Origin of the sequence: Citrobacter sp. RHBSTW-00524, assembly GCF_013747755.1 — a bacterium.
In the GTDB taxonomy this organism is placed as follows: domain Bacteria; phylum Pseudomonadota; class Gammaproteobacteria; order Enterobacterales; family Enterobacteriaceae; genus Citrobacter; species Citrobacter braakii.
In genome coordinates this window covers 1-57,671 of sequence record NZ_CP056421.1, presented here as the reverse complement: position 1 = coordinate 57,671, position 57,671 = coordinate 1, and the positions used below count along the sequence as shown (strand labels likewise).

Sequence of the window (57,671 nt, the reverse complement as noted above, 5' to 3'; positions counted from 1 at the left end):
TATATTTCTCCGTCGCCTGCTCCTGGCCCATCACCTTGTTATCAAACCAGTTGTACAGCATCCAGGTGTCTACATAAGTGCCGGTCTTGTCAGCGTCATTGGCATACCAGGTGCCGTACAGTCCCACGCTGTAACCAGTGACCTGACCACGTGAATGGTAGCCGGTCAGACTGGACTGCGTGCGGTTCTGGCTGTTGGCATAACCAGCCATCGCGCCGAGGTGCCAGCGGTCGAGGCCGTCGCTACTCCACTGCGCCAGGTCACCGCCTAACTGCAAGACATAGCTGTTGCTTTGGGTTTTCAACTGCCCGCTACCGTCTTTGAAGCGGGTATGTGCCCCGACGTTACGCATCCACAGACTGGTGACTTTTTTCTCGCCCGTCAGCATATCGACGTACTGCGTTTCCCCCAGACGATCGTGGAGTCGGGTCATGAACAGCGTGTTAGCAGCGTAGTTGTTCGCCAGATAACTGCCTGCTTCCGGGCGGTACTGCTGCTCAGTGACAGGGGGCGCAACAGGTTCTTCCGGCTCAGGGATAATCGGGTCGACAGGATCGACCGGGTCTGGGTCAACAGGACCTGGGTCAATAGGGTCAACCGGGTCCGGGTCAACAGGACCTGGGTCAATAGGGTCAATAGGGTCAACCGGGTCCGGGTCAACGGGATCTGGGTCAATAGGGTCAACCGGGTCCGGATCGACGGGGTCCGGCTCTTCCGGATCCGGCGGAGCAGGAATAAAGCTGGTCAGATACCAGTTGCTGCCCTTTTGCACCACGTTATAGTCGTACGCACCGGCAACAATACGGCCCGCTTTCTCAAAAGTACCGTCAGAATTACCGGCCACTTCGATGATCTCAATTCCCTCAACGGTTTGCGCCCCGGTTCCGCCAATATTGTTCACTGCCACAAATGCGTTACCCGCGGTGTTGCCGAGCACTTTCAGCTTGTCGGTTTCGGAGGCATCGTCATTCAGGACGGTATTGAAAACGAGTTTTCCGCCGTTGCCGGTAAAATCTTCATTGATAGTAAGCGTCTGCCACGGTTCGCCGTCAGCATGCCCAAAGTTCACCACTGACCCGCCGTTCAGCGTCAGGTCAGTGAGCGTTGAGCTGTTGGTCATGTTCCAGGTCGCATCGCTCATTTGCAGCGAGATAACCCCCGTCCCGGCAGTGGCGCTGGTGACGTATGACGCCCCACTCCACAACGAGTTGTCAGTCATATTGAGTTTGATGGTACTGTTTTGCTGCGGCTGGGTGTTGTTTGCGGCAGTAGCACCGGCGGCGTGAAGATCGCCGTCGATAAGGAAACGCCCGCCAGCAGAACCGTCGACGATGCCGCCCGTTTCTGTACTGATGGCATAGCTTTCATTGCTGTGATTGCCCGCCATAGCAATAGTAGCGCCGCCACCGAGATTTACCGTGCCGCGTGAAATCGCATACAGGCCGCGTGGGGCCTTGCTGAATGAGTAAACTTTATCGATGCTGTTAACACGAATCGTCGCATTATCACCCAGATTCACCGTCGCATTATAGGAATAGACCGCATGGGCGCTGGCTCCGCTCACCGAAATAGTGGCGTTATTGCCCAGTTCCGTTTTGGAAGATGAGGCGGCGTAGACCCCTATTGAGGAAGTGCCCGATGTCTCGATGGTGGCGTCATTGCCAAGGCGGATTGAGGACCCGCTCTGTCCGGAGCGGATTCCCTCTGAGCTGTTACCGGTAGTCACAATGTGGGCACGATCGCCGACAATAATCGTATTTTTGGCAAGCGTTGCGTCTCTAAACGCGTTGGCGGTGATGCCACGTCCCTGGTTACCGGTGGTTTGAATATACAGATCGTCGCCGACGTAGATGTTTGCTGAGCCTATCCCACCCTGACCGATGGCGTTGTATCCGGCGTTAATACCATCACCATCCTGGCCGTCCACATAAATACTGGTGCGATCCCCGGTGATAATAAAGACTGGATTATCCGGCGTATTAGCCCCGTGCGTGCGGATACCGTCAACATCTTTACCATTATTAGCGGCATTCTTTGACTGTGTGCGAATCGTAAGGTCGTCACCGAAAATAACGCCCGGGCTACCCGTCGCGCTGTTCTGAATAACGGTAATGGTGTGTTCGAAGGCTTCTCCTCCTGGCCCATTCAGCGTTAATCCATGACCATAAACGGGAATGGTACCGGCACTCCACTGATAAACATAATTCGGCGTATCGCTGTTTTTTTTGAAACTGTCATTCGTCTGTGCAGGAAATAAAGCCTGCAACTCCGGCGAAAGACTGCTCACCAATCCACTGGCAGGAAGACTATCAATATCAATCCAGGCCGCGTGGGTTGAAAATACCATTGACGTTAACGCGGTTGATACCGCTATCGCAATGCGTGAGTAATGCTTAGGTTTTTTCATAATAGCCTCCTGCTTTCGGGCGTAGGGCGTCCACCACATCGCAAAGATGTGAAAATAGTAAGAATCAAAAATGCGTTATAAAATATTCGACAGTATTTGATGAATGCTATGGCCTAATTTATCTTCAAGCCTGAGCTTGTAGACATATATTTTCTTAATATCTATATTATCTATTTTGGTAATTTGCTGAATACTTTTCCCTGACACAAACCGCTTCAGTAATATCATTTCTGTATAGTTGAGTGAGCGTCCGCGTTTACTGTTCGCAAGGTGGCCGGTAAATAATCGGCGAATTTTCTGATGCTGAACTTCATCATCATCATCGGAATATATAATCCCTTGTATTTTATTGCTTTTCGACAGCCAGTAGTTGGCTAACGGCGCGAGATTCCTGTCCGCTATCAACACAATATACATACCGCTGTAGGCCAGCCGGTCAACCCATTGCGGATCGGCGAACAGGCGCAAGTTTGGGAAGGAAAAGTCCACAAAAATAAACCCACGCGACAAATGATTTTGATTATTAAGGAGAAGTTTTTCAATAATTCCTTTTTGCAGAAAACTATTTCCCTCTGGCCAGATCGCAAAAGTGGCTCGGTGACAGTAGTTGGCGCGTACCACAGTATCCGGAAATAATTGACAGGATAATTCACAGCTTATGCAACGAACACTCTGTGATGGTGATCTCTTCATCAAAAATGACTCCTGTTATTTTTCCATAAATATTTCATTGGTAAATAAATGTGTCAATCCGACACGTGTGACATTCCTTGTCAGTTAATAACAGTGACACCTAAAAAATGTAATAAACTCCTGATATGTTATTATGTATAGGCTATAAGTAATGCGATTGCGCTAAGCTTTTTTCTGCTTTATCTCAGAATAACAGTCTGGGTATTAGGAATTTTATGCATAAATCCAAATCCCAGAATAAAAATTAAAAAAGCACTATTTGCTAAAAATTAACCAATGAAAGGGGCTCTTATTAATTACACAATCCTGATAACTCAATCCCCCTTGAAGTGCTGTTGATAAATATAATGAGAATTCAGATAAAACTGTAATGAATTCTCATTATTTAACATTAGTTAATACTCACCTAAGAATTTACACACGTAACACATTGTATTTAAAGTGTTTTTAATCCTTAAGTGAAATTCTTATCTTCGATCACGTACAAAGAGTGAGGCATATTCACGATTTGGATGTAAAATTTAAGGTATGTGTAGGCACACGCGGTGATACGTTATAGTTACTGAGGGCTGGGCAATTGTACCTTATCAATCAGTTGGTCGAATTTAATCCTGACAGCAAAAGTCTGGTCAATCGTCAGACCGGGCGGTCAATACAACTTCAGCTCCCAGCTTCGCTTTGCTTTCTCTATTTAATTACTCACGCAAGTGACATTGTTTCGCAGAACACATTGATAAAAGTGGGTTGGGGTGAGAGAAATAATGTGACCACAACCAACACATTTTACCAGGCTATTCTGACGCTACGTAACGCGCTGGCGGATGTGGGTCTGCCACGTGATACGGTGAAAACTATTTCACGACGCGGACTCAGATTAAATGGAAATACGCAGGTAGAGGCGATAACGCATCCTCAGAGTGAAGTTTTCCAGCAACCGCTAATAGAGGAATACGCGCCCCCAAAGATAATTCCTCCCGCGGCACAACAAACGACGCGGGTCCCCTGGTGGAATATTATATTTAGCGCTGGCATCGTTATTGCCACCTTGTTTATCTGGCTGGTGTGGTATCAGACACGTCCTGTTATGCCGTTTAGTAAATTCATTTCTGTTTCTATGCAGGTCCCATCTCGGCAAAACTGTAAAATTTATTACTCACTGAATGATCACGATCAGGAAAATTATTTCAATCTGATGCAACTGCACCCTTCTCTCTGTGAAAACAACAAGCATGTTTTCCTTTCCGGCTACCGTAAAGCGGAGAGGATCGTAGCATTTGTTTGTGATAAAGATGCACGGGTAGATGCGTACGCGTTTTGTACTACCCATTATTACTGGATGCGCGGGCAATGAAAAAAATACACCACCTTATTTTAATCGTAATCGGCGTGGCGACATTGCTCGGCTCAGGCGGATGGCTATGGCATTCACGCTATGCCGAAAAGCAGCTAAATTGCGTTGGAAATGTCGAATGGAATATTGGCAGCAACCGCTTTGCTGGTACGGTTTCATTTCGGATGTACAAAGATGCGGGGCTAGCGACCATTACCGGAAAACTGTACGGACGTAATACCTCAGACATTAGCAGGAACATCTATTTCAGTTATACCCGGCAGCACGAAGCCCGAGTGCTACAGGCAATGCAGGTGGTCAAAACCTTCGCTGACAGCGCCGATGAAGCTGATATTAACAACACATTACCCGGATTTTACCGTCAAAGCGGACGAAACCTGAGCCTGGTTATGGAGGAGTATAAGGGCGCATGGATTTTTGCCAGCTCAAATGTCCCCTCGCTGTATTGCCGCAAAAGGTAACGTCATATCCGGATACAAAAAGCACGCCCCCTTCAATAGAATTCATATTTGCCATCATCGACTTACGCGACATGGGTCACTGAATCCACTCATATCCCATTGCTATTCTTCATCCCGAATCAGGAAACATCCTGAATACCACGATATCCATTGCGCAATAATTAAGCGAAATGGGCGTTTTATTTTGCCCAGAAGACTTCAACCTACGGATGGATATTTGGAGAAGACGTGGACAGGGGCGTTTATCTCTCTCGCGAGCAATGTCTGAGCGTTCAGGCGTTATCGCATTTCAGGAAACGGTGTGTTTCCGGTGTATTTTTGGCGTACATATGAGGGATACGTAATGTTTACTTTTAAAAAGTGCCTGATTGCACTTTCTATAAATTTGGCCGTTGTTTCATCAGGTTTTGCTTGTACGACCCTATTGGTCGGTAATGAAGCATCAGCGGACGGCTCCATGCTGGTAGCCCGTAGCGCTGACAGTGATGCCCTGAAAGCGCAGCATTTTGTCATTCATCCGGCAAAGCAGAATCAGACCGGGGTATACAGCACCAAAGCACATAATGGCGCGAATGACTTTACCTGGCCGCTACCCAAAAACTCTCTGCGTTATACCACCGTTCCAAACTGGAAAACCCAACTGCACGGCGCGACCGGATTTAACGAATTGGGCGTTGGCGTGAGCGGTACAGAATCTATTTTTGCCTCAGCAAAAGCGCTGGCTGCCGACCCCTATGTCGAGGATAAAGGGATCACCGAAGATGATATCCCGGATATTCTGTTGTCCCAGAGCAAAACCGCGCGTGAAGCCGTGGCGCTACTGGGTCATATCGTTGAGACCGTCGGCGCTGGGGAAGGTTTTGGCGTGGCCGTCGTCGACGATAACGAAATCTGGTACCTGGAAACCGGCAGCGGTCACCAGTGGATGGCGCAGCGCCTGCCGAATAACCAGTATTTTGCCACCGGTAATCAGGGCCGCTTACAGGATTACGACCCTAAAAACCCGGACATGATGGCGTCAAAAAACCTGATTCAATTTGCGACCGAAAAAGGTCTGTACGAACCGGCAAAAGATGGCAAATTCAACTTCTCCAAAGCCTATACCCGTGATGATGAGCGTGACCGCACGTATAACGATCCCCGCGTATGGACCATCCAGAAAGAGTTCAATCCTTCCGTAAATCAGGATATGGCCAAAGGGCGCGAATTCCCGGTTTTCATGACGCCAGAGAAGAAGATGACGCTGGATGATGTGAAGGCCGTGCTGCGTAACCATTACGAAGGCACCAGCCATGACCCGTACACCAACGGTCTGAACGGCAAAGAGCCATGGCGTCCGGTTAGCGTCTTCCGCACCTATGAAGCGCACGTGATGCAGGTCCGTCCGTGGTTGCCAAAAGAGATTGGTGAAACGACCTACATTGGTCTGGGTATGGCCGACCTCACCGCGTTTGTTCCGTACTACAGCGGCCTGAAAGCGTATCCGGCAAACTATACGATGGGTACCGATAAAGCGGACGATCAGTCCATTTACTGGAAATACCGTAAGTTACAGACGCTGACGATGACCGATTATCCGAAGCTCGCGCCAATCGTCAAAAAAGCCTACAAAGCATGGGAAGATAAAGTGGCGAAGGAGCAAAAAGAGGTCGAAGCAAAATATCTGAAGATGGCAAAAACCGATAAACCTGCCGCAGATAAGATGCTGAATGACTTCAACTTGCGCATCATGGCCGATGCCGAGAAGCTGACGGAAGATCTGACTAATCAGCTCTTTACCATCCGCACTAAAGACATTCAGTCTGATATCTTCTTCGCAAACGCTGCGAAAAAAGACTGAGTAACGACACGATGACATGCTGGCGCAAAGTAAGCTTCAAAACTTTGCGCCAGTAGTACGGTTTACATTTCCTTCCGCGGCAGTTGATCGAGAGCCAGACTTCTTAGATGCAAGTTGGCCCAGCAAGCTGCCTGTGTTCGGTTATTCACAGATATCTTTTTAAATATATTATAAATATGCGTTCTCACTGTATTTTCACTAATAAAAAATGCGTTAGCAATTTCTACATTAGACGCACCTTTCGACAACTCAGTTAAAATTTCATATTCTCTTTCGGTTAAAACGCCGTAGTTATTATCTGATGGCGTGAGGTTTACATACTCTGGCAGCGGTGACAGTGAGCGTGGTGAACGGGGGGTTTTTAGCCCCTCTTTAAGGAGTTCTAACAAATATTCTGTAGAGCAATTATTTGGTACGATCGACTCAAAATTTGGCCACAGCATGCTCTCATAGAGTGGGAGCGACCGCAGGCAGTTAATAATATAAACGCGCAAACTATATACGCTGTCATTGAGTAATTTTGACCAGATCTTTTTTAATTTACGGCTTGATGCCTGTATGTCATAGAGGATGATACTTCCCTCAACGATAAATGACATGTCTGGTCTGCTAATGTTAACAAAATCAACCAAGATATTGTTTTGCTTATTGAGATAATCCAGCAAGAGTTGCGTCTGTATTGATTGATTGCTAATGAGTATTATCTTACTGTCCATGTTAAGCATATGTAGCCTTCATTCAAATGATGATTGAAAATATTCCTTATCGTTATTGCATGCCAAGCCAATAACAAGTCACTACTTAAGATTAAAGATAATCTGATTGAATTATAAGAATTTAGCTAATTGTGCAATTCGATCATTCGCTTTTTCCGAGTGCAGGATTCGATTTTTCTTTATAGCATTTAAAGAAGTATCACAATACAAACATAACATATTGTATTCCAAGTATTTTTATTTAACCTTTGAGTAGAGGACTATCTTAATCACAATCTGCTTATAGATAATAATAATTCATTAATACTCATAGTTAATGATCATTATTAATATTATAGGATGAGTGAAATACGTCCAATCTACGATGTACAACAATAATTTATCTAACATAATTGATAGCGGGCGACAGCCTTACAGGGCGCAAGAAAAAAGGAGCCCAGACAATGTTACTGATAATAGGGACGATCTATCTCTAAATGAGGAGCGCATTATGAGTAAACTATCCATTATAAGTTTAATTAGCTGTGCCATCGCAATTCCTTCCGCTATGGCAGATTTTGGACATGGCCCCAACAGGGATCAAAAAGGCGTTGTTAATTTTTCCGGTCATGTTTATTCCAATTCGTGCATAATTGAAGCCGGTGATAAAGATAAACAGGTAAAATTAAACCCAGTTCTCAATACATTAGTTAGCAAATTACATGCAACGCAACTCCAGCAATTCAGTATTAAAGTGAAGGGTTGTTATATTAATGAAAAAATAGTTCCCAAATTAGCCTGGAATGTTAATTCCCCTCTAACTCACGATGGATATCTCAAAAATACGACAAGGGGTGGAGCCCAAAACGTAGCGCTAGTCCTTAAGGATAATCGTGAAAAAAATATTAACCTGAGGAATAAGAATGACCGATTTGAACCTGAGAAAGATTATCTCCTACATGGCAATGATAGCCCGACTTTAACTTATAAATTCAGCGTAGGTTACATTATACCACGTGAAAATAGTGGTTCATCATATGTTCAACCGGGACCGGTAAGCGCTCAGGCAAACTATAGCATTACTTATCTCTAAATACACAATGCTATAGCTGCCTTGCGCTATAGCATTTATTTTAATAGAGGCTTCATGAAAATTTTCATTTATTTATTAGCTCTATTTGCTCTCTCTACCGCACATGCAAATAATATCATTGTCAATGGCACCCGATTTATTTACTCTGAAGATTCCGCAGAGATCACGATACAAATGACGAATACGGGAAACTATCCATCGTTGGCCCAGGTATGGTTGGATGAGGGAAATCCAGAAAAGTTACCGGAAGAAATTTCCACTCCATTTATTATTTCTCCACCCATTGCCCGCGTTGACGCAGGCAATGGGCAATCACTCAGAATAAAAAAAGCCGTTGATAAAAATATTGTCGCCACCGACCGTGAGTCTATGTGGTGGCTTAACATACTGGATATTCCTTCCGTGGATAAGAATAGCGTCACGGACAATTCAGCTGTGCTCAATTTAGCCATTCGCTCACGCTTTAAGTTTTTCTGGCGACCCAGTGGGTTAGGTGACCGTCAAAACGCGGAAAATAAGGTAAAAATTATTGCTGACCAACGTGACATAACGCTGGTAAACCCCACCCCCTTCTTCATCACGGTTGCGGATATTGTGACGTCTTCAGGCCATGGACTCATAAACGAAGGGGTCATGATCGCCCCGAAAAGCAGAACGACTATCAATGCAAAACAACAAGTCAGCCAGGGGGAATCGGTTGTTTTACAAGCAATCAGCGATTACGGCGGAGTTGTGGAACACAAAACAACCATTAATTAATAAAAAGGGATAAAAAGGAATTAGTAATGGGTTTATGTAAAAGGATCCTCACCATACCCTGTTTCATTATTTTTCATGGTTCATTATTTTCCGTTGGAGCTCACGCAGAAGACAGCACTCGCTACGAGTTCGATAATGCCATCTTAATGGGCAATGCTTCACTTAACGATTTGCAGTCCTTTAATGCCGCAGGCTTATTGCCCGGGACATATATCGTAGATATTTATATTAATGATAACTGGCGTGGACGTCGTGAACTATTATTCAAAAAAGATAATCACGGCGATTTAGTTAGCTGTTATTCAGAAGCATTTCTCAAAGGCGTGGGCATTAACCCAGAAAAAATGAATCAAACGCTGGCAGCTCACCCTTCACGCTGCGGCAGCATTGCCGATTGGGACACCAGCGGGAAAGCAACGGAGAGACTCAACACCAGCCAGCTTGAGCTGCGCATCACCATCCCGCAGGCTTATGTTGATAATATCGAAAACAATTATGTCCAACCTGAACTCTGGCAACCAGGAGTGCCGGCGATTAATTTCAGCTATAACGCCGATTACTACAGCAGCCAGCAACGTGGTAACGATCGTTCAAGTACGGACAGCGCCTGGGTGGGAATGGATATCCGAAGCTCTGCTGGAGGGTGGCTAATTGAACATTTTGGTAGCCAAAATTGGGACAGCAAAATAGGTAGCCATTACGCCAATAATCGCACGACGCTAAAACGGCCCATCACTCGTTGGAAATCCATGTTAAGCGCTGGCAAGTTCTATACTGACAGCCAGATGTTCGACAGTATGGCTATTCTCGGAGTGGGATTGGCTTCTGAGGATTTAATGCGCCCGGATAGCACGCTGAACTGGGCGCCGATTATTCGCGGCGTAGCTGAGACCAACGCCCGCATCACCGTCACCCAGGATGGTCAAACCATTCATCAGTCCTCGGTTCCGGCTGGGCCATTCTCGATTGATTCCGTGTTGCCCGCGAATACTGGCGGCGAGTTGCTGGTCACGATTCAGGAATCAGACGGGCGTATCCGCCGCTTTACCGTTCCATACTCTTCGGTACCACAGCTACTAAAACCCGGCATTTCGCGCTATGGCATCACTCTCGGGACCGTCGATGAAGATAATTATGATGAAGATCCGTTTTTAGCCCAGGCCTACTGGCAGTATGGCCTGAACAACTATTTAACGTTGTATACCGGGGCCTCTGGATTCGAGCGCTATCAGTCAGCCCTCATCGGTAGCGGTCTGAACACCCAGCTCGGCGCATTCGCCCTTGATATCACCCAATCGCGCCTAAAGCTTGAGGACAATCGTCAACAAGGACAGCTGTATCGTCTGACATGGAATAGCACCCTACCCTGGTCGGCAACCGCGCTCTGGCTGGAAGCAAAATACAGTTCACATCACTTTTACGGTCAACGCGATGCGCTGGATGCCCTGGATGCCCTGGATGCACAGGCATTCGTCAGCCAATATTTCTCGTCACGCGAGAAGCAGTCGTTTAGCGCCAGTATTAATCAGCCGTTATCCGATACCTGGGGTTCATTCTATTTATCCGGCTCTCTTAAGAAGTTCTGGGATCAGCAGGATAATTATCGCCAGTATGCCGTGGGATACACCAATGCCTGGGGCAACCTGACCTGGAGTATATCCGCCCAGCGTTTTTGGAATGAGGATCAACAGGGTTCGGTCACCAAAGATGACCAAATCATGCTCTCATTCAGCTATTTCCTGCCCCGGGATAATGCCGGTTTTACGCAGATCTCCTCTGATAGCTACAGCAATAACGGCAAAGCCAGCAATACACGCCTCGGCTTCACGACCTCGACTGATGAGGAAAACAATATCGTTTGGGGGGTCAATACCGGCTATCTCCGCGGCGGTAGTGTGGAATGGGGAGCAAACGGCATGGTGCGTACGCCTTATACCTCGCTGAACGGGACGTGGAGTCAGAGTAACTCATGGCACCAGGTAAGCGGTGGAATGAGTGGCATGCTGGTTGGGCACGCGGGGGGAATAACCTTCTCGCCAGAGCGCTCAGATACCGTCGCGCTGGTCTATGCGCCTGATGCGCATGGCGCTCATCTTGAAGGCGTACCTGGAACCCGCTTCGATAAAAATGGCTACGCCATTCTGCCCTGGCTTCGTCCGTGGCGCGTGAATGACGTTACTATCGATCCAAAAGGTTCAACTGAAGGTCTGAACTTTACCAAAACTCAGGCCAAGGTTGCGCCTTACGAAGGTAATGTCATTCCAGTCACCTTTGAAACGACGCTCAGAAAACAGAACATTATTTATCCCCGCCTGCAGGGTCAGCAGAGAATGCCATTCGGTGCCATCATCCGCGACAATGCCAATAATCATGTCGGCTACGTCGGACAAGGCGGTGCGCTTTATATTGATGAAACCACCTCACCAGAAGTGTTCGTTTCACTGGAAACAGGGAAATGCACGATCGTGTTAAAAAACCAGGAGGCCACATGTCGGTAATACGTACCGCTTTAATTCTGGGCTGTGCCTTGGGCATTCATCAGACAGCCAGTGCTGCATGTACCCTGACCACACAAAAGTTTATTTTGTCGCCGGAAATCGTTAACGATAAGCAATCAATCCAGTCAGGGGGAGTTATTCAGACGCGCACGCTTTCACTACAGAATATTCAGGCGTCAGGCTGTACTAACAACCAGCCTTTTTCCGCACAGATTATTGGCGATCGGTCCGCAATGAAACAACCCGGTATTATACGCAGCAATGTGAGTGGGATTGGCATTAAAGTCACCCTGGAAACCTCAACCGGACAAACGATCCAGTGGCCATCAACTTTCAGAGCGACGGCAGATGAATTCAGGAACAGCAAAATAAAGATTGAGCTGATCAAACTGGATGATCAGCTTGCGGCAGGAGCCGCTGCGGGTTCCATCAACCTGCAAATCAGAAGTGAGGCTCAATCATTGCCCGTGGTGGATATCATTGTGCCGGCAAAATATATCACGATGCTCAACCGGTCATGCGCAATCAAAGGTAACCGCTCGATCAACGTCAAACTGCCCGATATAGCACTTGAGCAATTCAGAGGCTATGGAAGCACTGCGGGAAGAAAACCATTTACTATCGACCTTCTCTGTAAAAGTGATTTTACGACGCCTTCCCGGGTTATTCTAAGCTGGAGCGACACAGAGAATGGTCACCGCAGTATTATTGGTGTACTAAAGAATATCCACCCCAAAGGCGCTGCTGGCATCGGCATTCAGGTGTTAGATCAACAACAACAGCCTGTTAAACTCAATACACCTTCATATATCAATTTAGCGCCTCAAGATAAAGGTAATCATTCCATCCCGTTTTATGCTCAGTATTATCAAACAGCTAACAATGTCAGTCCCGGCATTGTACGTTCAGTTTTTTATTTCAATGCTGAGTACCAATAATCAATCCTAATCTAGGTGTACTGCGAGGTCTTTGCTCCACGCAAGTGGAGCTTTTTTACATTACACATCTATCGGAATGTAATGTTCACAGGTGATTATTTTATTTTTAAGATCCTCTTGGTTATAATGGAATATTTCAATATCATAGCCTGCCTTTCTTTTTAATTTACTCTCCGGCAACATCTTAAAATAAATATATCTTGAATAAAGTGGATAGTCCTCTTTCTTGAATCTGAATGAAAAACAGGCATACGTTCCCGAAGGACACTCATAACGATTATAGGCATTGGGCGAATGATGACTTTTATTACCAATGATGCTTTTAACTTTCAACCGCATCATTGAGTTTGGATTAGACGAGAAATCAGTTAATGCCCGCACATTTTGTTTTGAACTGCTAAGTTGCTCAAATATTAGATTTAATCGATGCAGATGTGAGTCACTGGCAGGCGGGATTGGTGTGTCATAATTGTACTGAAATCCATGCACGGTATCAGCAGGTAAGGTACGTAGTTGCAATTCGCCGACAACAATATCACTGCGCAGTACAAACGACATTAACGGCGAAAGGTCCCAACTGGGATTTTTACGGTATTCTGTGGGGGTATAACCGGTTAGTTTTTTAAATTCACGGCAGAAAGATTGCTGAGAATCGAATCCCACCCGCACTGAAATATCGATAATATCCATATGAGTAAGGCGTAACAAGCTTGCTGCTTTGGTTATCCGTCGCCTACGAATATAAAGCCCCACAGGCATATTTATTCGCTGTTTTAAAATATTCTGTATATGCCTGCGGCTGTATCCGGAAAACTGTGAAATGTCATCAATACCAATGCCTGAAACAAAATTATCTTCTATATAATACAATACATCATTTATAGTCTTTGACTTCAATGGCCCTCTCCTACCCCAATAAATAACGTAATAACAAAAAGCATCAATGCGTTTAACAATCAGGCAAAGAAATAGGTATGTATCGGGGCTATTATGTTTTATATCGTAGCAGAAGGTATCTCGTCAAATACCTTTTAATAAATATACAAGTCATTAAATCATCGACCAAAAAATTCTTAACATAAATATTATAAACACTGCATTAGTTTAAGAAACAATATTTATCGAAGAAACTATACTCATTGAAACAATTATCACTAACTGATCGGCGTTCCGATCAGATTAATGCCAGCAACAGAGATTAGCTATTATTTATGCGTATGGCTATCGAATAATATTCCTGCGATTGAACACCTCACGGGAAAATGCCCAACGTGTCACACCGCGCCTTCACGGCGTCATGCAGCAGACGGACCGCCGTTGAAAGCTGCTTACGATGTGGGCAAATCATATTCAGCGGGGCTTTCTCGCCCAGGTAATCAGGCATCAGTAGCTGCAATCGTCCATCACGCACATCCTCGCTGACATCCAGCCACGACTTGTATGCGATGCCTTCTCCGGCAATCGCCAGCCGTCGGATTACTTCAGCATCATCGCTCATAATGGTGCCGTTAACCTGCACACTGCTAACCTCGGCGTTATGCGTAAACGTCCAGCGATCGTGCAGGCGTCCGCGTAAGACGAAGGTCATGGCGTTGAGCTGTGTTAAATCATCCGGAGTTTGCGGCGCGCCGTTTTGCACAACCCATTCCGGTGATGCCACCAGCACGCGTCGGTTACCCGGTGCGACAGGCAGCGCAATGTAAGATGCGTCTTCGGTGTTGCCATAGCGAAACGCAACATCGACGGGGTCTTTAAAGACATCCGTCACCTGGTCGGAGAAAAAAATCCGCAGGCGCAGCGCGGGATAGCGGCGTCGAAACGACTGAAAGACCGGCAGCAGTAGGTTCCGACCGAGATCGGAAGGTACGGCGATTTGCAGCGTGCCTGAAACTTCATCTTCCGGGGTCTGAATTTTTTGCAGTCCGGCATGCATCACGTCCAGCATCTGGCGGGCATAGGGTAGCCAGACCTCACCTTCCGGCGTCAGGCGCAGACTGCGCGTGGAGCGGGCAAACAAGCGGATAGCCAGCGTAGATTCCAGGCGCTTAATAGCAGAACTGACCTGAGCAGGCTGAACGCCGACTTCGCGTGCGGCATCGCTAAAACTATTTAGCGCCGCGGCGCGGACAAACAACGTGAGATCTTCAAGCCGGAACATTTTCACTCCCCGAGTATAAGTCCTGTCGCCGAAGGGCTATTTTTCCCGTTCTGCTACCGGTTTACCATCGAATTATTCAACAGATAGAAGGTTTATTAACCGGAGAGATTATGAAAGCCATCGCTATTACCCGCGCCGCAACCGACGGCAGTAACATTGAATTTTTACAAGAGATTGACCTGCCCATGCCCGTCGCCTCCGGGCACGATCTGCTGGTTGAAGTGAAGGCCATTTCCGTCAACCCCGTTGATACCAAGGTCCGCGAAGGTTTTAACGCTGATGTGCCCCGCGTGCTGGGTTGGGACGCCGTTGGCGTAGTGAAGTCCGTGGGTGAAGCAGTCACTCTGTTCGCTCCTGGCGATGAAGTCTGGTACGCCGGTGCGCTGGGTCGCGCTGGCAGTAACAGTGAATTTCAGCTGGTTGATGAACGTATTACCGCGCTGAAGCCGCAATCTCTGGACAACGCTTCTGCTGCGGCACTGCCGCTGACCGCCATCACCGCCTGGGAAATGCTGTTCGACCGCCTGGGCGTTGAGGAAAATGGCAATGAAAATGATGTGTTATTGATTGTTGGCGCTGCTGGCGGCGTCGGTTCTATCCTGACGCAACTGGCCAGTAAGCTGACCAAAATGACTGTCATCGGTACCGCTTCACGTCCACAGAGCCAGAAATGGGTACGTGAAGCAGGCGCTCATCATGTGATTGACCACAGCAAACCGCTGATGGAAGAGCTGGCTCGGATAGGCATTAAAGAGGTGACGCACGTTGCCAGCCTGAACAATACCGAGCAGCACTACCCGCAAATTATTGCCGCCCTGGCGCCGCAGGGCAAACTGGCGTTGATTGACGATCCGCAAACCCTCGATGCACGTCCACTGAAGGCCAAAAGCATTTCGCTGCACTGGGAATTTATGTTTACCCGTTCGATGTTTACCACCCACGACATCATTGCGCAGCATCAGCTATTAACCCGCGTGGCACAGTTGATCGATGACAACACCATTCGCACCACGCTGGGCGAGCATTTTGGCGCAATCAACGCGGCGAATCTGCAAAAAGCGCACGCGCAAATTGAAACCGGTCGTTCAGTCGGCAAGATTGTGCTGGAGGGGTTTTAACATGTCTGATTCAGAGGTGATTTCAATTATTGCGGTACTGAAAGCCAGACCGGGGAAAATCGACGCACTAAAACAGGCGCTGCAGGCTCTGCTGCTGCCCACGCGCCAGGAGCCGGGCAATATTGAGTATGCCCTGTTCCAGTTGCGCGACACACCGGATGTCTTCTACGTTCGTGAATCCTGGCGCGGTCAGGCCGGTCTGGACGAGCATATCGCCCTGCCCCATTTCCAGACGTTTATTCTGCAAATGAACGAGCTGCTGGCCGAACCGCTACGACTGGATTATCTGACGCCGATTGCGCCGTAAGATGACTGCCGAAGCCCCCTGCGGTGTGGGGGGTCATATCTCACTCGCTTCGTTATCTCTGCTATGATGCCTGCACACAAATAAAACAAAACAACATGCAGAGGGAAAGATGAGTTCCACCAGAAGAGGGATGATGAACGTCCTGATTGCCGCCGTATTATGGGGAAGTTCAGGCGTTTGCGCGCAGTACATCATGGAACAAAGCCAGATGTCGTCGCAGTTTCTGACCATGACGCGCCTGATTTTCGCGGGGCTCATTCTGCTGATGCTCTCTTTCGTTCACGGCGACAACGTATTCTCCATTATCAAAAACCGCAAGGACGCCATCAGCCTGCTGATTTTTTCCGTGGTCGGGGCACTCACCGTACAGCTAACCTTCCTGCTGACCATCGAAAAATCCAACGCCGCCACCGCGACGGTGCTGCAATTTTTGTCACCGACCATTATCGTGGCGTGGTTCTCCGTGGTGCGCAAAGCGCGGCCGGGGGTTTTAGTGCTGACGGCGATCTTCACCTCGCTCATCGGTACTTTCTTACTGGTCACCCACGGTAACCCGACGTCGTTATCTATCTCAGCTGCCGCGCTGTTTTGGGGAATAGCCTCGGCGTTTGCCGCCGCGTTCTATACCACCTACCCCTCAACGCTCATCGCGCGCTACGGCACATTACCGGTCGTCGGCTGGAGTATGTTAATCGGTGGAATGATCCTACTGCCGTTCTATGCCGGGCAGGGAACTCATTTCGTGGTGAATGGCAGTTTAATTCTGGCGTTTTTCTATCTGGTGGTCATCGGCACGTCACTCACGTTTAGCCTGTACCTGAAAGGCGCGCAGATGATTGGCGGACCGAAAGCGAGCATTTTAAGCTGCGCGGAACCGTTGAGCAGTGCGTTGCTGTCCCTGCTGCTGTTAGGCATCACCTTTACCCTGCCAGACTGGCTGGGTACGCTTTTGATCCTCTCATCGGTAGTGCTTATCTCAATGGACTCACGTCGCCGCGCCAGAGCGGTTTAACCCCAACCGGCGCGGCAACGGGTGACGATTACCAGCCCGGAACTGCGCCGCCGTTAAAGATAGTTTCTGCCGCCTTCGCCACTTCCGATGACTGATAAGATTGCAGGAATTCTTTCACATTCTCGGCATCTTTATTGTCTTCTCGCGCCACGAGAATGTTCACGTACGGTGAATTTTTGTCTTCGATAAATACGCTGTCATGTACCGGAGAAAGCCCGGTTTGCTGGATGTAGGTGGTACTGATAATCGCCACATCCACTTTTTGATCATCCAGTACGCGCGGTAGCTGCGCCCCTTCCAGTTCCATAATTTTCAGATGTCGCGGATTATCCGTAATATCCAGCGCCGTTGGCAGCAGGCCGGTATCCGCTTTCAGAGTGATTAACTTCTCTTTTTGTAGCAGCAACAGCGCCCGCCCAAGGTTGGTCGGATCGTTAGGTATCGCAATCGTCGCACCGTCTTTTAGTTCAGCAACGGTTTTGATTTTCTTCGAATAACCCGCCATCGGGAACACAAAGGTATTGCCCACCGCTACCAGCTTATAGCCGTGCGCTTTATTATCTTGTTCAAGGAACGGACGATGCTGGAAGACGTTGGCATCCAGCTCACCATGATTAGTGGCATCGTTGGGCAGCAGAGAACCGCTAAATCCCACCAATTCCACCTCCAGGCCATATTTTTCTTTAGCGACTTTCTTCGCGACTTCCGCCACATCCTGCTCTGCACCGTTAATCACGCCCACTTTAATATGCTTTGCATCATTGTTCTGCTGATCGCATCCTGCCAGCAATAATCCCGCCAGTAATAACGCCGCCCCAGCCCCGAAATAAGGTATTTTCAGTTTCACGTTTTTTCCTTTTGCAATAACCGCCTGATGAGTAATGAAATGACTATAGCGGGAAGGCCGCTGCGGTTTAAAAAACGAAAAAGCATCAGCAAGAAGAAAAAAGCATAATGCGAAAAGGAAAATGAGTCGGAATGTGCCGTTAGGTCATCCCTTTTGCAGTCCTTCCGGTCATCAAAACGTTTTCGACAAATAATGGCGCGCGGAACCGGTTTCTGGAAAGTTATCGAGGGTCATTTGCAACTGATAGCCGTTTTTCTGATAAAACGGCAGCGCCTGGAAACTCATCGTGTCCACCAGCGCATGCAGGCATCCTCTCTCACGCGCCGTCTGTTCAGCGGCCTGCATCAACTTTGTGCCGTAACCGCCTTTACGCAGCGAGTCATGCATCCACAGGAAATCAATACACAGCCATTCGCCTTTGATTTTACCGATCAGCCCGCCCAGTATTTCATTGTGCTCATCGCGCCAGTACACCGCCAGGTCGCCAAAATTGGTGGTCCTCAGGAACTGGCGATTGTAGGCGCGCAGTCCAACAAGCAGAGCATTTTGATCGTCTTCAGTAATGGTATCTGTAATCTGTATTTGCATCCTATCCTCCTGAAAAACTAAAACTTCTGGCTGATTTTCTTTTTAGAAATTAACACAGGCTGATGAGTGAGGCGCATGCCGTCTACACTTACTCTTGAGATGATGCGCATCGACAACAAGGATTATTATCATGAAACAAGCCGTTTTACCGCTTATTGCCATTCTTTTCATGCTGCCGGGTTTGGCGCAGGCCGATTCGGCTTATGGCTCTCTACAGTCCGTTCATGAAAAAAACACCGTATTGAAGGATTTACGCAAGATTTGTACCCCGCAGGGGTCGCCATCGGATGAGGTGTGGGAAAAAACGATTATGGCTGATACCCGTAATCAGCAACACATCCGCGAAGCCATTCTGGCAATACAAAGAAACAATCAGAACAACTACTGGGAAGCGCTGGGCAAAGTTGAATGCCCGGATTTGTAACTATCGCATTGAAAAACGAGTGCTGTAACCGGTTTCTGTTTTGCAAAATCGCCTATTGTGTAGGGAAATGAAACACATCAAGGAGCAAGATAATGCGATACCGTTTTCCCGAAAACTTTTGGTGGGGCAGTGCCTGCTCGGCGCTGCAAACCGAAGGGGATAGTCTGAACGGCGGCAAAAGCCAGACGACATGGGACGTGTGGTTCGACCGCCAGCCTGGGCGTTTCCATCAGGGGGTTGGCCCGGCGAACACCTCGGCCTTTTATCAGCACTGGAAACAGGACATCGCACTGCTCAAACAGCTGAAGCACAACAGCTTCCGCACTTCAATCAGTTGGTCACGACTGATCCCGGACGGTACTGGCGACGTCAACCCGCAGGCAGTTGATTTCTATAACAACGTCATCGATGAGCTGCTGGCGCAAGGCATTACGCCATTTATCACCCTGTTCCACTTCGATATGCCGATGGTGATGCAGGAGAAAGGTGGCTGGGAAAACCGTGATGTGGTTGAGGCGTTTGGTCGCTACGCACAAACCTGTTTTACCTTGTTCGGCAATCGGGTGAAGCACTGGTTCACCTTTAACGAACCGATTGTCCCGGTAGAAGGCGGCTATCTGTATGACTTCCATTACCCTAACGTGGTGGATTTCAAACGCGCGGCCACCGTGGCGTATCACACCGTACTGGCGCATTCCACGGCGGTACGCGCGTACCACGCCGGAAGTTATGACGGTGAAATCGGTGTGATCCTGAATTTAACGCCCTCTTATCCGCGCTCACAACACCCAGCGGATGTAAAAGCTGCGCACCATGCGGATCTGCTGTTTAACCGCAGCTTCCTTGACCCGGTGCTAAAAGGTGAATATCCGGCGGATCTGATAGCGCTGCTAAAAGAGTACGATCAACTCCCAGCATGTCAGCCAGGCGACAGTCAGCTCATCGCCGATGGCAAAATCGACCTGCTCGGTATTAATTATTATCAGCCGCGCCGCGTGAAATGTCGTGATACTGCCGTCAATCCTGACGCGCCGTTTATGCCGGAGTGGCTGTTTGATTATTACGAAATGCCGGGGCGTAAAATGAACCCTTACCGTGGCTGGGAAATTTACGAGCCAGGTATTTACGATATTATTACTAATCTGCGTGATAACTACGGCAACCCGCGCTGTTTTATTTCTGAAAACGGCATGGGAGTCGAAAATGAGCAACGTTTTATTCAGCAGGACCAAATCAACGACAGCTACCGTATTGAATTTGTTTCTGCGCATCTTAAATGGCTACATAAAGGCATTAGCGAAGGGTGTAATTGTCTTGGCTACCATATGTGGACCTTTATTGATAACTGGTCCTGGCTCAACGGATATAAAAACCGCTACGGTTTTGTCCAGTTAGATTTAGATACGCAAAAACGTACGGTGAAGAAAAGCGGCGAATGGTTTGCCCATACCGCCGAAAACAATGGTTTTGATTGATTCAGTCGTCAGATAACGATGTTGCCTGAAAGCTGCGCGCCATCAGGCAACAATCTCACTGTATTCTGACCTTCATCGTGACCAGAAGCGCCGTCAGCAGCATCAGGCTGCCGGAAAGCATCAGGGGCGAAAGCAGTCCGAGGTTATCGAGCGCATAGCCTCCCACCGCTGCCCCGCAGGTATTGGCAAGCTGGATCACGGCGACCTGGACGGATCCAGCTTTTTCTGCCTGATCGGCAAGCGATCGGGTGATCCACGTCGACCAGCCGACCGGAACCAACGCAAACGCCAGGCCCCAGATAATCGCAATACCTGCCGCCACAACTTTGTCGCTACCCCACAGGATCAGGACCAGCGCGCTAAGCGCCAGCACCAGCGGCGCACCGGCTAAGGCCAGTTTGACCGAGCGCTTCAGAACTACCGAGGAGAGCGACGTCCCGACAAAGCTGGCGATACCAAAACTCAGCAGCACCAACGTCAGGCCATCAACTTCAAAGCCTGCCAGATTCATATAGATCGGGCGAATATAGGTAAAGAAGGCGAACTGTCCGGCAAAGGACATAAAGATGGCAATCATCCCGGCCATCACCCCCGGGCGCTGCAGCAGGATGAACATATTTTGTTTCTGATGCGAAGGTTCACCTGGCAACGACGGCAGCGCTCTCACCACCCAAATCGTGCACAGCACGCCCATTACCGCCGCCGCATTAAACACGTTGCGCCAGCCGATAATACCGCCCAAAAAACTCCCCAGCGGCGCGGCAATCACCAGCGCGACAGAGACCGCGCCAAAAATCACCGACAGCGCTTTCGGTACCGTACGGGCGGGAACCAGACGCATGGTCAGCGACGCCGACATCGCCCAGAATCCGCCAAGCGCCAGACCGAGACAGGCGCGGCCAATGAGCAGCAGTGAAAAAGAGTTGGCAAAGGAAACCAGCAGGCAGGAGAGCGTCAGCAGCACCGAAAACACGATCACCACGTAGCGACGATCGGTCGCCTGGATAATTTGCGTCACAAACAGGCTGGCGAACATGGCAACAAATGCCGTCACAGTCACCGATTGTCCGGCAACACCTTCAGAAATCCCCAGATCCTGCGCCATCGGCGTTAACAGGCTAACGGGCAGAAACTCAACGGTTATCAGGCAGGCAACGCAGAACGCCACGGCGAATACCGCCGACCAGTTCGGTCGGGCATTTGCCTCAGCGCGGGATTTTTGTTCAACAGCTTCACTCATTTTGTTACCTGCGTGGGGTTATTGCAGAAAAGTTACGCAGTGTAACATTAAATTTGTGACGTATTTAACGTTTTGGTAACTTTACCGCTGAATGTCGACGTGTCTTATTCGACCAGCGGCAGGGTCCCTTTGTCGGCCTGAGTCACGTAACGCCAACAGGCATGACTGTCAGTGTAGCCAGTGCACGCCATCTTCGGGCTGGAAAAAGGCGTTATAGCGCATCTGAAACGCATTAAACTCCTGCATATCCGGCTCTATCTCGCGCAGAAAACCGAGCGCCAGACGCACCTGTGCGTCAGTAATCGGCGTGGCCAATCGGGCTTTTTGCAGCCAACGGTGCCATTGCAGCAGATTCGACTCACTGCCGTCGACAATAACGATTTGCCAGATCAACAACACCTGGGCAGCATTTTGCAGATGTGATTCATCTGGGCGGTGGAGGTACTGTAAAAAAGCCTCACCCTGTACTTTTCCCATCTGATCGATCATCGACTCTACCGGCACAACATCAATATTCAGTCGCTCGCTCAGACGGCGAATTGCCCGTCGAGATCCGGACGTCAACACCCGAAAACCCACTACAAAAACAACGACCAATGTGGCCAGCATTATCCAAATCATGCGCACATCCATTACCAGACAGGATGCCCATCATAACGGCAAATTCCTCTCTGTCGACGACTGAACGTATCAACACGATTCAGGATGGATCCGCGACATAAAAAAGCCCGCCATCCAGGCGGGCAAAAGTTACCAATGCACACTTAACTTAAGCGACTTTCAATTGTTGAATTTTTTTCTCGCGGCGAATTTTACGTTCTTCAAACACGGCCACGATGGCCATCAGGCAGATACAACCGATGGCGGCGGTATCCAGCGCGGCGAACGTGCCCGCCCAGCCGGTCAGACCAAAAATCGGCGTGCCGTCGGCAATCATCCCCAGACCCAGCTTGGCGAAGCTGTCACCAATCAGATATGCGAAGGTGCCTTTAATCCCATCGGCTGCGCCGATCGCTTTTTTCGGTACGAATCCGACGGCTGCAACGCCGATTAACAGCTGAGGACCAAACACCAGGAAGCCCAACGCAAACAGCGAAGCCAGATAGACATACTGGTTGCTGGCGTGCTGATAAACGCCCAGGGTCGCGATAATCAACGCCAGCGCCACGCAGGCTACCAGCGCACGACGACCGTTAGCCAGGTCAGAGAGCCAACCCCACAATAGCGTGCCGACCAACGCGCCCACTTCAAACAGGGTAAAGCCCTGAATCGCCACTTCTTTGGAGAGCTTCAGCTCCTGGAAAGCGTAGACAGTGGACCACTGGTCGATACCGATGCGCACCACGTACAGGAAAATGTTGGAGAAGCACAGCAGCCAGATCACTTTGTTTTTCAGCACGTACTCAACAAAGATCTGCCATTTGGTCATCTCATTTTCTTCAGTCTCTTTGTCCTCTTCGCTTATCTCCTCGCCGAACAGCTCTTCAGCTTTACCGAGGCCATAAGACTCCGGGGAGTCGCTGCCGTAGCGCAGGCCGATAAAGCCGACAATCAGGGCGATAATCGACGGGAAGATAAACATACCAATGACGTGACCGTCGAACAGATAGTTGGCGCCAAACAGCGCCACGCCAGCCGCACCCGCACCACCGAGGTTATGGGAGATATTCCACATACCGAGGTAAGAACCCCGCTTGCGACGCGGCGTCCATTTGGTGATGGTGGAATAGCTACACGAGCCGCCAGTACTCTGGAAAAAACCGCTCAGCGCGTAGAAGGCGATCATCAGGAACAGGCTGGTTGAACCCGCCCCCATGCTGGCGCTGAAGCCGAGCATACAGATGGCGGAGAGGATCAGCATAAACGGCAGGAACTGCTTGGTATTTTTGCCGTCTGCGTAGTAGGAAACCAGCGTTTTACCCACGCCGTAGGTGATGGAGAAGCCCAGGCCAATCATTCCCAGCTGCGTCATGCTCAGCCCGTAGGTGGAGATCATGTCGTTCTGCGCGATGTTGAAGTTTTTGCGGATCAGATACATGGTCAGGTAGCCAATAAAGACTACCAGATAGGACTGCATGAACGGTTTGAACCACATTTTGCGCCGCACATCGAGCGGCAGATCCAGGGTCGGCTTGCGTACCTGGTTTAGAAAGGCCAGCATTTGACACTCCCGAGCTAATTTTTATACCTGCGAATGGCAGGCATTGTAAAAATCAGCCGGGGGACGCGCCTGAGACAGCGTCCAGGTGAAACCGGGAAAATTTCTTAGTTTTGCCCTACTCAGGGCAAAAAGGTGAGGTGCATCACGCTTCGTTGAGTTCGCGTGGAGCCTGGGCGTTCAAAAACGGCAGCAGCAGCAGCGCGGAAATTCCCGCCGCAATGGCGATCACCACAAAGAATCCGGTCCAGTGCCAGACCTCCATCACCTTCGCCAGCGGCCAGCCGGAAAGCGATGCCCCCAGATAGGCAAACAGCCCGACAAATCCGGTTGCCGCGCCCGCTGCCTCTTTGTGCGAGCACTCCGCCGCCGCCATGCCGATCAGCATTTGCGGGCCGAAGACGAAGAATCCGGTGGTGAAGAAGCACGCCGCCTGCATCACGTAACTGGCGAACGGCATCAGCCACAACGAGCCCACGGAGAGCAAAATTCCGGCAGCGAAAATCAGGTTCATTGGACCGCGGTTGCCGTTAAACAGTTTGTCCGAGCCCCAGCCTGCGACCAGCGCGCCGATAAATCCGCCCAATTCGAACATGGTCACGGCGGTATTGGCGGTCACCAGATCCACGCCGAGCGTCTCCGACATATACAGATTGCCCCAGTCGTTGATGGCGGCGCGGACGACGTACACCAGCACGTAACACAGCGACAGCAGCCAGATATAGGGATTCAGCAATACATAGCGGGTGAGGATCTCTTTACGGCTCAGCCCTGCGCCTTCCTGCTGCTGGGCGATTTCCAGCTCATCATGGCGCCAGTCGCCAATCGGCGGCAGACCAATCGCCTGCGGCCTGTCGCGCAGCCGCCAGCAGAGAAAAATCCCCACTACAATCGCCAGCAGCCCGGCGATCATCATCCCGGCACGCCAGCCGTAGTGCAGCGCCGTCGCCGCCATCACGATAGGGATCAGCGCCCCGCCAACATTGTGCGCAGTATTCCACAGCGCCCACCAGCCGCCGCGTTCGGTACGCGAATACCACGCGGTCAATAAACGCGCGCAGACCGGCGACCCCCAGCCCTGGAAAAAGGCGTTCAGCGCCCAGAGCACCGCAAAAGCCCAGAGCGAGGTGGAGAAGCCAAACAGAATGTTCACCACGCCGGTGGCGATAAGCCCAAACCCCATAAAATAACGGGCGTTGGAACGGTCACTGACGATACCGGAAACAAACTTCGACAGGCCGTAGGTGATGTAAAACAGCGTCGCCAGCAGACCAATGTCGCTGCGGGTCAGCACGCCGCTGGTGAGGATATCCGGTACGGCGGCGTTGAAGCTCTTGCGTGTGAAATAGAACAGCGCGTAGCCGAGCCAGATAGTGGTCAGAATATGCCGCCGCCAGTAGCGGTAGAGGGCATCCACTTCATGCTTATCGGTGATGAGCGGCGCGCTGACTGAGGATTTTAAAAACGAAAACATGACCGCTCCTTACACATAACGCTGGGGTAACGACACGCTGACCCGCGTGCCGTGCGTACAGGAAATCGAGAGCGATCCCCCGAGGGCGGTAATACGTTCACGCATCCCGGTGAGGCCAAATCCCTGCTGATTCGACCCCGGCGGCAGGCCGCTGCCGTCGTCCTCAATCACCAGCATCAGCCGTTCATCCTGCTGCCAGCCCTGAAGCGTCACCGCGCTGGCGTTGGCGTGCTTAACGATGTTGTTCAGCCCTTCCTGACAGACGCGAAACAGCGTCACCCGCTGACTTTCGCTGAGTGCAGATTCGTCAATTCGCCAGTCAAGGTGGCTGACAATGCCACGGCTTTCCAGCTCCATTTCACGCATCAATGAGCGGATCGCTTGTTCCAGCGTGAGATCATCCAACTGGCGCGGACGCAGACGACCCAACAGACGACGCACCGAATCGTACACGCCAAGAGAAAGTTGTTCGATATGCGCCCCGCTGCGCTTCACCCCTGCGTTTTCCGGCGCCAGCCGCTGGACAATGCCCGCCTGGGTGCGAATGGCGGTGATGGTCTGACCGATATCATCGTGCAGTTCGCGCGCCACATCCCGGCGCACGCTCTCTTCGGTCTCCAGCAGGCGTTCAGCCAGACGGTGGTTGCGCGCTAATTCGTTTTGCAGCGACTGGTTAAGCTCGCGCAGACGCTGGATCCCCGCGCCGAGCAGCAGCCCGGTCAGGCTTTGCACCAGCAGGGAGAGCAACAGGTCGACGGGATGATCGTGCCAGGTCTGGCTGGCAATCAGCGCAATGGCGTTCATTAACGTGGCAATCAGCGCCCCCTGCCAGCCGTAGTGCCAGGCGAGCGCAATGATCGGCAGTGCGAGGCAAAACGGCGTGAAGCGCGACAGTTCATCGGGCAGGCCAAGCTGCAACCACAGGCTGACGCTAAACAGCAGCAGATACCAGACCAGATGCCGTCCGCGCCAGTTCACCGGCTGAGACACCACCGCCGGGCCCAGCGGCAACCAGGTGGTGCTGGTAAGATAGTGCCAGAAAACCAGACAGATCGGAGCCAGCGTTAATCCACCAGTGAGCGTCAGCAGTAGGGCATTCCACGCCTCTTCGCCTTGCCCAAGCCAGGGCAGCGATTGCAGCAACGCCGCCGCCGTCAGCGCCGCGCCCTGCAACAGCAGCGTGCGCCAGTCGCGCTGATGGCGGTAGCGCGAAATCAGCATCACCGGGAGTAACGTGAGGAAGCTCCCGATCATCAAAAGTAGCAAGTGAGCCAGCGCCACTTCCTGCGCCAGCCAGAAAAGAAGCAGCCATTCCGCACCCAGCAGCACCGGCCAGTAGCCGCGTGGACATTGCAGCATCAGCCCCAGACGCAGGCCAAACGGAAACAGCAGTACCGCCAGCTCCGGGCGCTCAACCAGGTGCAGACTGATACTCCACAAGCAGAACCACGCGGCAGAGAAGATAAAGAAGCAGGCAACAACGGTGATTAACCGGGAACAGAGCGTGTTCATTGCCAGCCGTCAAACATCCGGCGGGCCAGTTCGACATCGTTGCTAACGCCCAGTTTTTCCATCAGGTTAGCGCGATGCACGTGCACCGTTTTCGGCGACAGGCCCAGTTCGGCGGCAATCTCTTTAACCGCCATGCCTTGCGCCAGTTTCTCCGCCACCTGACGTTCGCGTTTGGTCAGCGGATCCTGACGACCAGCCGCTAGTTTAACGGCGATATCCGGAGTCAAATAGCAGCCGCCGGTCGCCACGGTATGCACCGCCGCGATCAGCTCATCAGGACTACAGCGTTTAGAAAGGAAACCACGCGCGCCCGCGTTGAGCGCCTGCTCCACCAGCGCCGGGCTGTCGTGGACGGAGAGCATGATAATCGCCATCCCTTTTGGCAACTGGCTTAACAGTTCAAGACCGGAGATATCAGGCATCGAGATATCACAGATACATACCTGCACGCCACGTCCCGGTAATCCCGCCAGCGCCTCGCTGCCTGAGCCGAACTCAGCCACAACCTGCAAATCAGGTTCCAGCCCCAGCAACTGGGCAAAGCCGGAGCGGACGATAGTGTGGTCGTCGATAAGGGCAACGGTGATCATGGGTTCTGTCCTGGGGGATAAAAAACGTGCTTACCTTAACGATATACACTTTATCCTTCAAGCAGCCTCTGCGTTGGCTTGGTCTGCTCACCCGAGTCACTGACTTGAGTAAGCTTCTGAGGTGAGCAGACTTGCCGCCTTATGCAGCTTGAAGGATTTTGTGTTCCGACGCGCTGCTGTTTAAGCCTTGAGCGATCAGGCGATGCCAGTTGTGACGGTAAATGTGCGGGTGTGCTGCGGTTCTAGCTGAATCAACGTGCCTTTTCGCTGCGCCGCCAGGAAGCCTTCAGGGCGACAGGTCGCAGGTAGGGCGAAGGCTGCCACCTGCTGATCGCCGTTATAGAGGATCCAACGGGTGACATAATTCAGCTCCGCGCTGGAGAAACGCGTCACGAACGTGGTGCCATCAGGTGCGATCATGCGAAATTCAGGCTTATCCGTGTATCGGTCCAGTTGGTCAGCGAAGAAAACGATTTCCGGATCGTAAAAATCGGGCTCGTTGAGGCGCCCCAGCGAGGTCTCGCCCTGAATGATCCGCTGATTAAACGTCAGCCACTGCTCGGTAGGCTTAACATGCGCGGGTACCGACTCACGCAGCTTCATGGCTTCATCCGGGATATTCTGGCTGAAGGTCGCTTCCGGTACGTAGGCATAGTTCATATGGCACATATACTGTAAAGGCATTGCCACTGAGGCGAGGTTGGTGACCGCCATCTGAATATCAAACAGCGCACTCGCTTTGCGCATAATCACCGCAGGATGCGCCTGATAATGATGACCGAACCCCATCACATACTCGTAGCGTCCGCTCACGCGCAAATTCTCTCCCTCCAGCTCCAGCCAGGCCTCATCCATCGCGGCACAGGCCATTTCGCCATGCAACGGATGAGAATCTTCCGGCGAAGGGCAGCCATTAGCCAATATACCCGAGTGGAAAGCAAAGCAGCCGTAAGTCGCTACCACTTCCGCAGCCGGTTTCGGCTGACTGAACATGTTGCGCATGGTCAGTTCATGCCCGTCAAACTGAGCATCCCAGATCATCTGCCCCATCCAGGGCAGAATAACCAGATGTCCACGACTGTTTTCTATCTTCAGCCCTTCCACACCGCTGGCGTAACGAAATGCGGTAACCGTGAAGTCGCTATTCTTCAGTAAGATTCGCGGATGCTCTGCAAAGAGTTCCCGCCACAGCATGATACGTGTTGTCATGATCGCTCTCCTCAGGAAACAGTCGCTTCAGCCAGGTTATTGCGCACTTTGCTTTCACGCCAGAAGTAGATACCGACGTACACGAAGCACAACATGGAGACCAGGAACGAGAGTTGTAGCGAGTGGAACATATCGGCCACATAGCCCTGAATTGCCGGAACCACCGCTGCACCAACAATCGCCATGACAATGACTGCTCCCGCCATTTCAGTATGTTCGTTATCCACGGTATCCAGCGTACCGGCATAGATTGTCGCCCAGCAGGGTCCAAACAGGACGCTCACCAGTACGGCAACGTACACGGCGCTGAAGCTTGGCGCCAGCGCAACATAGACCAGAAACAGTGCGCCAATGGTGGAGTAGAGGATCAGCACTTTTTCCGGATTGAAGCGTGTCATCAAGATGTTGGCGATAAACTTGCCGATAAAGAAGCAGGCAAAGCTATAGACCATGAAGGTTGAGGCGTCGCGCTCGTTGATATCACCCAATTCCAGCGCCAGACGGATGGTAAATGACCACACCGCGACCTGCATCCCCACGTACAGGAACTGCGCCACAATCCCACGGCGGAAACGGGCATTGCTGGCCAGATAACGCAGCGTATCCATCGCTGACGGACGTTTATGACTCGCCGTTTGCGCGACTTTACAGGTCGGGAAGCGAGTCAGCAGGAACAACACCATCACCACAACCAGCACCATAATCATGTACTTGTAAGGCTCAAGGGTATTTTCCAGCATCAACACTTTAAAGTTGTGGATCTGCTCCGCGTTCATCCCAGCCATCTGTTTTTCCAGACTCTCGCCTTCAGAGAAGACCAGATATTTACCCAGCAGAATACCGGCGGCTGCGCCAATGGGGTAAAAGGTCTGGCTGATGTTCAGGCGCAGGGTGGCATACGCTTTTGGGCCAATCATGGAGCTGTAGGTGTTGGCTGCGGTTTCCAGGAAGCTCAGGCCAATCGCAATCGCAAAAATTGCCGCGAGGAACATGGTGTAGGTGGCCATGTGCGATGCCGGGAAAAAGAGCGTACAGCCAACAATATAAAGGGTCAGTCCCATTAAGATGGCGATTTTATAACTGGTCTTTTTAATCACCAAAGATGCCGGAATCGCAATTAAAAAATAACCGCCATAAAAGGCACTCTGAACTAATGCCGAAGCAAAGTTGCTGAGTGAAAATACGCTTTTGAATTGCGTAATCAGAATATCATTTAATGCGGCTGCGCATCCCCATAAAGGGAATAAACAGGATAACAAAATAAACTGGAACAGAGGCGTCTTATTCAGATAGCCGTCGGGCATCTGAATGATGTTTTTATCGTTCATAGTGCTACCTTTTACAATGCAGGAGTATTATTCGTTTAAGGTAAGAAACTCATTAAATTGTTCGATGCTTGGATAAGATGATTGAGTGCCTTTCCCGGTAACGCTGAATGCAGCGAAGAGAGCGGCTTTTTTCATGGCGGCTTCGACATCACCGCTTTGAACGTAATAGTGGGCAAAACAACCGATGAAAGCGTCACCTGCGCCACTGGTATCGACAGCGTTCACTTTAAACGCCGGGACATGGACTTCCTGGTCACGCGTCATCCACAGAGCGCCTTTCTCCCCCATGGTGACGATAATATTGTTCAGACCTTTATCAACCAAAGAACGTGCCGCGGCGCGAATATGGTCATAGGTATCCACCGGCATACCGGTTAATATTTCGAGCTCGGTTTCATTTGGTACGAAGAAATCGCATTTACAGGCATAAGACATATCTAATTCCCGTAATGCAGGGGCGGGATTTAATAACACTTCAATACCGTGCTTTTTACCGAATTCAATCGCGTGATAAACCGTTTCCAACTGTACTTCCAGCTGCAGGACAATAAGTTGACACTTTTTCAGATCTTCCGCCGCGCGATCGATATCTTCCGGGGAGAGAAACTTGTTGGCACCTTTAATAATCAGAATGCTGTTGCTGGAGTTTGCATTAACAAAGATCGGTGCAACGCCGCTGCTGGTGCAGGGTACCTTTTCGACATAGGTCGTATTAATCCCCCAGGATTCGAGATTACGAATGGTGTTATCCGCAAAAATATCATCACCGACTTTCGTCAGCATCAGCACTTTGGAATTGAGCTTAGCAGCCGCAACGGCCTGATTTGCTCCTTTACCGCCACAACCAATTTTAAAGGCGGGTGCTTCCAGCGTTTCCCCTTCTTTGGGCATCTGGTTGATGTAGGTGATGAGATCCACCATGTTGGAGCCAATAACCGCGATATCCATTTTACTACCTCTCAGAAACAATCACACAACAATGATATTAAAATAACATTATCATGTTACTTCCGTATCATTTGTGACTAGGATCGCGATTGGAGGATCATTTTATTGTTTATTTATTATGCTAAATGTTGCGTCTCTATCACACTCAAAATGATTAACTTGCTTACAATTGACTGAAAACTCGCTGCTTATAATCAATAAAACGTGTAAAAACACGCTTTTATTTCCCAATGGTCAGACGTATAGTAATGCAGCAATATCATGTTCCCAGAAACACATAAATGTTACTGAAGGAACATGAAAACATGATTCGTGGAGAGTGTGCATGGAAACCAAGCAAAAAGAACGTATTCGACGTCTGATGGAATTGTTGAAGAAGACCGACAGAATCCATCTGAAAGAGGCGGCGCGCATGCTGGAGGTTTCCGTGATGACCATCCGTCGGGATCTCAGCCAGGATGACGAACCATTGCCGCTTACGCTACTCGGTGGTTACATCGTGATGGTGAACAAGCCCGCCACCCTCGTTAACGCTCCGCTCCCCGTGCAAAAGCAGTATCATCGCGACGATTTACCGGTTGCCATTCTGGCCGCGGGACTGGTCAGTGAAAACGATCTGGTCTTTTTTGATAATGGTGCCGAAATGCCATTAGTCGTCAGCATGATCCCGGACGATATTACCTTTACCGGAATTTGCTACTCACACCGGGTATTCGTGGCGCTAAATGAAAAACCCAACGCCACGGCGATTCTTTGCGGGGGCACCTATCGGGCGAAAAGTGATGCCTTTTACGACACCAGCAATCCCTCTCCGCTGGATGCGCTCAACCCACGAAAAGTGTTTATCTCTGCCAGCGGAGTCCATGAGCATTTCGGCGTTAGCTGGTTCAATCCGGACGATCTGGCCACCAAACGCAAAGCGATGGAACGCGGATTGCGCAAAATTCTGCTGACGCGCCACGCCCTGTTTGATGAGGTTGCTCCCGCCAGCATTGGCCCGCTTTCCACTTTTGACGTACTGATAAGCGATCGCCCGTTGCCGGCAGATTATGCAACCCACTGCCGGAACGGTTCTGTCAAAGTCATCACCCCGGATTCAGACGGCGACTAACTCACTCAAAGAAAACTGTGATTTTGTTAAACATCGACGGGTCGGACTGGTTGCGGGCCACTTTCACCACATCTTCCAGCTTGTCGATCTGGCTTATCATCTGCTCAAGACGTTGATCGTCGTTGACCAGTAGCCAGATGCGGCTCTTGTCGCTGTCCTGAATCGGTAGACAGAGAATGCCTTCCACGTTGAATGCGCGGCGGGCAAACAGCCCGCAGACGTGGGTCATTACGCCCGGATGGTTGCGTACGGTGAGTTCCAGGATTACGTTGTCATGAGTCTGCTGTTGCATGGCTTATTCCCCCACCATTTCTGTGTTTGCCGCACCCGGCGGCACCATCGGGTACACTTTTTCTTCGGCATCGATACGCACGTGGATCAGCGCAGGTCCAGGGCGATTAATAATCTCCTGCAACGCTGCCTGTGGATCCGCTTCGTTATTCAAATCGCAGGTTTCGAGGCCAAACCCGGCGGCTATCTGCATAAAGTTAATCATCCCCGGATATGTCGCCGCAAAAACGCCCTGCTTATAGAACAAACTCTGCTGCTGATACACCAGACCCAACGCTTCGTTATTCATCAGGATGATTTTAATATCCAGCTGATTTTCGCTGGCCGTCGCCATTTCCTGAATATTCATCATCAGGCTACCGTCGCCGGAGAAGCACAGCACCTTTTTGTCCGGGTTGACCAGCGCTGCGCCAATTGCCGCCGGCAGGCCAAAGCCCATGGTTCCCAGACCGCCGGAGGTCAGCCACTGACGCGGACGGTTCAGCGGGTAAGCCTGTGCGGCCCACATCTGATGCTGGCCTACGTCGGTGGTGATAATGGCATTGTCATCCACGCAGGCCGCTACGGCGTTGATCAGCCCATAGTGGCTGAGCGGGTCGCTTTCCTGCGGAATGCTGCAGGGGAATTCGCGTTGTAAATCGGCCACCATTTGATGCCACGACTCTCGCGGCTGCGCGTCAATTAATGGGATCAGTTGCGCCAGAACCTCATCGACATCCGCCTGAATCGCCACATGCGGCTGTTTGATTTTACCCAGCTCCGCGCGGTCGATGTCCACGTGGATGATTTTGGCGTTCGGACAGAACTGCTCGGTTTTACCAATCGCCCGGTCATCAAAACGTGCGCCCAGAACAATCAATAAGTCCGCTTCTTGCAGAATAAAATTAGTGCTGCGCGCGCCGTGCATACCCAGCATGCCTAATGACAGCGGATGCGCTTTCGGCAACATACCGAGCGCCATTAAGGTCATGGTGGTGGGCAGCATGGCTTTTTCTGCCAGTTCACGAACCCGCTCAGGCGCGTTAATCACGCCGCCGCCGAGATACAGCACCGGACGCTGTGCGGCGTTAATCATAGCTGCGGCATCGCGAATGCTGTCCTGGCTGAACGCCGGTGCCGCCATTTTCTGCGCGGGCTCCGGCATCTCTTCAATCTCAAAAACGGCGGTTTGAATATCCTTAGGAATGTCTATCCACACCGGGCCCGGACGGCCGGACTGCGCAATGCGGAACGCATCGCTCATGACCTGCGGTAATTCACTGATATGGCGGACCAGATAGTTGTGCTTGGTGATGGGGATAGAGATGCCGTAGGTGTCGACTTCCTGGAAGGCGTCGGTCCCGATCATTGAGGCCGGAACCTGCCCGGTGATACACACCAGCGGGATGGAATCCAGCCGCGCGTCGGCAATGGCGGTCACCAGGTTGGTCGCGCCCGGTCCGCTACAGGCCATACAGACGGCGGGTTTACCATCGGTTCTCGCCATCCCCTGCGCGATAAACCCCGCGCCCTGCTCGTGGCGCGCCAGGATATGACGGATTTGCGTGCTTTGGCTTAAAGCGTCATAGACGGGAAGAATCGATCCGCCAGGAATACCGGTGACCACCTGAATCCCCTGGCGTTCCATGAAATGAACGATGAATTCTGCGCCCGTAAAACGCGTACGCTTGGATGTTATGCCCGAACTTGCCATGCTCCAGTCCTTTTATTCTGGGCCTTTGCTTCGGGCAGGTCTCTTAAACGAAAAACCCCGCCCGGTTTGCGCCGGCGGGGTTTTGGAATCGTGTGTTGATCCGGACCCTACGGCGCATTGCCGACGACCACCACCACACGCACGACGACCGCTGCGCGAGATGGCGCAGTTTTTAGTAGGGTCGCAGTCAGCATGGAAGGGTTCATTAGGGACCTGTCTGTTTGTTGATTAACTGGATTTATACAAACACAGGTTTTTCAGCGTGACAATGGAAAATTTTTCATCTGCATAAAAATGCGTCAACGATCACATTTCGCTGTGCAGAGTCGGAAAACAAAAAACCCCGCCGGAGCGAGGTTTTTTTCAGCGCTGTGCGGTTGGTAGCCGCCGAACACACTGTGTTATGTCAACGGAAAAAGTATACGCGTTCTGCGAAGAACACGCAATTTCGGCACGAATTTTGATGGTTTTGAGTATGGAACATGAATGGCACAATGTCTACAAAATACTGTTAATTTATACAGTGTTTATCTATAATGTCTCGGTACGCAATGTGTTATGCGGGGGCCGCATCGTAAACCGGCGCATCAAAGTCCTGGCTGAAACGGGTGGTGCCGTCAGCGCCTTAACCCCCGTGTGAGCACACTGTGTTATGTCAACAAAGGTGCTGGCAACAGGCAGCGGCGAGGTACGTCAGCACCGTGCTCCTTGTACCAAAAGGAGAGCGTATGAGCCTCGTGGATATCGCTATTCTTATCCTCAAACTCATTGTTGCAGCACTGCAACTACTTGATGCCGTTCTGAAATACGTTAAGTAATTCGGATTCAAGTCGCACCTAAGGGGAGCGGGTAACACTCCGCTCCCCTTTCACCTTCTCCCTGGTGCTTGTCTCGCGCCAATATGTTACGTTTTTATGACATTCTCAGGGAAGAACGCCACCATGACGCTTTCTGTTTTCTGCATTTTGCTGTTTGCCGCGCTGCTGCATGCCAGTTGGAATGCCATTGTTAAAGCTGGAAACGATAAACTGTACTCGGCGATTGGCGTCAGCGGCTCCGCGGCGATTATGGCATTGATCTGCTTACCCTTCGCGCCTCAGCCTTCCACCGCCAGCCTGCCGTTTTTGGCCGTCTCAACCGCGTTGCAAGTGGTGTATACGGTCCTGGTCGCCAAAACCTATCAGGTTTCGGATATGAGCCAGACCTATCCTCTGATGCGTGGGACAGCACCGCTGCTGGTTGCGATTATCAGCGTCTTGTTCCTTGGCGATAGCCTGTCTGTGTTTGCCTGGGTGGGGATTGCTACGATCTGTCTGGCCATTCTCGGCATGGCATTTAACGGACGCAGCAGCTCACAACGCGGGATCGTACTGGCGCTCATTAACGCCTGCTTTATCGCTGGTTACACGCTGGTTGATGGCACCGGCGTACGCTTATCAGAAACCGCGCTCGGTTATACGCTGTGGACCTTCTTTCTGAACGGTTCCTGTCTGCTGGGCTGGGCGATGATCGCCCGGCGCCGGGAAGCGTCACGCTATCTGGTACAACAGTGGAAGAAAGGTATTCTGGGTGGAATTGGTACGATGGGTTCTTACGGTCTGGCGCTGTGGGCCATGACCCAGGCTCCGTTGGCGGTGGTCGCAGCGCTGCGTGAAACCTCCATTCTGTTTGGCGCTCTGCTCGCCTGGCTACTGCTGAAAGAAAAGGTTGCCGGAATACGCCTTGTCGCGGCCGCCGGTATTGCCGTAGGCGCTGTCTTACTTCGCTTGTCATGATCGCGCCGTAAAGCCGATGCAATCCGGCAACATTTGTTGCCGCTTTTTGTTTACATTTCCTGCCGTTCATCGCGTAAACATTCCAGCCCACTATCTGGCCTTCTTTTTCTGTTGTGGTAGATTCCACGCGCATTTACGGGAAAGTACAGCACCTTATTCTTCTTTTTTCTCTTTTTTAAAAGTAATCAGCGAAATGAAAAGGCATAGAAGCGTCAATTTGTTGTTGATGTTGGTATTACTGGTGGCGGTAGGTCAGATGGCGCAAACCATTTATATCCCCGCGATTGCTGATATGGCGCGTGAACTGAACGTTCGCGAAGGAGCGGTGCAAAGCGTAATGGCCGCCTACCTGCTGACCTACGGCCTGTCACAACTGTTCTACGGCCCACTTTCCGATCGCGTTGGCCGCCGTCCGGTGATCCTCGCCGGAATGTCTATTTTTATGCTGGCCACGCTGGTCGCGATTACCACCCACAGCCTGACGGTACTGATTATCGCCAGTGCAATCCAGGGCATGGGAACAGGCGTCGGCGGTGTAATGGCGCGAACCTTACCGCGCGATCTGTACGAAGGCACGCAGCTGCGCCACGCGAATAGTTTGTTAAACATGGGGATTCTGGTGAGTCCGCTGCTGGCCCCGCTGATTGGCGGCATGCTGGATACCTTGTGGAACTGGCGCGCCTGTTACATTTTCCTGCTGGTTCTGTGCGCGGGCGTCACGTTTAGCATGGCGCGCTGGATGCCGGAAACGCGTCCTGCGGGCGCACCGCGTCCACGCCTTATCGCCAGCTATAAAACGCTGTTTGGTAACAGTTCTTTCACCTGTTACGTGCTGATGCTGATCGGCGGCCTGGCGGGCGTTGCGGTCTTCGAGGCCTGCTCCGGGGTATTGTTGGGCGCAAGGCTCGGTTTAAGCAGCATGGTGGTCAGTATCCTGTTTATTCTGCCCATCCCGGCGGCATTTTTCGGCGCCTGGTTCGCCGGTCGCCCGAATAAGCGTTTCTCGACGCTGATGTGGCAGTCGGTTATCTGCTGTCTGGTAGCCGGTTTAATGATGTGGATCCCGGGCCTGTTTGACGTGATGAACGTCTGGACGCTGCTGGTTCCCGCCGCACTATTTTTCTTCGGTGCCGGGATGCTGTTTCCGCTGGCAACCAGTGGCGCAATGGAGCCTTTCCCATTCCTGGCAGGCACTGCCGGTGCGCTGGTTGGGGGATTACAGAATATTGGTTCCGGAGTGCTGGCGTGGTTCTCTGCAATGCTGCCGCAGACCGGGCAAGCCAGTTTGGGCCTGCTGATGACCCTTATGGGACTGTTGATTTTTGTTTGCTGGCTTCCGCTGGCGTCACGCGTGTCGCATCAGGGGCAGGCGGTTTAAGCGTATGATGGCCCGGCTTATCGCCGGGCTTTTCGCATTCAGGCGCGATCATCGTCGTCAGTAACGGCTCCAGCGCCGGACGCCAGGCGCCTTCCTCGCCATCATAAAACTGCGTATCCGCATTGATAGCATAGGGAATTTTCGCTTTTTTCAGTTCGCACGCCATAAAGCGGGCAAACGCCATTTGCGAGGCAGAAGGCGCGTTCCTGATGGTTTCTCCTGGCGACCACCCTCCCACCCAACTGACATGACCCGTTTTCTGCTGCCAATGAATGGCGGTATTGATACGAGCGCGAATAGCGGCCTTTTCTGCCGCTGTGCCTGAGGTCCACGGATATTTACCGTTATTTTTCAGCGGCCCCCACGGAAAAATATGCCATTGAGCCAGCACGGTATTCTGACTTTGCGGCGGCAGTTTCAGGTCAGGCAAATCTTCCGGCGCGGCGCGTAGTCGCGGCGCGATAAAAATCATCCGCTGCGGGTCGATGGCATGGACAGTACGAATGGTTTTGTCATACACCCGATTGAGCGATACCTGATTATGGTTGAGCTTATCAGAGGGTTCGTATATCAGGTCGAAACCCAGCAACGGCGAGCTTTGACCAAAGTAATGCGCCACCGCCACCCACCAGTTAACCACCTCTTTTTCGTTACCGGTACTGGGATCTTTTTTATATTCGTCAGCCTGATAGGCAATTATCGGGATCACGCCATACTGCTCGCAGGCTTCCACCAGCTTGCGCAGATGTATAAGCCGCGCCTCCGTAGGCTCTCCCGCTACGCGAATGCGCACGTGGGTTAACCCTTTCGCCTTGTAATCCCGCACCACCAGCGGATCGAATTCACGAATACCCCGATCGGTGCGCGCCCAGTCTACGTCCATCCCAACGCCAAGCTGCTGCGCATACTGCGCCGCGGTCAGCACAGGTTGCGCGGCACACACGGTGGCGCTGGCTAACAGTAAAAGGAAAACTATCGGCTTTAACACGGTCGTCCTTACGCAAATCATCAGGAGTGATATCACGTATTTAGCATGCTTTTTCACTTTGCGTGTAGCGAGAAAGCGTAAAAAATATTCGCGGCCCGCTTATTTAACCTGTTCCTGAAGCCAGCGAATAAACGCCTCGATTTTCGGCCACTGTCTGCCAGGAAGGGTAGTGATGTAGTAGTGCTGATGGCATTTCAGCGCCATATCGCCAAAAGGCGCAACCAGCTCTCCGCTGTCGAGGCGTTTTTGCACCAGCCGCTTTCGGCCCATCGCCACGCCGATATGATTCATCGCCGCAATCACCGCCAAATCAGAACGATCGAAACCAATTCCCGACGATGTCGGCAGATTCACCGAAAAATGCTGCGCCCAACTGTGCCATTCATCGGTCCCGGAGTCGTTACTCCACGCCTGTCTGTCATGCAGCAACGTACAGTGCGGTAAATTCACCAGCGAACCGGTAAGGTCATGGCGGCGAGCGTAGTCCGGGCTGCATACCGGCAGGATCTCTTCATCCATCAGGAAGTGGTGCGTGAGCTGCGCGGAGGGCGCGTCGTCAAAATAGATGGCCAGATCGACCCCGGCACGCTGCAGATTGACGTTGTCGTTCCCGGTCAGCATGGTCAGCGAAATCGACGGATAGCGACGGGTAAAGTCGCCGAGCGCCGGAACCAGCCAGCACTGAGCGATAGAAGGCCGTGAGTAGACGGTGAGGGTCCCGGACAACTCCTGATTTTTAATATCAAGGATTTCCTGATTCAGCGTATCCAGCGATGATTTCAGCGCCCAGAACACGCGCTTGCCCTCGTGGGTGAGTTCCACTTTACGATGCGAACGAACAAACAGCTGAATACCCAGCTCATCTTCCAGCTGATTAATGCGATGGCTGACAGCGCTGGGGCTTAATGACAGCTCATCTGCCGCCAGCGCAAACGACTGATGTCGGGCCGCCACTTCAAAGGTATACAGCTTTGACAACTGCCAGCCGTTGAGCAGCCGATTTCTGACCTCGCGTAAGGGATCCATGTTCACCTCCTGTCCTCCTGATTCATTCGCCGGAGTGTAAAAAAGTTCGCTGCAAAAATCAGCACAAAGATGAATCAAGGTGAACCATATCGCATAAACAAAGCGTAATTAGACGTAAATCACCTACTTGATGCAATCTGGCTCATGTGAAAGGGGATTTATATCGTTTGTCAGACTATGCCTTATTTTTGTCCAATAACCCTATATTAATCACAGGGCAAGGTGAGTTATGCACTCTCAAATCTGGGTTGTGAGCACGCTGCTGATAAGCATCGTGTTAATCGTTTTGACCATCGTGAAGTTCAAATTCCACCCGTTTCTGGCGCTGCTGTTAGCCAGCTTCTTCGTGGGTACGATGATGGGTATGGGGCCGCTGGATATGGTCAATGCCATTGAGAGTGGCATCGGCGGTACGCTGGGCTTCCTCGCCGCGGTTATCGGCCTTGGGACCATTCTTGGCAAAATGATGGAAGTGTCCGGCGCGGCCGAACGTATCGGCCTGACGCTACAGCGCTGTCGCTGGCTTTCCGCTGACGTCATTATGGTACTGGTCGGGCTGATTTGCGGGATCACACTGTTTGTTGAAGTCGGCGTAGTGCTGTTGATTCCTCTGGCCTTTTCAATTGCCAAAAAAACCAATACCTCGCTACTGAAGCTGGCGATTCCGTTATGTACAGCGCTGATGGCGGTACACTGCGTCGTGCCGCCGCATCCAGCCGCCCTGTTCGTGGCGAACAAGCTGGGCGCGGACATTGGCACCGTGATTGTCTACGGCTTACTGGTGGGCTTAATGGCCTCGCTGATCGGCGGTCCGCTGTATCTGAAATTCCTCGGTAACCGTCTGCCGTTTAAACCGGTTCCGGCTGAGTTTTCCGACCTCAAGGTGCGCGACGAAAGTACGCTGCCATCGCTGGGCGCTACGCTGTTTACCGTACTGCTGCCGATTGGCCTGATGCTGGTAAAAACCGTCGCTGAGCTGAACATGGCGAAAGGCAGCACGGTTTATACGCTGTTGGAGTTTATTGGTAACCCGATCACCGCGATGTTTATTGCCGTTTTCGTGGCCTATTACATTCTCGGCCTGCGTCAGCACATTGGCATGGGGGCGCTGCTGACCCACACCGAAAACGGTTTTGGCTCCATTGCTAACATTTTGCTGATTATCGGCGCAGGCGGCGCATTCAACGCTATCCTCAAGAGCAGCGGACTGGCGGATACTCTCGCGCTGATCCTCTCGAACATGCATATGCACCCGATTCTGCTGGCTTGGCTGGTGGCGTTAATCCTGCATGCTGCGGTGGGCTCTGCCACGGTGGCGATGATGGGCGCGACGGCAATCGTGGCCCCGATGCTGCCGCTCTACCCCAACGTTAGCCCGGAGATCATCGCCATTGCCATCGGTTCTGGCGCGATTGGCTGCACGATCGTCACCGATTCCCTCTTCTGGCTGGTGAAGCAATATTGCGGCGCCACCCTAAATGAGACGTTCAAATATTATACGACCGCGACATTTATCGCGTCCGTTATTGCACTGGTTTGCACATTCCTGCTTTCCTTTATTATCTAAGCGCAAAGAGACTGACTATGGAAAACATTCAAACACTTATCGCCCAGCATCCTTTAGTGGAAGATCTGGTCGCTCTCAAGGAGACGACCTGGTTTAACCCTGGCACTACCTCTCTTGCGGAAGGTTTACCGTATGTTGGCCTGACAGAGCACGATGTTCAGGATGCCCACGCTCGTCTGACGCGCTTCGCGCCGTATCTGGCGCAGGCATTCCCGGAAACCGCAGCCACCGGCGGCATTATCGAATCTGAACTGGCCGCAATCCCAACGATGCAAAAGCGGCTGGAAAAAGAGTATGGGCAGCACATCAACGGCGAAATTCTGCTGAAGAAAGACAGCCATCTACCGATTTCCGGCTCAATTAAAGCGCGTGGCGGTATTTATGAAGTGCTAACCCACGCGGAAAAACTGGCGCTGGAAGCCGGTCTGCTGACCACACAAGACGATTACAGCATTCTGCTTTCGCCTGAGTTTAAACAGTTCTTCAGTCAGTACAGCATCGCCGTAGGCTCCACTGGCAACCTTGGGATGTCGATCGGCATTATGAGCGCCCGTATCGGCTTTAAGGTGACGGTTCATATGTCTGCCGACGCTCGCGCATGGAAAAAAGCCAAACTGCGCAGCCACGGCGTGACGGTCGTGGAGTATGAAGAAGATTATGGCGTGGCGGTTGAGCAGGGCCGTAAGGCGGCACAATCCGATCCGAACTGTTTCTTTATCGATGATGAAAATTCCCGCACGTTGTTTTTAGGTTATGCGGTCGCCGGCGAGCGTCTGAAGGCGCAGTTCGCGCAGCAGGGGCGCGTGGTGGATGCCGACCATCCGCTGTTTGTTTACCTGCCGTGCGGCGTCGGCGGTGGGCCTGGCGGGGTGGCGTTTGGCCTGAAGCTGGCATTCGGCGATAACGTGCACTGCTTCTTCGCAGAACCGACCCATTCACCGTGCATGCTGCTGGGGATTTATACCGGGCTGCACGATAGGATTTCTGTGCAGGACATTGGTATCGATAACCTGACAGCGGCTGATGGGCTGGCGGTGGGCCGCGCGTCCGGCTTTGTTGGCCGGGCAATGGAACGTCTGCTCGACGGTCTGTACACCCTGGACGATCAGACTATGTACGACATGCTGGGCTGGCTGGCGCTGGAAGAAGGCATTCGCCTTGAGCCGTCGGCGCTGGCCGGGATGGCCGGTCCGCAGCACGTTTGCGCTTCTGCTGACTATCAGCAAATGCACGGCTTCAGCGCAGAGCAGCTCAATAACGCCACCCACCTGGTGTGGGCGACCGGCGGCGGCATGGTGCCGGAAGCCGAAATGGCGCAGTATCTGACCAAAGGACGTTAAACGCCGCTGAACTTAACGCAGCATCGCCATCAGTTCCATCGGTGAGCGATGTTGCTTCAGAAGGTCACGCATCACGCGCATATGCGGCGCGGTATGATTGAAGAAAGCGCTGTATCCGCCGCAAATCGCACTCTTTCCACTGCTGTCGCGATGCTTTGGGCAATCGCCATGGCAAAAGCGTAATAGCGAACACGCCTGGCATTCCGCGCTCAGCGTGGTTCTCTTGGACTGACCAAACGCCGCTGCCCTCGGGCTGGCGTTGAGCTCACTCAACGACGTGCGATGAATATTACCCAGGCGAAAATCAGGGTGAACATAGTGATCGCACTGATACAAATCGCCATTCGCTTCCAGAGCAAAAGCATGTCCGCAGGTGGAGCTTAGCGAACACATCTGCGCCGGGTGTCCGCACCATACGCCCAGAGTTGAATCAAATAACTGGACGAATACGCGGCCAATATCCTCTCTGACCCAGATATCAAAGACGGAATTCAGGAAGGTTCCCCACGCCTGAGACGGGACGGATTCGGCGGTAAGCTCACCGTCTTCATCATATTCAACCAGCGGAATGAACTGCAAAAAAGGCGTGCCAAGCTGGCGTAGGTAGCGATACATCTGCCCTGGTCGCTGGCTGTTCAGAGAATTAACCACTACCAGCAGATTGAACTCCACCTGATGCTTACGGAGCCTGGCAATGGCGTCCACCACCTTATGGTGAGTCGGTTTTCCGCTGCGGTTAACACGATAAGCATCGTGCAACTCGGCGGGGCCATCCAACGAAATCCCCACCAGCCAGCCGTTATCGTGCAAAAACTGACACCATTCGTCGTTGAGCAAAATCCCGTTGGTCTGGAACGCGTTATGGATTTTCTTCCCTTCCCCGTACTGTTTTTGCAACGTCACTACGCGGCGAAAAAAGTCGATGCCACAGAGGGTTGGCTCTCCGCCCTGCCAGGCGAACATCACGTCAGCCCCCGGCTGTGCGGTGATATGCTGACGAATAAACGTCTCTAAGGTGGCGTCATCCATTTCGGGTTGAGTGGGTTTATCGATGTAAAAACAGTAACGACAATCCAGGTTACAACGAGAGCTGGCTGGTTTGGCCATGACCTGACATCCTGTCATGCTAAATTCCCGATAAACGCAATAAGTTGGCGGACATGCGTTACAGCAAACAGTATTGCGAGGGATAACACCGCGAGGGAGATCATAAATTTGTCACGCACCGCGCGAGATTCAGAAAAATCGCTATGCGTAACATCCATCAGATTACGGCTGCGGGTATAGCGCCACAAAACGATTGCCACCAGCGCCAGCACCACAATTGAAACCCAAAACAGGAAACCCGCCTGATGCCAGTTGTGCTTCAGCGCCAACGCCATTAGCGCGCCATAACCCAGAAGCGTACGAAACCAGGCCAGCGATGTTCGCTCCGGTTGTAACCCCGGATCAGCGATACGTCGCGACTTACGGCTATCCGGCATACAGCACCAGTCCCATGACAATCACCGCGACAATAAACAAAATCAGACTGATGATTAACAGGCTATGGGTATAGGGCAAATCCTCTTTCAGGCGCATCGCCCTCTCATTACGCAGCCAGCGCAGGTAGCCATAAATCGCCAGACCACCGGCAAACAGGCACAGCAACAGCGCCAAAAGCTCACGAATTACCGGCGTGGCAAAATCCGGAGCCAGTTGGTCGAGACCAACGCCCGCCGCCAGAAATCCCAGCGCGGTACGGATCCACGCCAGAAAGGTACGCTCATTTGCCAGTGAGAAGCGGTAATCCGGGGCTTCTCCAAGGCGGGAAATTTTCATCAGGACTCCTTTTTACTTTCACAGTTCAGCTACAACGCTGCTCACTTTCAGAATTGCGAACATGGTATTGCTGATACTCTTTATGCCATCCAGCACAAGGAGGTCTGATGGACATATTATCGCAAAACAAATGTAGCTCATTGGGAATGCTTTTTGGCGCCATTGCATTGATCCTTGGCATTTTTCATTTTTCTTTCGGCCCTGTTTCCGCCCCGCCTCCTACGCTTGAAAGCGTGGTATCAGAGAAGGTATCAGCCATTAAAAAAGGTATTCTTGCTGGACTGAAAGGCGAACAAGCGTCTACCGCAGTGGAAAAACCAGCAACAGATATCGATAAGATACTGGATAACAGCGGCATTGCTCTTGCCGTCATCGCGCTGGTATGTGCATTTATTGGCGGCATGCGCAAAGAAAATCGTTGGGGTATTTGTGGTGCGATGTGCTTTGGTGGCGGAACGCTCGCGTTTCACGCCCTGCTTTTTGGTATTGGAATTATCTGCGCCATCATCCTGCTTATTCTGATCTTCTCCTTTCTCGGCAACGTTTCACCGGTTTAGTTTGCATGCCAGATGGCGACGTTCATCTTACCCGGCCTACAGGTGATGCAGGCCGGATACTCGCTCTTTAACCCATCCCCCAAAAAATCACCGCCAGCAGTTGCGGCGTGATAATTCGCAGGAACATCACCAGCGGATAAACGGTCGCATACGACAGCGCCGCTGCCCCGCTGGTGGCATGCAGGTTGTTAGCAAATGCCAGTGCAGGCGGATCGGTCATTGAGCCAGCCAGCATGCCGCACAGCGTGAGGTAGTTCATTTTGACGAAAATCCTCGCCAGCAGCCCCACGGTAATCAGCGGAATCGCGGTGATGAAAATACCGTAGCCCACCCAGCTCAGGCCATCTCCCTGCGTCAGAGTATGAACAAAATCACCGCCTGACTTCAGACCAACCACTGCGAGAAACAGCACGATACCCAACTCTCGCAGCGCCAGGTTAGCGCTGGGGGGCATAAACCAATACAACTTACCGATGCTGCCAATACGCCCCAGGATCAACGCCATAATCAGCGGCCCACCGGCCAACCCCAGTTTAAGCGCCACCGGGAACCCAGGAATGAACAGCGGGATTGAACCCAGCAGAACACCCAGCCCGATCCCGATAAATACCGGCAGCATCTGCACCTGCTGCAGTTTTTGCTGGGCGTTACCCACCACATTGGCAACAGTATCAATCGAGGAAGGTCGGCCAACCAGATTGAGGATGTCGCCAAACTGCAGGCTGGCGTCGCTGCTGGCTACCAGCTCAACCCCCGCACGGTTCAGACGGGAGATAACCACGTCGTAACGTTCTTTGAAATGCAGGTCACGGATTCGTTTCCCCAGCACCTGTTCGTTGGTCACCACCACGCGCTCAACGCGTAAATCGGTGCCTCGCGTCGACAGAGATGTGTCCACCTCCTGCCCAATCACCACCTGCGCGTTGTGCAGATCAGCAGGCTGACCAACCAGGTGTAGCAGGTCGCCCATCTGAATAATCGTCCCCGGCGACGGCACCATCAATGTTTCTTCACGTTTTAAACGTGAGCAGATGATTTTGTCGCTGTTCAGGATTGGGACATCCTGAATCGCCATATTGTTAAGGTTCGGGTTTTCCACACGGATATTCATCGTCTGAATCAGCGCGTGTCCGTTGGTCAGCGTGGATTCATGCTGATGGGCTTCGGCATCGACGTTAACGCGAAAAATAAGGCGCATCAGCCACATAGTGAGCAAAATACCGCAGATACCAAAAGGATAAGCCATGGCATAGCTCATCCCCATCTGATCCACCACATCAACAGGAGTACCCAGATCGCGCAGAATTTGCTGCCCCGCGCCTAACGCCGGAGTATTAGTGACCGCACCGGAAAAAATGCCCAGCACCACGGGAAGGGGAATGGCAAAAATCTTATGCAGGATCGCGGTGACCAGGCCACCCATGATAACAATCAGCACGGCAAACAGATTCAGCCGCAGGCCCGAAACGCGCAGTGACGCAAAAAAGCCCGGCCCCACCTGAATACCGATGGTGTAGACGAAAAGAATCAGGCCAAATTCCTGAATAAAATGCAGCATGTCGCCGCTCAGGGTCATCCCTGCCTGATCGACAAAATGCCCGACAATAATACCGCCGAACAGCACGCCTCCGATGCCAAAACCAACACCACGTATTTTTATGTTGCCGATCCATAATCCGACAACTGCCACCATTGCCAGAACGCTGACCGTCAATGCTATATCACTCATTTTCCTGTTCCCTGTGAATAACATTTTATTTAACGAGGATTATGACTGAACCGTTCAGGCATGAATGCAGAGTGGCGCACATTATCATGCTACAAAGCGCCCAGGAGCACTTGAGAAGGGCGTTCTTTACTGTTTTTCTTCACGTCGATTTGAAATTGCTGAATGCTTTTTTCTGGCAATGGCAGCGCTTCCGGCATCCTGCCCTCCCAGATAATAGTTTCATGTGGGCTGAGGCACAAAAAAGCCCCGTCATTTCTGGCGGGGCAAAGGCATGGAGCTATTTAACTGTCTAATGCGGGACGTTCGCTGATGGCAATACGTTGTGGAGCGATGGTTTCAGGTTCATTCCGGGTCAAATCGATATGCAGCAAGCCGTTAGTGAAGCTTGCGCCAGAGACTTCCATATTTTCAGCCAGCGTAAAGCTCAGGCTGAACGGCTGAGTGACCAGCCCCTGATGCAACCATTTGGTCTCTTTTTCCGGCTGCTGCGGCGTACCTTTCACGGTCAGGCGCGTGCCTTCCAGTTGAATATCCAGATCTTCCTGGCGGAAACCGGCTAACGCAAGGGTAATGCGGTAGTGATTATCATCGCTCTTTTCGATGTTATAAGGCGGGAAGCTCTGGCTTTCGCCAGTGTTTTGCAAGGCATTGGCCAGTTTGTCAAAACCGATCCATTGACGCAGCAGTGGGGATAAATCGTAGTTACGCATAATAATCTCCTTCTAAGAAGCGAGTAAGTACCTTTTGGCTCCCTGACGGCAAGCCGATTGCTTAGCAGGGCCGCCTGAAGCGGCCCACAGAATTAGTTGATTTCGATGCGGCGCGGCTTATTCGCCTCGGGAATCACGCGTTCGAGATCGATATACAGCAGACCATTCACCAGGTTCGCGCCGCGAACATGAATGTTCTCCGCTAACTGGAACTTACGTTCGAAGTTGCGCTCGGCAATCCCCTGATACAGGTAAGTACGTTCTTTTTGATCGTCCGCATGGGCGCCTTTCACCACCAGCAGATTGTCCTGGGCAGTAATTTCCAGTTCGCTTTCAGCAAAACCAGCAACGGCAATCGCAATTCGGTAATGGTTTTCGTCTACCAGCTCAACGTTATACGGAGGGTAGCCGCCATTGCTCTGGCCCTGATTGTTTTCCAGCAGGTTAAACAGGCGATCAAAACCAATAGCAGAACGGTACAGCGGGGATAAATCAAAGTTACGCATAATCAATAGCTCCTGAAATCAGCGAGAATAATAGACCTTCCATCATGGACAGGTCAGGTAGCCAGGACACCCATCAGGCATGCCCTTCATTTGTCTACACTCTAAAAATGGGTCTTAATACAAACTTTTCAAGCGTATTCATCTGACTTTTTTTGCAGTTTGTTGTCTATTGCATACACTGGTGGGAGCAGTTGTTATCGTTAAATCGCGATAGCCGCCACAGTGTGACGAAATGGTGATGTTATTTTCGCAACGGATCGCTTTAACTCACCATGCAAACACAATAAATACAGATGAAAAAAATGATGATAAAAAAAATGTTGGTAACACTGACAATGTGCAGCGGGATGGCGTTTGTGAGCGGCTGTTCCAGCATTATGTCGCATACCGGAGGCAAAGAAGGGACGTATCCTGGCACGCGCGCCAGCGCCACAATGATTAGCGAAAGTGATACAAACTGGGGAACCAAGTCACTGGCGATTCTGGATATGCCGTTTACCGCAGTACTGGATACAGTATTACTTCCGTGGGATCTCTTTCGCAAAGATAACTCGGTGAGATCCCGTGTAGAAAAAAGCGAGGAGAGAACGCAGGCCACGAACGCCGTTATCCCTCCGGCTGAAATGCCTGCTCCTTAAGTTAACGCCCTGTCTCTGTTACCCACAGCTGGCGGAAACCCTCGACGTCTTCCATCCACGCAACCTGTCGACCATCAGGAGAGAAGATGATCGCATCGCCCGATGGTGGGTTGCCGTGACGGTCCGTTAGAAAATCAACCTCTCCCGTCTGAGCATCACAACAAGCAATTTTGTTATCCAGTACAAACCCCAGCCATTTCCCTGAAGGATGCCAGTTGAATGCTGACTGAATATCCGTGGCGCAGCGGGTAAGCTGACGCGGTTCCCCTCCTTGTGGGGAAATCAGCCACAGTTGCACAATGCCGACGTCATCACGCATTAAAAACGCAATATCAGATGCCTTTGGATTACTGCGCACCCAATGGCGCGGCTGATTTACCAGACCGGGAAAGGCGCGCGCATGAGTAAACGTCAGGCGGCGTTGATTAATACCGAATGGCGGCGCAGGCATTGTCGTCTCAGTGCCCTCCAGCGGAGCGTCGCCCGGCTGTTTCCAACCGCTTTCATCCTGTGGTAAATCAACAATAAATAACTCCGGCACTTTCTCGCCCGTGACTGATAACGTATCACCGATAAACGCCAGTCTATTTTCCCCTACCCAGCCCTCTTCATAGGCGCGGTTAATCTCATCGCTACCCGGTTTAGGCGTGGGTGTCGTCTGGGTTACCAGCACGCACCAATGGCTCCCGCTGTACTCACGGGGATGCTGCGCGGAGACCGTCACCGGACCATAGGGCGCAGCCACACCGACATTGCGTAGATCCAGCGCCGGTGAGCGCTCATGCAGCACATGGTCGTTATAGGTGAAACTGACAAACTCGCCGCTCGGGCTAAATACATGTACATGACTACCGCCGCGCAGCGCGCCCGGCGTATATGGGGCGGTAATATCCATCGCATCCAGATTCTCCACTTTTGCCTGCATAGCTATCACCCCACGCCGATGATGGAAGTCGTAATGCCATGTTTCATCAGGATTTTCAGGCCCATGAATAAACACATATTTTTCCGACTTTGGATGAACGGTCACCACGCCAACGTGCGATCCCTGCATGGCCCGATAAATCACCTCCAGCTCGCCAGTATGAATATTGACGCGCTCAATTGTGTCGCCGGTAAAAGAGGCACCGGAAGGGCGCACATCAAAGACCAGCCACTGGCTGTCCGGTGTCCAGGTATTGATATTGGTAAGCTGATGATTACGCGGCGTAAAGGTGATTTGCTTCATGGAATGCCCTGATACAAGACGATTTCAGCAATCATACTTCACAAGCACTTCACTTTCAGGCTTTAGCGTATCGCCATCTTCATTTTTGCGGACAGAAAGATGGAACATTTTGACGTAGCCATTATCGGGTTAGGCCCGGCAGGCGCAGCGCTGGCGCGGCAGTTGAGTGGAAAAATGCGCGTGATCGCGTTGGATAAAAAACACCAGTGTGGCAACGAAGGTTTCACCAAACCCTGCGGCGGTCTGTTAGCCCCGGATGCCCAGCGTTCGTTTATCCGCGACGGGATAACCTTACCCGTTGATGTCATCGCTAACCCACAAATATTTAGCGTTAAAACGGTTGATGTTGCAGCCTCTTTGACGCGTAACTATCAGCGTAGCTACATTAATATCAACCGCCATGCTTTTGATTTATGGCTTAAATCTCTCATTCCTGATGATGTACAGGTGTACCACGACAGCCTGTGTCGGAAAATCTGGCGCGAGGGCGATAAATGGCATGTTATCTTCCGCGCCGACGGTTGGGAGCAGCAGATCACCGCGCGTTATCTGGTGGGAGCCGACGGCGCGAACTCACTGGTACGCCGTCATCTCTATCCCCGGCACCAGATCCGTAAATATGTTGCTATTCAACAATGGTTTGCGGAAAAACATCCCGTCCCGTTCTATTCCTGCATTTTTGATAACGACGCAACCGACTGTTATTCCTGGAGTATCAGCAAAGATGGCTATTTTATCTTTGGCGGCGCCTACCCGATGAAGGACGGCCAGGCGCGCTTTGACGTGCTGAAAGCGAAAATGGAAGCGTTCCAATTTCAGTTCGGCAAACCGGTGAAAAGTGAAAAATGTACGGTGCTGTTTCCTTCACGCTGGAAAGACTTCGTCTGTGGCAAGGACAACGCATTTTTGATTGGCGAAGCGGCCGGTTTTATCAGCGCCAGCTCACTGGAGGGGATTAGCTATGCGCTGGACAGCGCGGAGGCGCTCAAATCTGTATTGTTGCGGGATGCACCAGATATGAATCACGCTTACCGCAAAGCCACCCGCAAGTTACGTCTCAAACTGTTTGGCAAGATCCTGAAAAGTCGGGCCCTGACGTCGGCGTTTTCCCGTAAATGGATAATGCGCAGCGGCGTGGCGCATATTCCTCAAGGTGACCACTCAGTATCACAACTAATTGCTGAAACAGGGCAAATGCGCCAAGGCATTTGCCCATAACATCTTATTTCAGCGCAAACTTCTCAATGGCATACGCGACGCCATCTTCAAGGTTAGATTTCGTCACAAAGTTGGCGATTTCTTTGACTGATCCAATAGCGTTGTCCATGGCAACGCCCACGCCTGCGTATTCAATCATCGCGATGTCGTTTTCCTGATCGCCAATCGCCATCACCTCTTCGGCTTTTATACCCAACGCATCGGCCAGCGATTTCACGCCAGTCCCTTTATTGACGCGTTTATCGAGGATTTCGAGGAAATACGGTGCACTTTTCAGCACGGTGTACTTCTCTTTTACTTCCGCAGGTATGCGCGAGATAGCTTTATCGAGGATCTCCGGCTCGTCAATCATCATCACTTTCAGGAACTGGGTTGCGGGATCCATTTTCTCGGCTTCACAGAACACCAGCGGAATCGTCGCAACAAACGATTCATGTACCGTGTAGTAGCTGATATCACGGTTCGCGGTATACAGGGTGTTGCGATCGAGAGCGTGGAAATGCGAGCCAACGTCCCGGGAGAGCTGCTCCAGATAACGATAATCATCATAGCTCAGCGCGGTTTGCGCGACAGTACTGCCATCCCCTGCTTTCTGCACTAGCGCGCCATTGTAGGTAATGCAGTAGTCACCGGGTTCTTCCATATGCAATTCTTTCAGATAGCTGTGGACGCCGGCATACGGGCGCCCCGTGGTCAGCACCACATTTACGCCACGCGCGCGCGCTGCGGCAATCGCCGTTTTGACCGCGGGTGAAATGGTGTGATCGGGCAGCAGAAGTGTGCCATCCATGTCGATAGCAATAAGTTTGATAGCCATGAGTTCCCCGGATTAAATGAGTCCGTCCTCATGCTAACGCGATTCCGCTCAAAAAACAGCTACGAAAAGGGGGATAGAAAGGGGAATCGAGATTCCCCTTTTGCAGGACGGTTGTAGACCTGGGTGCAAGTTAGATATCGATGTTCGCCGCTTTCAGGGCGTTTTCTTCGATAAACGCGCGACGCGGTTCAACGGCATCGCCCATCAGCGTAGTGAAGAGCTGGTCGGCGGCAATCGCATCCTTGACGGTAACGCGCAGCATACGACGGCTTTCCGGATCCATGGTGGTTTCCCACAACTGATCCGGGTTCATCTCGCCCAGACCTTTATAACGCTGGATAGCGAGGCCGCGACGTGACTCTTTCTGCAGCCATTCCAGCGCCTGCTCAAAGCTGGCAACCGGCTGGCGGCGCTCGCCACGTTCGATAAACGCATCGTCTTCGATCAGCCCGCGCAGCTTCTCACCGAGCGTACAAATACGACGGTATTCGCCACCGGTCACAAACTCGTGGTCCAGAATATAGTCGGTATCCACACCGTGAGTACGGACGCGCACAATCGGCTCAAACAGGTTCTGCTCTGCGTTGTGGTGGATATCAAACTTCCACAGGCTGCCGTGCTGTTCTTTTTCGTTCAGCTCGGTAATCAACGAATTAACCCAGCGGGTAACGGTCTGCTCGTTCGCCAAATCAGCTTCCGGCAGCGTCGGTTGATAAACCAGTTCTTTCAGCAGCGCTTTCGGGAAACGACGTTCCATACGGCCAATCATTTTCTGCGTCGCGTTGTATTCAGAAACCAGTTTTTCTAACGACTCACCTGAAAGAGCAGGTGCGCTGGCATTAGTGTGTAGCGTTGCGCCATCCAGAGCGATAGAAATTTGGTACTGATCCATCGCTTCGTCATCTTTAATGTACTGTTCCTGCTTGCCTTTTTTCACTTTGTACAGCGGTGGCTGTGCAATGTAAACGTGGCCGCGTTCCACGATTTCCGGCATCTGACGATAGAAGAAGGTCAACAGCAGAGTACGAATATGCGAGCCGTCGACGTCCGCATCGGTCATGATGATGATGCTGTGATAACGCAGTTTGTCCGGGTTGTACTCGTCACGACCAATGCCACAGCCGAGCGCGGTGATCAGCGTCGCCACTTCCTGAGAAGAGAGCATTTTATCAAAGCGCGCTTTCTCGACGTTGAGGATTTTACCCTTCAGCGGCAGAATCGCCTGGTTTTTACGGTTACGGCCCTGCTTCGCAGAACCGCCCGCGGAGTCCCCTTCCACAAGGTACAGTTCGGACAGCGCCGGGTCGCGTTCCTGACAGTCCGCCAGCTTGCCCGGCAGACCCGCTAAGTCCAGCGCGCCTTTACGACGGGTCATTTCACGCGCGCGACGTGCCGCTTCACGGGCACGTGCAGCATCAATAATTTTGCCAACGACGATTTTCGCGTCAGACGGGTTTTCCAGCAGGTATTCGCTCAGCAGTTCGTTCATCTGCTGTTCTACCGCCGATTTCACCTCAGAGGAGACCAGCTTGTCTTTGGTCTGTGAGGAGAACTTCGGATCCGGTACTTTCACGGAAACAACGGCAATCAAGCCTTCACGGGCATCATCACCGGTGGCGCTGACTTTGGCTTTTTTGCTGTAGCCTTCTTTGTCCATGTAGGCGTTCAGGGTACGGGTCATCGCCGCACGGAAGCCTGCAAGGTGAGTACCGCCGTCACGCTGCGGAATGTTGTTGGTGAAGCAGTAGATGTTTTCCTGGAAACCATCGTTCCACTGCAGCGCAACTTCAACGCCGATACCGTCTTTTTCGGTGGAGAAGTAGAAGATATTCGGGTGAATCGGCGTTTTGTTTTTGTTGAGGTATTCAACAAACGCCTTGATGCCACCTTCGTAGTGGAAATGGTCTTCTTTACCATCGCGCTTGTCGCGCAGACGAATAGAGACGCCGGAGTTCAGGAACGACAGCTCGCGCAGACGCTTAGCCAGAATCTCGTATTCAAACTCAACGACATTGGTAAAGGTTTCGTGGCTTGGCCAGAAACGTACCTGAGTACCCGTCGCTTCTGTTTCGCCGGTTACCGCCAGCGGCGCCTGCGGCACACCGTGCACGTAAGTTTGCTGATGCACTTTGCCTTCACGACGAATCACCAGCTCCAGTTTCTGTGACAGGGCGTTTACTACGGAAACACCTACGCCGTGCAGACCACCGGAAACTTTATAGGAGTTATCATCGAATTTACCGCCTGCGTGCAGAACGGTCATGATAACTTCCGCCGCCGAAACGCCCTCTTCCGGGTGAATACCGGTTGGGATACCACGGCCATCATCGGTAACGGACACGGAGTTGTCAGCGTGAATCGTTACAACGATATCTTTACAGTGACCCGCGAGCGCTTCGTCGATAGCGTTATCTACCACCTCGAATACCATGTGGTGCAGACCGGTGCCGTCATCCGTGTCGCCGATATACATACCCGGGCGCTTACGCACCGCATCCAGTCCTTTCAGGACTTTGATACTGGAGGAGTCATAAGAATTCGACATCAACGTTTCTCGCTCATTTAAACTTGGGTTAATCCGTTATTTTACCCTTTTCCACGGTGAACATCTTCGAATTTTTGTCCGACATGTCCAGAACGTGTTCAGCGCTGATTGCGCTGACAAAGACCTGAGATTGCGTCGCTTTTAAGCGGCTGGCTAACAGCCCACGACGGGCATCATCAAGTTCAGAGGCAAAATCATCTATCAGGTAGAGACACCGCCGCCCACTTTCGCGGGTGAGGAACTCCCCTTGCGCCAGACGTAAGGCGCACATCAGCAGCTTTAGCTGCCCACGCGACAACGTGTCTTCCACCGGCGCACCGTCAGCGCGAATGCGAAAATCCGCTTTGTGCGGACCGTGCGCGGTGTAGGTCAACATGCGATCGCGTTCAAAACTGCGTTCCAGCACTTCGGCATAATCGGTCTCTTTCTCCCAGCCGCGCTGGAATGAGAAGGAGAGAGAAAATTCGGGTAGAAACTGCTGACAGGTATCCGCCATATCCTGCGCGATACCGGCGCTGTACTCCGCGCGCCAGGTGCTGATTTGTTCCGCCAGCGGGATCAGTTCTTTATCCCACGGACGCAGTTGCTCATAACGACTCACCTGGCGCAGGGCCGCGTTGCGCTGCTTGAGCAGTCGCTTCAGATTGCTCCAGGCGGTGAAAAATCCGGCTTCATTGTGAAAGCATCCCCAGTCAAGGAATGCTCTTCTGTATTTGGGGCCGCCATTGAGTAAAGTAAACCCCTCTGGCGTGATCAGCTGCATCGGCATCAGGTGCGCCAGTTCCGCGACCTTGTGCCCGTCAGTGCCGTCAATGCGCACTTTGCTGTCGCCCAGTTTGTCTTTCGTCAGGCCAATCGATGTCTCACGCTCTTCCCCCTGCAAACGCCCGTGTAAAACAAACGACCCCTGCTCGTGGCGAATTACGCGGCCAATCTGCAAACTGCGAAACGCCCGGCCGTGGCCGAGCGTATAGATGGCTTCCAGCACGCTGGTTTTGCCGCTGCCGTTCGCGCCAACCAGGAAGTTAAAGCCAGGGGATAAAGCGAGATCCGCGCTTTCGATATTGCGAAAGTCGCGGATCAACAGACGGGTGAGCGACATTACAGTCTCATTGGCATAACAACATAAGCCGCGCTCTGGCTGGCAGCATCTTCAATCTGTACGCTCGATACGGAATCGGTCAGCAGAATACGAACGTTCTCGCACTTCAGCGCGTTCAGTACGTCCAGTACGTAGCTAACGTTAAAACCGATTTCCAGTTCAGTACCAGGATAGGAGACATCCAGAATTTCTTCCGCTTCTTCCTGCTCCGGGTTGTTGGCGGTTATTTTCAGCTGGTTTTCACTGACATACAGACGCACGCCGCGGAATTTCTCGTTAGAGAGGATCGCCGCACGAGCAAATGCCTGTTTGAGGATATCGCAACCGGCTTCCAGATGTTTGTCCGGATTCTTCGGCAATACGCGGCGATAATCCGGGAAACGGCCATCAACCAGCTTGGAGGTAAAGATGAAGTCACCCACGTGCGCACGAATGTTGTTGCTGCCAATCTGCACGCGCAGCGGGTTGTCGCCGCCGTCGAGCATACGCATCAGTTCAATCACGCCTTTACGCGGAACGATCACCGAATGGCTGGGTAACTGCTGACCGACAGGCATTGAACAGACCGCCAGGCGGTGACCGTCGGTCGCCACGGTACGCAGCTCTTCCCCTTCGGTTTCAAACAGCATGCCGTTTAAGTAGTAACGCACGTCCTGATGCGCCATCGAAAACTGCGTGGCTTCAATCAGGCGCTTCATCGTGGCCTGCGGCAGAGTGAATTCGACTTCGCTCTGCCAGTCGTCCAGATTCGGGAAGTCGGCGGCAGGCAGCGTAGACAGCGAGAAACGGCTGCGGCCAGAACGCACCAGCATGCGATCGCCTTCCAGTTGAACGGCAATTTCCGCGCCTTCCGGCAACCCACGGCAAATATCGAAGAATTTACGCGCCGGAACGGTGGTCGCACCAGGTTCATGAGGCTGGATCAGCGCCACGCGCGCCACCATCTCCATTTCGAGATCGGTACCGGTCAGAGAAAGCGCACCGTCAGCAACCTGCAGCAGCAGATTTCCGAGAATAGGCAGTGTAGGACGTCCACCCAGCGGGCCGCTGACCTGCTGAAGCGGTTTTAATAAATGTTCACGTTCAACGGTAAATTTCATAGCGTCACGAAGATAATGTTCTGATTAAATTGGAGAAATCTTCTTTAATATCATGGCTTTCTTCACGCAACTGCTCAATCTTGCGACAGGCATGAAGCACGGTAGTATGGTCACGCCCACCAAACGCGTCGCCAATTTCCGGCAGACTGTGGTTAGTGAGCTCTTTTGCCAGCGCCATCGCCATCTGGCGCGGACGAGCTACCGAGCGAGATCGACGCTTAGAAAGCAGATCCGCAATTTTGATTTTGTAATACTCCGCCACCGTCTTCTGAATATTGTCGATGGTGACCAGCTTTTCCTGCAAAGCCAGCAGATCGCGCAACGCTTCGCGCACGAAATCGATGGTAATCGCCCGGCCGGTAAAATTAGCGTTGGCGATCACACGGTTCAGCGCGCCTTCCAACTCACGTACGTTAGAGCGTAGACGCTTGGCAATAAAGAACGCCACTTCACCCGGCAGACGAATGTCGTTTTCGTCGGCTTTTTTCATCAGGATCGCAACGCGCGTTTCCAGCTCAGGCGGCTCGATCGCAACAGTCAGTCCCCAGCCGAAGCGGGATTTCAGACGATCTTCAACGCCGTTGATCTCTTTCGGATAGCGATCCGAAGTCAGGATGATCTGCTGATTGCCTTCCAGCAGGGCGTTAAAGGTGTGGAAAAACTCTTCCTGCGATCGTTCTTTATTCGCGAAGAATTGGATATCGTCAATCAGCAGCGCATCCACGGAACGGTAGTAGCGTTTAAACTCTTCGATCGCGTTGTTTTGCAGGGCCTTAACCATGTCCTGCACAAAACGTTCGGAGTGCATATACACCACTTTCGCGTTTGGCTTACGCGCCATAATACCGTTACCGACAGCGTGCAGCAGGTGGGTTTTACCCAGACCCGTACCGCCATAAAGAAATAACGGATTGTAGGCGCCACCAGGATTGTCCGCCACCTGACGTGCCGCCGCGCGCGCCAGTTGGTTAGATTTACCTTCAACGAAGTTATCAAACGTGTGTTTGACGTTGACGTTAGAACGATAGGTAGGTTCTGCCGGTGCCGGGACGTTATCCCAGCCTGAGCGCGCCGCCGGAGCGGCACGTTGCGGTTGCACTTGCTGAGCCACGTAGGCGGGCGCAACAACGTTGTTCACCGGCGTTTTCAGCGTTTGCGTGACGGGTTTAGTACCGACTTCAAAGCGCAGCTGCGGGGCATCCGCTCCACAGAAGTTATTGAGTAATCCATTAATATTATTAAGGTATTTATCCCTTACCCAATCAAGCACGAAACGGTTTGGCGCATACAAAGCCAGCGTGTTATCGCTCAGTTCCGCCTGCAACGGGCGTATCCACATACTGAACTCTGTGGCTGGTAACTCATCCTGCAATCGGGCAAGACACTGCTGCCAAAGCGAAAGTGACAC

General features: G+C 51.7%; 55 protein-coding genes and 1 other annotated feature (1 of these 56 running past the window's edge). Of the genes, 22 read left to right on the top strand and 33 right to left on the bottom strand.

All coding sequences use genetic code 11. From position 1 onward, the window contains the following. A protein-coding gene (misL, locus tag HV229_RS00275; protein WP_181546647.1) for an intestinal colonization autotransporter adhesin MisL crosses the window boundary here: on the bottom strand, positions 1-2,407 show its 5' portion. It extends 476 nt beyond the left edge of the window; the window shows 2,407 of its 2,883 coding nt (coding positions 1-2,407); its start codon is at positions 2,405-2,407; the stop codon falls past the left edge of the window. A gap of 75 nt (positions 2,408-2,482) precedes the next feature. Beyond that, positions 2,483-3,100, bottom strand: coding sequence for a helix-turn-helix transcriptional regulator (locus HV229_RS00270; protein WP_016155022.1), 618 nt, complete (start codon positions 3,098-3,100; stop codon positions 2,483-2,485). A 577-nt stretch (positions 3,101-3,677) separates the two neighbouring features. Between HV229_RS00270 and HV229_RS00265 the strand changes: the two genes are divergently transcribed. From HV229_RS00265 to HV229_RS00255, 3 genes are all read left to right on the top strand, one after another. Then, complete coding sequence (locus tag HV229_RS00265) at positions 3,678-4,451, top strand: winged helix-turn-helix domain-containing protein (RefSeq protein WP_181546645.1); 774 nt, start codon at positions 3,678-3,680, stop codon at positions 4,449-4,451. Beyond that, positions 4,448-4,912 carry a hypothetical protein gene (locus HV229_RS00260; protein WP_016155024.1) on the top strand — a complete coding sequence of 155 codons (465 nt, stop codon included), beginning with the start codon at positions 4,448-4,450 and terminating at the stop codon, positions 4,910-4,912. The genes HV229_RS00265 and HV229_RS00260 overlap by 4 nt, the downstream gene beginning before the upstream one ends. Positions 4,913-5,255: 343 nt before the next feature. Continuing rightward, the gene (locus tag HV229_RS00255; RefSeq protein WP_016155025.1) at positions 5,256-6,752 is read left to right on the top strand and encodes a C69 family dipeptidase; all 1,497 of its coding nucleotides are present in this window, start codon (positions 5,256-5,258) and stop codon (positions 6,750-6,752) included. Between the two features lie 62 nt (positions 6,753-6,814). Here HV229_RS00255 and HV229_RS00250 read toward each other — a convergent pair whose 3' ends face one another. Beyond that, the gene (locus tag HV229_RS00250) at positions 6,815-7,477 is read right to left on the bottom strand and encodes a LuxR C-terminal-related transcriptional regulator (protein WP_181546643.1); all 663 of its coding nucleotides are present in this window, start codon (positions 7,475-7,477) and stop codon (positions 6,815-6,817) included. A 481-nt stretch (positions 7,478-7,958) separates the two neighbouring features. On the opposite strand from HV229_RS00250, the gene HV229_RS00245 reads away from it, so the two are divergent. From HV229_RS00245 to HV229_RS00230, 4 genes are read left to right on the top strand one after another with little or no spacing between them, the layout of a single operon-like run. After that, complete coding sequence (locus HV229_RS00245; protein WP_046274747.1) at positions 7,959-8,540, top strand: fimbrial protein; 582 nt, start codon at positions 7,959-7,961, stop codon at positions 8,538-8,540. Between the two features lie 54 nt (positions 8,541-8,594). After that, the gene (locus tag HV229_RS00240; protein ID WP_046274748.1) at positions 8,595-9,299 is read left to right on the top strand and encodes a molecular chaperone; all 705 of its coding nucleotides are present in this window, start codon (positions 8,595-8,597) and stop codon (positions 9,297-9,299) included. Positions 9,300-9,325: 26 nt separating this feature from the next. Further along, positions 9,326-11,797: a fimbria/pilus outer membrane usher protein gene (locus tag HV229_RS00235; RefSeq protein WP_181546642.1), complete on the top strand. Its 2,472-nt coding sequence runs from the start codon at positions 9,326-9,328 to the stop codon at positions 11,795-11,797. Continuing rightward, on the top strand, positions 11,788-12,735 hold the full coding sequence (locus HV229_RS00230) for a fimbrial protein (RefSeq protein WP_181546640.1): 948 nt from the start codon (positions 11,788-11,790) through the stop codon (positions 12,733-12,735). Before HV229_RS00235 ends, HV229_RS00230 begins: the two co-directional genes overlap by 10 nt. Positions 12,736-12,795: 60 nt before the next feature. Here the strand turns inward: HV229_RS00230 and HV229_RS00225 are convergent, their stop codons facing one another. Together HV229_RS00225 and HV229_RS00220 are read right to left on the bottom strand one after the other, a co-directional pair. Further along, positions 12,796-13,632 carry a helix-turn-helix domain-containing protein gene (locus HV229_RS00225; protein ID WP_181546638.1) on the bottom strand — a complete coding sequence of 279 codons (837 nt, stop codon included), beginning with the start codon at positions 13,630-13,632 and terminating at the stop codon, positions 12,796-12,798. 355 nt (positions 13,633-13,987) lie between these two features. Then, on the bottom strand, positions 13,988-14,893 hold the full coding sequence (locus HV229_RS00220; protein WP_181546636.1) for a LysR family transcriptional regulator: 906 nt from the start codon (positions 14,891-14,893) through the stop codon (positions 13,988-13,990). Between the two features lie 110 nt (positions 14,894-15,003). On the opposite strand from HV229_RS00220, the gene HV229_RS00215 reads away from it, so the two are divergent. The 3 genes from HV229_RS00215 (at position 15,004) to HV229_RS00205 (ending at position 17,330) form a co-directional block, all read left to right on the top strand. Next, on the top strand, positions 15,004-16,011 hold the full coding sequence (locus HV229_RS00215) for a zinc-binding alcohol dehydrogenase family protein (RefSeq protein WP_016155033.1): 1,008 nt from the start codon (positions 15,004-15,006) through the stop codon (positions 16,009-16,011). Between the two features lies 1 nt (position 16,012). Further along, positions 16,013-16,318 (top strand): putative quinol monooxygenase, encoded by a 306-nt coding sequence (locus HV229_RS00210; RefSeq protein ID WP_047415729.1) that lies wholly within the window; start codon positions 16,013-16,015, stop codon positions 16,316-16,318. Positions 16,319-16,427: 109 nt separating this feature from the next. Beyond that, entirely contained in the window at positions 16,428-17,330 is a 903-nt protein-coding gene (locus tag HV229_RS00205; RefSeq protein WP_016155035.1) for a carboxylate/amino acid/amine transporter, read from the top strand. A gap of 28 nt (positions 17,331-17,358) precedes the next feature. Here the strand turns inward: HV229_RS00205 and nlpA are convergent, their stop codons facing one another. Both nlpA and HV229_RS00195 read right to left on the bottom strand, forming a co-directional pair. After that, positions 17,359-18,177, bottom strand: a complete 819-nt coding sequence (gene nlpA, locus HV229_RS00200; RefSeq protein WP_181546634.1) for a lipoprotein NlpA — start codon at positions 18,175-18,177, stop codon at positions 17,359-17,361. A gap of 171 nt (positions 18,178-18,348) precedes the next feature. Continuing rightward, positions 18,349-18,765 (bottom strand): GNAT family N-acetyltransferase, encoded by a 417-nt coding sequence (locus tag HV229_RS00195; RefSeq protein WP_016155037.1) that lies wholly within the window; start codon positions 18,763-18,765, stop codon positions 18,349-18,351. A gap of 130 nt (positions 18,766-18,895) precedes the next feature. Between HV229_RS00195 and HV229_RS00190 the strand changes: the two genes are divergently transcribed. Further along, a complete protein-coding gene (locus HV229_RS00190; RefSeq protein ID WP_019078023.1) occupies positions 18,896-19,189 on the top strand; it encodes a YicS family protein in 294 nt (97 codons plus the stop codon). A gap of 92 nt (positions 19,190-19,281) precedes the next feature. Then, the gene (locus HV229_RS00185) at positions 19,282-20,664 is read left to right on the top strand and encodes a glycoside hydrolase family 1 protein (RefSeq protein ID WP_181546632.1); all 1,383 of its coding nucleotides are present in this window, start codon (positions 19,282-19,284) and stop codon (positions 20,662-20,664) included. A 55-nt stretch (positions 20,665-20,719) separates the two neighbouring features. On the opposite strand, the gene nepI is transcribed toward HV229_RS00185, so the two are convergent. The 9 genes from nepI to rbsK all read right to left on the bottom strand — a co-directional run bounded on the left by nepI (position 20,720) and on the right by rbsK (position 31,123). After that, positions 20,720-21,904, bottom strand: a complete 1,185-nt coding sequence (gene nepI / locus HV229_RS00180) for a purine ribonucleoside efflux pump NepI (protein ID WP_094169436.1) — start codon at positions 21,902-21,904, stop codon at positions 20,720-20,722. A gap of 168 nt (positions 21,905-22,072) precedes the next feature. Then, positions 22,073-22,525, bottom strand: a complete 453-nt coding sequence (locus HV229_RS00175; RefSeq protein ID WP_016157801.1) for a DUF1198 family protein — start codon at positions 22,523-22,525, stop codon at positions 22,073-22,075. Positions 22,526-22,673: 148 nt separating this feature from the next. After that, positions 22,674-24,065, bottom strand: coding sequence for a hexose-6-phosphate:phosphate antiporter (uhpT, locus tag HV229_RS00170; protein WP_003023929.1), 1,392 nt, complete (start codon positions 24,063-24,065; stop codon positions 22,674-22,676). A gap of 142 nt (positions 24,066-24,207) precedes the next feature. Further along, a complete protein-coding gene (locus HV229_RS00165) occupies positions 24,208-25,536 on the bottom strand; it encodes an MFS transporter (protein ID WP_181546630.1) in 1,329 nt (442 codons plus the stop codon). Positions 25,537-25,545: 9 nt separating this feature from the next. Next, positions 25,546-27,048: a signal transduction histidine-protein kinase/phosphatase UhpB gene (gene uhpB / locus HV229_RS00160; protein ID WP_075848948.1), complete on the bottom strand. Its 1,503-nt coding sequence runs from the start codon at positions 27,046-27,048 to the stop codon at positions 25,546-25,548. Continuing rightward, positions 27,045-27,638: a transcriptional regulator UhpA gene (uhpA, locus tag HV229_RS00155; RefSeq protein ID WP_016155044.1), complete on the bottom strand. Its 594-nt coding sequence runs from the start codon at positions 27,636-27,638 to the stop codon at positions 27,045-27,047. Before uhpA ends, uhpB begins: the two co-directional genes overlap by 4 nt. Before the next feature lie 195 nt (positions 27,639-27,833). After that, positions 27,834-28,847 (bottom strand): aldose 1-epimerase family protein, encoded by a 1,014-nt coding sequence (locus tag HV229_RS00150; RefSeq protein WP_181546628.1) that lies wholly within the window; start codon positions 28,845-28,847, stop codon positions 27,834-27,836. Between the two features lie 11 nt (positions 28,848-28,858). Beyond that, positions 28,859-30,175: an L-fucose:H+ symporter permease gene (gene fucP, locus HV229_RS00145; RefSeq protein ID WP_094761528.1), complete on the bottom strand. Its 1,317-nt coding sequence runs from the start codon at positions 30,173-30,175 to the stop codon at positions 28,859-28,861. 27 nt (positions 30,176-30,202) lie between these two features. Then, positions 30,203-31,123, bottom strand: coding sequence for a ribokinase (gene rbsK / locus HV229_RS00140; protein ID WP_003827124.1), 921 nt, complete (start codon positions 31,121-31,123; stop codon positions 30,203-30,205). Between the two features lie 325 nt (positions 31,124-31,448). Between rbsK and HV229_RS00135 the strand changes: the two genes are divergently transcribed. Then, positions 31,449-32,234 (top strand): DeoR family transcriptional regulator, encoded by a 786-nt coding sequence (locus tag HV229_RS00135; protein WP_047415709.1) that lies wholly within the window; start codon positions 31,449-31,451, stop codon positions 32,232-32,234. A gap of 1 nt (position 32,235) precedes the next feature. Here the strand turns inward: HV229_RS00135 and ilvN are convergent, their stop codons facing one another. The 3 genes from ilvN to ivbL all read right to left on the bottom strand — a co-directional run bounded on the left by ilvN (position 32,236) and on the right by ivbL (position 34,424). Then, a complete protein-coding gene (gene ilvN / locus HV229_RS00130; protein ID WP_003023914.1) occupies positions 32,236-32,526 on the bottom strand; it encodes an acetolactate synthase small subunit in 291 nt (96 codons plus the stop codon). A 3-nt stretch (positions 32,527-32,529) separates the two neighbouring features. Further along, on the bottom strand, positions 32,530-34,218 hold the full coding sequence (gene ilvB, locus HV229_RS00125) for an acetolactate synthase large subunit (protein WP_016155049.1): 1,689 nt from the start codon (positions 34,216-34,218) through the stop codon (positions 32,530-32,532). A 107-nt stretch (positions 34,219-34,325) separates the two neighbouring features. Then, positions 34,326-34,424: an ilvB operon leader peptide IvbL gene (gene ivbL / locus HV229_RS00120; RefSeq protein WP_003827118.1), complete on the bottom strand. Its 99-nt coding sequence runs from the start codon at positions 34,422-34,424 to the stop codon at positions 34,326-34,328. A gap of 522 nt (positions 34,425-34,946) precedes the next feature. Here ivbL and tisB point away from each other — a divergent pair. The 3 genes from tisB (at position 34,947) to emrD (ending at position 37,371) form a co-directional block, all read left to right on the top strand. Then, positions 34,947-35,036, top strand: a complete 90-nt coding sequence (tisB, locus tag HV229_RS00115; RefSeq protein ID WP_003023909.1) for a type I toxin-antitoxin system toxin TisB — start codon at positions 34,947-34,949, stop codon at positions 35,034-35,036. Between the two features lie 123 nt (positions 35,037-35,159). Next, positions 35,160-35,993: a DMT family transporter gene (locus tag HV229_RS00110; RefSeq protein ID WP_016155051.1), complete on the top strand. Its 834-nt coding sequence runs from the start codon at positions 35,160-35,162 to the stop codon at positions 35,991-35,993. A 193-nt stretch (positions 35,994-36,186) separates the two neighbouring features. Next, positions 36,187-37,371, top strand: coding sequence for a multidrug efflux MFS transporter EmrD (emrD, locus tag HV229_RS00105; protein WP_075848952.1), 1,185 nt, complete (start codon positions 36,187-36,189; stop codon positions 37,369-37,371). Here emrD and HV229_RS00100 read toward each other — a convergent pair. Together HV229_RS00100 and dsdC are read right to left on the bottom strand one after the other, a co-directional pair. Further along, entirely contained in the window at positions 37,298-38,380 is a 1,083-nt protein-coding gene (locus HV229_RS00100; protein WP_080859251.1) for a cellulase family glycosylhydrolase, read from the bottom strand. The two genes, emrD and HV229_RS00100, sit on opposite strands and share 74 nt — an antisense overlap. A gap of 78 nt (positions 38,381-38,458) precedes the next feature. Continuing rightward, entirely contained in the window at positions 38,459-39,385 is a 927-nt protein-coding gene (gene dsdC / locus HV229_RS00095) for a DNA-binding transcriptional regulator DsdC (RefSeq protein ID WP_016155054.1), read from the bottom strand. A 229-nt stretch (positions 39,386-39,614) separates the two neighbouring features. On the opposite strand from dsdC, the gene dsdX reads away from it, so the two are divergent. Together dsdX and dsdA are read left to right on the top strand one after the other, a co-directional pair. Continuing rightward, positions 39,615-40,952, top strand: a complete 1,338-nt coding sequence (gene dsdX / locus HV229_RS00090) for a D-serine transporter DsdX (RefSeq protein ID WP_016157809.1) — start codon at positions 39,615-39,617, stop codon at positions 40,950-40,952. Positions 40,953-40,969: 17 nt separating this feature from the next. Next, positions 40,970-42,292 carry a D-serine ammonia-lyase gene (gene dsdA, locus HV229_RS00085; protein ID WP_080859250.1) on the top strand — a complete coding sequence of 441 codons (1,323 nt, stop codon included), beginning with the start codon at positions 40,970-40,972 and terminating at the stop codon, positions 42,290-42,292. A 12-nt stretch (positions 42,293-42,304) separates the two neighbouring features. Here dsdA and HV229_RS00080 read toward each other — a convergent pair whose 3' ends face one another. The 3 genes from HV229_RS00080 to HV229_RS00070 are packed head-to-tail and all read right to left on the bottom strand — an operon-like array spanning position 42,305 to position 44,113. Beyond that, the gene (locus HV229_RS00080) at positions 42,305-43,417 is read right to left on the bottom strand and encodes an anaerobic sulfatase maturase (protein WP_175392768.1); all 1,113 of its coding nucleotides are present in this window, start codon (positions 43,415-43,417) and stop codon (positions 42,305-42,307) included. Then, a complete protein-coding gene (locus tag HV229_RS00075; protein WP_016155058.1) occupies positions 43,414-43,776 on the bottom strand; it encodes a DUF202 domain-containing protein in 363 nt (120 codons plus the stop codon). The genes HV229_RS00080 and HV229_RS00075 overlap by 4 nt, the downstream gene beginning before the upstream one ends. Further along, positions 43,766-44,113 carry a DUF202 domain-containing protein gene (locus tag HV229_RS00070; protein ID WP_016157812.1) on the bottom strand — a complete coding sequence of 116 codons (348 nt, stop codon included), beginning with the start codon at positions 44,111-44,113 and terminating at the stop codon, positions 43,766-43,768. Before HV229_RS00070 ends, HV229_RS00075 begins: the two co-directional genes overlap by 11 nt. A 107-nt stretch (positions 44,114-44,220) precedes the next feature. On the opposite strand from HV229_RS00070, the gene HV229_RS00065 reads away from it, so the two are divergent. Next, on the top strand, positions 44,221-44,670 hold the full coding sequence (locus tag HV229_RS00065) for a hypothetical protein (RefSeq protein ID WP_181546626.1): 450 nt from the start codon (positions 44,221-44,223) through the stop codon (positions 44,668-44,670). Positions 44,671-44,737: 67 nt separating this feature from the next. Here HV229_RS00065 and HV229_RS00060 read toward each other — a convergent pair whose 3' ends face one another. Beyond that, positions 44,738-46,399 (bottom strand): putative transporter, encoded by a 1,662-nt coding sequence (locus HV229_RS00060; protein ID WP_046276202.1) that lies wholly within the window; start codon positions 46,397-46,399, stop codon positions 44,738-44,740. 71 nt (positions 46,400-46,470) lie between these two features. Between HV229_RS00060 and HV229_RS00055 the strand changes: the two genes are divergently transcribed. Further along, entirely contained in the window at positions 46,471-46,692 is a 222-nt protein-coding gene (locus HV229_RS00055; protein WP_181546624.1) for a hypothetical protein, read from the top strand. Here the strand turns inward: HV229_RS00055 and ibpB are convergent. Beyond that, complete coding sequence (gene ibpB, locus HV229_RS00050; protein ID WP_003827096.1) at positions 46,681-47,109, bottom strand: small heat shock chaperone IbpB; 429 nt, start codon at positions 47,107-47,109, stop codon at positions 46,681-46,683. The genes HV229_RS00055 and ibpB overlap by 12 nt on opposite strands. 92 nt (positions 47,110-47,201) lie before the next feature. Further along, positions 47,202-47,615, bottom strand: coding sequence for a small heat shock chaperone IbpA (gene ibpA / locus HV229_RS00045; RefSeq protein WP_003023882.1), 414 nt, complete (start codon positions 47,613-47,615; stop codon positions 47,202-47,204). Beyond that, positions 47,609-47,681: a sequence feature (ROSE (Repression Of Heat Shock gene Expression) occurs in the 5'-region of heat shock genes and acts as an RNA thermometer to modulate expression.), on the bottom strand. It overlaps the preceding gene by 7 nt. Positions 47,682-47,920: 239 nt before the next feature. On the opposite strand from ibpA, the gene HV229_RS00040 reads away from it, so the two are divergent. Then, complete coding sequence (locus HV229_RS00040; protein ID WP_165500175.1) at positions 47,921-48,253, top strand: YceK/YidQ family lipoprotein; 333 nt, start codon at positions 47,921-47,923, stop codon at positions 48,251-48,253. A gap of 1 nt (position 48,254) precedes the next feature. Here the strand turns inward: HV229_RS00040 and HV229_RS00035 are convergent, their stop codons facing one another. Beyond that, positions 48,255-49,481 (bottom strand): DUF3748 domain-containing protein, encoded by a 1,227-nt coding sequence (locus tag HV229_RS00035; RefSeq protein ID WP_181546622.1) that lies wholly within the window; start codon positions 49,479-49,481, stop codon positions 48,255-48,257. Positions 49,482-49,580: 99 nt separating this feature from the next. On the opposite strand from HV229_RS00035, the gene cbrA reads away from it, so the two are divergent. After that, positions 49,581-50,699, top strand: coding sequence for a colicin M resistance lipid reductase CbrA (cbrA, locus tag HV229_RS00030; RefSeq protein ID WP_019078003.1), 1,119 nt, complete (start codon positions 49,581-49,583; stop codon positions 50,697-50,699). A gap of 4 nt (positions 50,700-50,703) precedes the next feature. Here cbrA and yidA read toward each other — a convergent pair whose 3' ends face one another. The 5 genes from yidA to dnaA all read right to left on the bottom strand — a co-directional run bounded on the left by yidA (position 50,704) and on the right by dnaA (position 57,671). Next, entirely contained in the window at positions 50,704-51,516 is an 813-nt protein-coding gene (yidA, locus tag HV229_RS00025; RefSeq protein WP_016155065.1) for a sugar-phosphatase, read from the bottom strand. A 130-nt stretch (positions 51,517-51,646) separates the two neighbouring features. Then, complete coding sequence (gene gyrB / locus HV229_RS00020; protein WP_016157816.1) at positions 51,647-54,061, bottom strand: DNA topoisomerase (ATP-hydrolyzing) subunit B; 2,415 nt, start codon at positions 54,059-54,061, stop codon at positions 51,647-51,649. A gap of 28 nt (positions 54,062-54,089) precedes the next feature. Continuing rightward, positions 54,090-55,163 carry a DNA replication/repair protein RecF gene (gene recF / locus HV229_RS00015; RefSeq protein ID WP_181546620.1) on the bottom strand — a complete coding sequence of 358 codons (1,074 nt, stop codon included), beginning with the start codon at positions 55,161-55,163 and terminating at the stop codon, positions 54,090-54,092. Then, entirely contained in the window at positions 55,163-56,263 is a 1,101-nt protein-coding gene (gene dnaN, locus HV229_RS00010) for a DNA polymerase III subunit beta (RefSeq protein WP_016155068.1), read from the bottom strand. Before dnaN ends, recF begins: the two co-directional genes overlap by 1 nt. Positions 56,264-56,267: 4 nt before the next feature. Then, on the bottom strand, positions 56,268-57,671 hold the full coding sequence (dnaA, locus tag HV229_RS00005) for a chromosomal replication initiator protein DnaA (protein ID WP_016155069.1): 1,404 nt from the start codon (positions 57,669-57,671) through the stop codon (positions 56,268-56,270).

Bases quoted from the DNA above. Each gene is read 5' to 3' on its own strand.
- HV229_RS00270 (WP_016155022.1), bottom strand. From the start codon at position 3,100: ATGAAGAGATCACCATCACAGAGTGTTCGTTGCATAAGCTGTGAATTA.
- HV229_RS00260 (WP_016155024.1), top strand. From the start codon at position 4,448: ATGAAAAAAATACACCACCTTATTTTAATCGTAATCGGCGTGGCGACA.
- HV229_RS00255 (WP_016155025.1), top strand. From the start codon at position 5,256: ATGTTTACTTTTAAAAAGTGCCTGATTGCACTTTCTATAAATTTGGCC.
- HV229_RS00250 (WP_181546643.1), bottom strand. From the start codon at position 7,477: ATGCTTAACATGGACAGTAAGATAATACTCATTAGCAATCAATCAATA.
- HV229_RS00245 (WP_046274747.1), top strand. From the start codon at position 7,959: ATGAGTAAACTATCCATTATAAGTTTAATTAGCTGTGCCATCGCAATT.
- HV229_RS00240 (WP_046274748.1), top strand. From the start codon at position 8,595: ATGAAAATTTTCATTTATTTATTAGCTCTATTTGCTCTCTCTACCGCA.
- HV229_RS00235 (WP_181546642.1), top strand. From the start codon at position 9,326: ATGGGTTTATGTAAAAGGATCCTCACCATACCCTGTTTCATTATTTTT.
- HV229_RS00230 (WP_181546640.1), top strand. From the start codon at position 11,788: ATGTCGGTAATACGTACCGCTTTAATTCTGGGCTGTGCCTTGGGCATT.
- HV229_RS00220 (WP_181546636.1), bottom strand. From the start codon at position 14,893: ATGTTCCGGCTTGAAGATCTCACGTTGTTTGTCCGCGCCGCGGCGCTA.
- HV229_RS00215 (WP_016155033.1), top strand. From the start codon at position 15,004: ATGAAAGCCATCGCTATTACCCGCGCCGCAACCGACGGCAGTAACATT.
- HV229_RS00210 (WP_047415729.1), top strand. From the start codon at position 16,013: ATGTCTGATTCAGAGGTGATTTCAATTATTGCGGTACTGAAAGCCAGA.
- HV229_RS00205 (WP_016155035.1), top strand. From the start codon at position 16,428: ATGAGTTCCACCAGAAGAGGGATGATGAACGTCCTGATTGCCGCCGTA.
- HV229_RS00195 (WP_016155037.1), bottom strand. From the start codon at position 18,765: ATGCAAATACAGATTACAGATACCATTACTGAAGACGATCAAAATGCT.
- HV229_RS00190 (WP_019078023.1), top strand. From the start codon at position 18,896: ATGAAACAAGCCGTTTTACCGCTTATTGCCATTCTTTTCATGCTGCCG.
- HV229_RS00185 (WP_181546632.1), top strand. From the start codon at position 19,282: ATGCGATACCGTTTTCCCGAAAACTTTTGGTGGGGCAGTGCCTGCTCG.
- nepI (WP_094169436.1), bottom strand. From the start codon at position 21,904: ATGAGTGAAGCTGTTGAACAAAAATCCCGCGCTGAGGCAAATGCCCGA.
- HV229_RS00175 (WP_016157801.1), bottom strand. From the start codon at position 22,525: ATGATTTGGATAATGCTGGCCACATTGGTCGTTGTTTTTGTAGTGGGT.
- uhpT (WP_003023929.1), bottom strand. From the start codon at position 24,065: ATGCTGGCCTTTCTAAACCAGGTACGCAAGCCGACCCTGGATCTGCCG.
- HV229_RS00165 (WP_181546630.1), bottom strand. From the start codon at position 25,536: ATGTTTTCGTTTTTAAAATCCTCAGTCAGCGCGCCGCTCATCACCGAT.
- uhpB (WP_075848948.1), bottom strand. From the start codon at position 27,048: ATGAACACGCTCTGTTCCCGGTTAATCACCGTTGTTGCCTGCTTCTTT.
- uhpA (WP_016155044.1), bottom strand. From the start codon at position 27,638: ATGATCACCGTTGCCCTTATCGACGACCACACTATCGTCCGCTCCGGC.
- HV229_RS00150 (WP_181546628.1), bottom strand. From the start codon at position 28,847: ATGACAACACGTATCATGCTGTGGCGGGAACTCTTTGCAGAGCATCCG.
- fucP (WP_094761528.1), bottom strand. From the start codon at position 30,175: ATGAACGATAAAAACATCATTCAGATGCCCGACGGCTATCTGAATAAG.
- rbsK (WP_003827124.1), bottom strand. From the start codon at position 31,123: ATGGATATCGCGGTTATTGGCTCCAACATGGTGGATCTCATCACCTAC.
- HV229_RS00135 (WP_047415709.1), top strand. From the start codon at position 31,449: ATGGAAACCAAGCAAAAAGAACGTATTCGACGTCTGATGGAATTGTTG.
- ilvN (WP_003023914.1), bottom strand. From the start codon at position 32,526: ATGCAACAGCAGACTCATGACAACGTAATCCTGGAACTCACCGTACGC.
- ilvB (WP_016155049.1), bottom strand. From the start codon at position 34,218: ATGGCAAGTTCGGGCATAACATCCAAGCGTACGCGTTTTACGGGCGCA.
- ivbL (WP_003827118.1), bottom strand. From the start codon at position 34,424: ATGAACCCTTCCATGCTGACTGCGACCCTACTAAAAACTGCGCCATCT.
- tisB (WP_003023909.1), top strand. From the start codon at position 34,947: ATGAGCCTCGTGGATATCGCTATTCTTATCCTCAAACTCATTGTTGCA.
- HV229_RS00110 (WP_016155051.1), top strand. From the start codon at position 35,160: ATGACGCTTTCTGTTTTCTGCATTTTGCTGTTTGCCGCGCTGCTGCAT.
- emrD (WP_075848952.1), top strand. From the start codon at position 36,187: ATGAAAAGGCATAGAAGCGTCAATTTGTTGTTGATGTTGGTATTACTG.
- HV229_RS00100 (WP_080859251.1), bottom strand. From the start codon at position 38,380: ATGATTTGCGTAAGGACGACCGTGTTAAAGCCGATAGTTTTCCTTTTA.
- dsdC (WP_016155054.1), bottom strand. From the start codon at position 39,385: ATGGATCCCTTACGCGAGGTCAGAAATCGGCTGCTCAACGGCTGGCAG.
- dsdX (WP_016157809.1), top strand. From the start codon at position 39,615: ATGCACTCTCAAATCTGGGTTGTGAGCACGCTGCTGATAAGCATCGTG.
- dsdA (WP_080859250.1), top strand. From the start codon at position 40,970: ATGGAAAACATTCAAACACTTATCGCCCAGCATCCTTTAGTGGAAGAT.
- HV229_RS00080 (WP_175392768.1), bottom strand. From the start codon at position 43,417: ATGACAGGATGTCAGGTCATGGCCAAACCAGCCAGCTCTCGTTGTAAC.
- HV229_RS00075 (WP_016155058.1), bottom strand. From the start codon at position 43,776: ATGCCGGATAGCCGTAAGTCGCGACGTATCGCTGATCCGGGGTTACAA.
- HV229_RS00070 (WP_016157812.1), bottom strand. From the start codon at position 44,113: ATGAAAATTTCCCGCCTTGGAGAAGCCCCGGATTACCGCTTCTCACTG.
- HV229_RS00065 (WP_181546626.1), top strand. From the start codon at position 44,221: ATGGACATATTATCGCAAAACAAATGTAGCTCATTGGGAATGCTTTTT.
- HV229_RS00060 (WP_046276202.1), bottom strand. From the start codon at position 46,399: ATGAGTGATATAGCATTGACGGTCAGCGTTCTGGCAATGGTGGCAGTT.
- ibpB (WP_003827096.1), bottom strand. From the start codon at position 47,109: ATGCGTAACTACGATTTATCCCCACTGCTGCGTCAATGGATCGGTTTT.
- ibpA (WP_003023882.1), bottom strand. From the start codon at position 47,615: ATGCGTAACTTTGATTTATCCCCGCTGTACCGTTCTGCTATTGGTTTT.
- HV229_RS00040 (WP_165500175.1), top strand. From the start codon at position 47,921: ATGATAAAAAAAATGTTGGTAACACTGACAATGTGCAGCGGGATGGCG.
- HV229_RS00035 (WP_181546622.1), bottom strand. From the start codon at position 49,481: ATGAAGCAAATCACCTTTACGCCGCGTAATCATCAGCTTACCAATATC.
- cbrA (WP_019078003.1), top strand. From the start codon at position 49,581: ATGGAACATTTTGACGTAGCCATTATCGGGTTAGGCCCGGCAGGCGCA.
- yidA (WP_016155065.1), bottom strand. From the start codon at position 51,516: ATGGCTATCAAACTTATTGCTATCGACATGGATGGCACACTTCTGCTG.
- gyrB (WP_016157816.1), bottom strand. From the start codon at position 54,061: ATGTCGAATTCTTATGACTCCTCCAGTATCAAAGTCCTGAAAGGACTG.
- recF (WP_181546620.1), bottom strand. From the start codon at position 55,163: ATGTCGCTCACCCGTCTGTTGATCCGCGACTTTCGCAATATCGAAAGC.
- dnaN (WP_016155068.1), bottom strand. From the start codon at position 56,263: ATGAAATTTACCGTTGAACGTGAACATTTATTAAAACCGCTTCAGCAG.